At 54.4% G+C, this 57,671-nt stretch carries 47 protein-coding genes and 1 pseudogene (2 of these 48 cut by a window edge); 15 read left to right on the top strand and 33 right to left on the bottom strand.

Annotation, left to right across the window (positions count from 1 at the left end; genetic code table 11):
• The 3 genes from IV01_RS13075 to IV01_RS13085 all read left to right on the top strand — a co-directional run.
• Positions 1–588, top strand: partial view of an ImmA/IrrE family metallo-endopeptidase gene (locus IV01_RS13075; protein WP_032628523.1) — the 3' portion only. It extends 282 nt beyond the left edge of the window; the window shows 588 of its 870 coding nt (coding positions 283–870); the start codon falls outside the window, past its left edge; the stop codon is at positions 586–588.
• 517 nt (positions 589–1,105) lie between these two features.
• Positions 1,106–3,181 (top strand): RecQ family ATP-dependent DNA helicase, encoded by a 2,076-nt coding sequence (locus tag IV01_RS13080; RefSeq protein ID WP_032628522.1) that lies wholly within the window; start codon positions 1,106–1,108, stop codon positions 3,179–3,181.
• Positions 3,178–4,548 carry a DNA-processing protein DprA gene (locus tag IV01_RS13085; protein WP_324294255.1) on the top strand — a complete coding sequence of 457 codons (1,371 nt, stop codon included), beginning with the start codon at positions 3,178–3,180 and terminating at the stop codon, positions 4,546–4,548. The genes IV01_RS13080 and IV01_RS13085 overlap by 4 nt, the downstream gene beginning before the upstream one ends.
• A gap of 262 nt (positions 4,549–4,810) precedes the next feature.
• On the opposite strand, the gene IV01_RS27470 is transcribed toward IV01_RS13085, so the two are convergent.
• Entirely contained in the window at positions 4,811–4,918 is a 108-nt protein-coding gene (locus IV01_RS27470; RefSeq protein ID WP_418903532.1) for a transposase, read from the bottom strand.
• A 375-nt stretch (positions 4,919–5,293) separates the two neighbouring features.
• Positions 5,294–6,172 (bottom strand): annotated as a pseudogene (gene tnpC / locus IV01_RS0125045) (IS66 family transposase); the annotation flags it as partial.
• Positions 6,173–6,643: 471 nt separating this feature from the next.
• On the opposite strand from tnpC, the gene IV01_RS13090 reads away from it, so the two are divergent.
• Positions 6,644–8,599, top strand: a complete 1,956-nt coding sequence (locus IV01_RS13090) for a hypothetical protein (RefSeq protein ID WP_032628520.1) — start codon at positions 6,644–6,646, stop codon at positions 8,597–8,599.
• Positions 8,600–9,011: 412 nt separating this feature from the next.
• Here IV01_RS13090 and IV01_RS26320 read toward each other — a convergent pair whose 3' ends face one another.
• Complete coding sequence (locus IV01_RS26320; RefSeq protein ID WP_080290293.1) at positions 9,012–9,395, bottom strand: transposase; 384 nt, start codon at positions 9,393–9,395, stop codon at positions 9,012–9,014.
• Positions 9,396–9,837: 442 nt separating this feature from the next.
• Between IV01_RS26320 and IV01_RS26640 the strand changes: the two genes are divergently transcribed.
• Entirely contained in the window at positions 9,838–10,662 is an 825-nt protein-coding gene (locus IV01_RS26640) for a hypothetical protein (protein ID WP_154232213.1), read from the top strand.
• A 4-nt stretch (positions 10,663–10,666) separates the two neighbouring features.
• Here IV01_RS26640 and IV01_RS13100 read toward each other — a convergent pair whose 3' ends face one another.
• The 20 genes from IV01_RS13100 to mnmG form a co-directional block, all read right to left on the bottom strand.
• Positions 10,667–12,139, bottom strand: coding sequence for a TnsD family Tn7-like transposition protein (locus IV01_RS13100; protein WP_032628518.1), 1,473 nt, complete (start codon positions 12,137–12,139; stop codon positions 10,667–10,669).
• Between the two features lie 24 nt (positions 12,140–12,163).
• Complete coding sequence (locus IV01_RS13105; RefSeq protein ID WP_032628627.1) at positions 12,164–13,609, bottom strand: ATP-binding protein; 1,446 nt, start codon at positions 13,607–13,609, stop codon at positions 12,164–12,166.
• Positions 13,602–15,719, bottom strand: a complete 2,118-nt coding sequence (locus IV01_RS13110) for a Mu transposase C-terminal domain-containing protein (RefSeq protein ID WP_229636120.1) — start codon at positions 15,717–15,719, stop codon at positions 13,602–13,604. The genes IV01_RS13105 and IV01_RS13110 overlap by 8 nt, the downstream gene beginning before the upstream one ends.
• Positions 15,720–15,762: 43 nt before the next feature.
• Positions 15,763–16,614, bottom strand: a complete 852-nt coding sequence (locus tag IV01_RS13115) for a TnsA endonuclease N-terminal domain-containing protein (protein WP_032628516.1) — start codon at positions 16,612–16,614, stop codon at positions 15,763–15,765.
• A gap of 314 nt (positions 16,615–16,928) precedes the next feature.
• Positions 16,929–18,764 carry a glutamine--fructose-6-phosphate transaminase (isomerizing) gene (gene glmS, locus IV01_RS13120; RefSeq protein ID WP_032628515.1) on the bottom strand — a complete coding sequence of 612 codons (1,836 nt, stop codon included), beginning with the start codon at positions 18,762–18,764 and terminating at the stop codon, positions 16,929–16,931.
• Between the two features lie 10 nt (positions 18,765–18,774).
• Complete coding sequence (locus tag IV01_RS13125; protein WP_032628514.1) at positions 18,775–19,542, bottom strand: DeoR/GlpR family DNA-binding transcription regulator; 768 nt, start codon at positions 19,540–19,542, stop codon at positions 18,775–18,777.
• 216 nt (positions 19,543–19,758) lie between these two features.
• Positions 19,759–21,126: a bifunctional UDP-N-acetylglucosamine diphosphorylase/glucosamine-1-phosphate N-acetyltransferase GlmU gene (gene glmU, locus IV01_RS13130; protein WP_032628513.1), complete on the bottom strand. Its 1,368-nt coding sequence runs from the start codon at positions 21,124–21,126 to the stop codon at positions 19,759–19,761.
• 119 nt (positions 21,127–21,245) lie between these two features.
• On the bottom strand, positions 21,246–21,671 hold the full coding sequence (locus IV01_RS13135) for a F0F1 ATP synthase subunit epsilon (RefSeq protein ID WP_032628512.1): 426 nt from the start codon (positions 21,669–21,671) through the stop codon (positions 21,246–21,248).
• 44 nt (positions 21,672–21,715) lie between these two features.
• Positions 21,716–23,095: a F0F1 ATP synthase subunit beta gene (atpD, locus tag IV01_RS13140; protein WP_032628511.1), complete on the bottom strand. Its 1,380-nt coding sequence runs from the start codon at positions 23,093–23,095 to the stop codon at positions 21,716–21,718.
• Positions 23,096–23,122: 27 nt separating this feature from the next.
• Entirely contained in the window at positions 23,123–23,983 is an 861-nt protein-coding gene (atpG, locus tag IV01_RS13145; protein ID WP_024686633.1) for a F0F1 ATP synthase subunit gamma, read from the bottom strand.
• Positions 23,984–24,033: 50 nt separating this feature from the next.
• Positions 24,034–25,578: a F0F1 ATP synthase subunit alpha gene (gene atpA / locus IV01_RS13150; RefSeq protein WP_032628510.1), complete on the bottom strand. Its 1,545-nt coding sequence runs from the start codon at positions 25,576–25,578 to the stop codon at positions 24,034–24,036.
• A 21-nt stretch (positions 25,579–25,599) separates the two neighbouring features.
• Entirely contained in the window at positions 25,600–26,136 is a 537-nt protein-coding gene (locus tag IV01_RS13155; RefSeq protein WP_032628509.1) for a F0F1 ATP synthase subunit delta, read from the bottom strand.
• 12 nt (positions 26,137–26,148) lie between these two features.
• Positions 26,149–26,619, bottom strand: coding sequence for a F0F1 ATP synthase subunit B (locus IV01_RS13160; RefSeq protein WP_032628508.1), 471 nt, complete (start codon positions 26,617–26,619; stop codon positions 26,149–26,151).
• A gap of 57 nt (positions 26,620–26,676) precedes the next feature.
• Entirely contained in the window at positions 26,677–26,934 is a 258-nt protein-coding gene (gene atpE / locus IV01_RS13165) for a F0F1 ATP synthase subunit C (RefSeq protein ID WP_002555987.1), read from the bottom strand.
• Between the two features lie 147 nt (positions 26,935–27,081).
• Positions 27,082–27,951, bottom strand: coding sequence for a F0F1 ATP synthase subunit A (atpB, locus tag IV01_RS13170; protein ID WP_032628507.1), 870 nt, complete (start codon positions 27,949–27,951; stop codon positions 27,082–27,084).
• A 16-nt stretch (positions 27,952–27,967) separates the two neighbouring features.
• Positions 27,968–28,375 (bottom strand): F0F1 ATP synthase subunit I, encoded by a 408-nt coding sequence (locus IV01_RS13175; RefSeq protein WP_032628506.1) that lies wholly within the window; start codon positions 28,373–28,375, stop codon positions 27,968–27,970.
• Between the two features lie 146 nt (positions 28,376–28,521).
• Positions 28,522–29,394, bottom strand: a complete 873-nt coding sequence (locus IV01_RS13180; RefSeq protein ID WP_032628505.1) for a ParB/RepB/Spo0J family partition protein — start codon at positions 29,392–29,394, stop codon at positions 28,522–28,524.
• 9 nt (positions 29,395–29,403) lie between these two features.
• On the bottom strand, positions 29,404–30,195 hold the full coding sequence (locus IV01_RS13185) for a ParA family protein (protein ID WP_032628504.1): 792 nt from the start codon (positions 30,193–30,195) through the stop codon (positions 29,404–29,406).
• An 18-nt stretch (positions 30,196–30,213) separates the two neighbouring features.
• Entirely contained in the window at positions 30,214–30,849 is a 636-nt protein-coding gene (gene rsmG, locus IV01_RS13190) for a 16S rRNA (guanine(527)-N(7))-methyltransferase RsmG (RefSeq protein ID WP_080290292.1), read from the bottom strand.
• Positions 30,850–30,854: 5 nt separating this feature from the next.
• The gene (mnmG, locus tag IV01_RS13195; protein ID WP_032628502.1) at positions 30,855–32,747 is read right to left on the bottom strand and encodes a tRNA uridine-5-carboxymethylaminomethyl(34) synthesis enzyme MnmG; all 1,893 of its coding nucleotides are present in this window, start codon (positions 32,745–32,747) and stop codon (positions 30,855–30,857) included.
• Positions 32,748–33,325: 578 nt separating this feature from the next.
• Here mnmG and IV01_RS13200 point away from each other — a divergent pair.
• The 3 genes from IV01_RS13200 (at position 33,326) to IV01_RS13210 (ending at position 37,325) form a co-directional block, all read left to right on the top strand.
• On the top strand, positions 33,326–33,835 hold the full coding sequence (locus IV01_RS13200) for a sigma-70 family RNA polymerase sigma factor (RefSeq protein ID WP_032628500.1): 510 nt from the start codon (positions 33,326–33,328) through the stop codon (positions 33,833–33,835).
• Positions 33,832–34,779, top strand: a complete 948-nt coding sequence (locus IV01_RS13205) for a FecR domain-containing protein (RefSeq protein ID WP_032628499.1) — start codon at positions 33,832–33,834, stop codon at positions 34,777–34,779. The genes IV01_RS13200 and IV01_RS13205 overlap by 4 nt, the downstream gene beginning before the upstream one ends.
• Positions 34,780–34,976: 197 nt before the next feature.
• Positions 34,977–37,325, top strand: a complete 2,349-nt coding sequence (locus tag IV01_RS13210) for a TonB-dependent siderophore receptor (RefSeq protein ID WP_418903530.1) — start codon at positions 34,977–34,979, stop codon at positions 37,323–37,325.
• A 54-nt stretch (positions 37,326–37,379) separates the two neighbouring features.
• Here IV01_RS13210 and mnmE read toward each other — a convergent pair whose 3' ends face one another.
• The 5 genes from mnmE to rpmH all read right to left on the bottom strand — a co-directional run bounded on the left by mnmE (position 37,380) and on the right by rpmH (position 41,304).
• Positions 37,380–38,750: a tRNA uridine-5-carboxymethylaminomethyl(34) synthesis GTPase MnmE gene (gene mnmE / locus IV01_RS13215; protein ID WP_032628497.1), complete on the bottom strand. Its 1,371-nt coding sequence runs from the start codon at positions 38,748–38,750 to the stop codon at positions 37,380–37,382.
• Between the two features lie 78 nt (positions 38,751–38,828).
• Positions 38,829–40,511, bottom strand: coding sequence for a membrane protein insertase YidC (gene yidC, locus IV01_RS13220; RefSeq protein ID WP_032628496.1), 1,683 nt, complete (start codon positions 40,509–40,511; stop codon positions 38,829–38,831).
• A 2-nt stretch (positions 40,512–40,513) separates the two neighbouring features.
• Positions 40,514–40,759: a membrane protein insertion efficiency factor YidD gene (gene yidD, locus IV01_RS13225; RefSeq protein ID WP_032628495.1), complete on the bottom strand. Its 246-nt coding sequence runs from the start codon at positions 40,757–40,759 to the stop codon at positions 40,514–40,516.
• On the bottom strand, positions 40,752–41,153 hold the full coding sequence (gene rnpA, locus IV01_RS13230; RefSeq protein ID WP_032628494.1) for a ribonuclease P protein component: 402 nt from the start codon (positions 41,151–41,153) through the stop codon (positions 40,752–40,754). Before rnpA ends, yidD begins: the two co-directional genes overlap by 8 nt.
• A gap of 16 nt (positions 41,154–41,169) precedes the next feature.
• On the bottom strand, positions 41,170–41,304 hold the full coding sequence (gene rpmH / locus IV01_RS13235; RefSeq protein ID WP_003213577.1) for a 50S ribosomal protein L34: 135 nt from the start codon (positions 41,302–41,304) through the stop codon (positions 41,170–41,172).
• Between the two features lie 585 nt (positions 41,305–41,889).
• On the opposite strand from rpmH, the gene dnaA reads away from it, so the two are divergent.
• From dnaA to gyrB, 4 genes are read left to right on the top strand one after another with little or no spacing between them, the layout of a single operon-like run.
• Complete coding sequence (gene dnaA, locus IV01_RS13240; RefSeq protein WP_032628626.1) at positions 41,890–43,407, top strand: chromosomal replication initiator protein DnaA; 1,518 nt, start codon at positions 41,890–41,892, stop codon at positions 43,405–43,407.
• 38 nt (positions 43,408–43,445) lie between these two features.
• A complete protein-coding gene (dnaN, locus tag IV01_RS13245; RefSeq protein ID WP_032628493.1) occupies positions 43,446–44,549 on the top strand; it encodes a DNA polymerase III subunit beta in 1,104 nt (367 codons plus the stop codon).
• 17 nt (positions 44,550–44,566) lie between these two features.
• On the top strand, positions 44,567–45,670 hold the full coding sequence (gene recF, locus IV01_RS13250) for a DNA replication/repair protein RecF (RefSeq protein ID WP_032628492.1): 1,104 nt from the start codon (positions 44,567–44,569) through the stop codon (positions 45,668–45,670).
• Positions 45,671–45,674: 4 nt separating this feature from the next.
• Positions 45,675–48,092 carry a DNA topoisomerase (ATP-hydrolyzing) subunit B gene (gyrB, locus tag IV01_RS13255; protein WP_032628491.1) on the top strand — a complete coding sequence of 806 codons (2,418 nt, stop codon included), beginning with the start codon at positions 45,675–45,677 and terminating at the stop codon, positions 48,090–48,092.
• A gap of 195 nt (positions 48,093–48,287) precedes the next feature.
• Here the strand turns inward: gyrB and IV01_RS13260 are convergent, their stop codons facing one another.
• The gene (locus IV01_RS13260; protein WP_032628490.1) at positions 48,288–49,643 is read right to left on the bottom strand and encodes an HD domain-containing phosphohydrolase; all 1,356 of its coding nucleotides are present in this window, start codon (positions 49,641–49,643) and stop codon (positions 48,288–48,290) included.
• Positions 49,644–49,858: 215 nt separating this feature from the next.
• Here IV01_RS13260 and IV01_RS13265 point away from each other — a divergent pair, with 215 nt between their 5' ends.
• From IV01_RS13265 to IV01_RS13275, 3 genes are read left to right on the top strand one after another with little or no spacing between them, the layout of a single operon-like run.
• Entirely contained in the window at positions 49,859–50,827 is a 969-nt protein-coding gene (locus IV01_RS13265) for a cytochrome-c peroxidase (protein ID WP_032628489.1), read from the top strand.
• Positions 50,824–52,635 (top strand): DAHL domain-containing protein, encoded by a 1,812-nt coding sequence (locus IV01_RS13270; RefSeq protein WP_032628488.1) that lies wholly within the window; start codon positions 50,824–50,826, stop codon positions 52,633–52,635. Before IV01_RS13265 ends, IV01_RS13270 begins: the two co-directional genes overlap by 4 nt.
• Positions 52,632–54,056 carry an ATP-binding protein gene (locus tag IV01_RS13275; protein ID WP_032628487.1) on the top strand — a complete coding sequence of 475 codons (1,425 nt, stop codon included), beginning with the start codon at positions 52,632–52,634 and terminating at the stop codon, positions 54,054–54,056. The genes IV01_RS13270 and IV01_RS13275 overlap by 4 nt, the downstream gene beginning before the upstream one ends.
• A gap of 168 nt (positions 54,057–54,224) precedes the next feature.
• Here the strand turns inward: IV01_RS13275 and IV01_RS13280 are convergent, their stop codons facing one another.
• The 4 genes in view from IV01_RS13280 to glyQ are tightly spaced (at most 51 nt apart) and all read right to left on the bottom strand, a layout consistent with a single transcriptional unit that may run on beyond the window.
• Positions 54,225–54,995, bottom strand: coding sequence for a lysophospholipid acyltransferase family protein (locus IV01_RS13280; RefSeq protein WP_032628486.1), 771 nt, complete (start codon positions 54,993–54,995; stop codon positions 54,225–54,227).
• Between the two features lie 51 nt (positions 54,996–55,046).
• Positions 55,047–55,595 (bottom strand): D-glycero-beta-D-manno-heptose 1,7-bisphosphate 7-phosphatase, encoded by a 549-nt coding sequence (gmhB, locus tag IV01_RS13285; RefSeq protein WP_032628485.1) that lies wholly within the window; start codon positions 55,593–55,595, stop codon positions 55,047–55,049.
• 13 nt (positions 55,596–55,608) lie between these two features.
• Entirely contained in the window at positions 55,609–57,663 is a 2,055-nt protein-coding gene (gene glyS / locus IV01_RS13290) for a glycine--tRNA ligase subunit beta (protein ID WP_032628484.1), read from the bottom strand.
• A protein-coding gene (gene glyQ, locus IV01_RS13295; RefSeq protein WP_020292021.1) for a glycine--tRNA ligase subunit alpha crosses the window boundary here: on the bottom strand, positions 57,660–57,671 show its final stretch. It continues 942 nt past the right edge of the window; only the last 12 of its 954 coding nucleotides appear in the window; the start codon falls outside the window, past its right edge; it ends in the stop codon at positions 57,660–57,662. The genes glyS and glyQ overlap by 4 nt, the downstream gene beginning before the upstream one ends.

Here is a 57,671-nt window from a genome sequence, read left to right as displayed (position 1 = left end):
GCTGATGAATTGGAGCGCTTCACGGGGCGCCACGAGGAGGAGGTGCTCTGTGACATCTTCGCTGCGGAGTGCTTGGTTCCTTGGGGGTTGATCCAACCACTTGCGGAGGAAAAGGACTTCAGCTTGGAGCATCTTGCCGATTTGGCTGAGCAGTTCCAAGCCTCCCGATCATGCATTGCCTCCAGATTTGCTCAAGCCTCGAATGGTCACCTAGCATTCGTCGTCGCAGAAGATGGCGTGGTCAAATATTCCATCGGTTCGAAGGCCCTTCGTGAATCGAGAGTGTGGATCAACCGAGGTATTCCGCTTCCTCAAAATTCCGCCGCAGCCAAGGCGTTCAGAGCTGGGATCGGTGGCCTGTATGAGGCGGATACCGAGGGCACTGATTGGAGCCATAGTGATGATGCTCGTCGGTTCGCTTGCTTCGAGCAAGCCACCTATCACCTACCGACCAAACAAACTCAGTCCATCCTCATTTTCGATGAGCTTGATCACAGTCCAGTGTCGAGCGGCTATCGGGCTGTCCATGACGAAGACGGGTTTCTGGAAGAACTTGATGGCCGCCCGGGTTGGTCTAAGTATCGATAGTAGCTTGAACGCATCCACAAGCTCTGCCTCGACAGCGACCGAGGGCTAGCAATCCACCTATGATGGCGCTAGTGCACGCCAATTGTGAGCCGACGCCTATCATCGCGTTATAGCTGATGCAGAATTGATCCATCTGCCGACTTGGCGTTGCCCCATAGGTATCAGGAGCCATTGCGGTAGTTCCGCACGTTCGGATCTGTGCGGGGTGCCGCAGGTAACTGCCGTCCCTACCGCGACCCCTCCAATGACTTTTCCAGTGGTCGTGGGCTTTTTAGGGAGAGGTCATCCGCCTTCTACCATGGGTTCGGTACCGCATTCGGCATGCAGGCACTCCTCGCAAAAAAATGCTGCTCGAAGTGGCCTGCACCGTCCGACACGCTCTGATAGGGTATGCGAGGCGGTGAGGGGCTCCTGCCCTCCGTTCGTTGCGAGTTAGCGGATTGAGAAAAGTGGATGACTCGAACCTTGCTCAGCGGATCAGCAGTCACCTATCTGACGGTAAATGGAGAGCAATACCATGGAATATAATGCAGCGCGTGCTTTGGAGCTCCTGCGTTTAGGTTCGGGACGACTCGATGCTACCTTCCGGGATGGCCAAGAAGAAGCTATACGCCACATCGTCGAAGGTAAGGAGCGCTTGTTAGTCGTTCAGAAAACCGGCTGGGGTAAGAGCTTCGTATATTTCATTGCTACTAAGCTGCTAAGGGAGGCTGGCGCTGGACCCGCGTTACTGATCTCGCCATTACTAGCTTTGATGCGAAATCAGGTTGTAGCGGCAGAGCGAATGGGTGTGCGAGCGGCCACGATTAACTCAGACAACAGGGAGGATTGGGCTGCGATTGAAGGCCAGCTTATTGCTGGTGGCATTGATATCCTCCTGATATCGCCCGAACGCCTCGCTAATGAGCGTTTCCGTACCCAGGTTCTGGCCCTGGTCGCTGCACGAATCTCCCTGCTAGTTATCGATGAGGCGCATTGCATCTCCGATTGGGGGCACGACTTCCGCCCACACTATCGATTACTGGAGCGGATGGTCAAAATTATGCCCCCCAACCTTCGTTTGCTTGCTACCACCGCCACGGCAAACAATCGGGTTATGGATGACTTAAAGGCGGTGCTTGGTCCCAGCATTGAGGTTGTCTGTGGAGATCTCAATCGTGCATCGCTTTCGTTACAAACCATCCGCCTTCCTCGCCAAGAGGAGCGTCTTGCATGGCTTGCTGAAAGGTTGGCCGCATTGAATGGGCACGGCATTATTTACACATTGACCGTGCGAGATGCTCTGCTAGTAGCGGGATGGTTGAAATCTCAAGGCTTTAACGTCGAAGCCTATACAGGGCAGACTGGTGATCGTCGGGAGGAATTTGAGCTTGCCCTGTCTAACAATGAAGTCAAGGCTCTTGTCGCGACACAGGCGTTGGGCATGGGTTATGACAAGCCCGATCTAGCATTTGTGATCCATTATCAGATGCCAGGTTCCGTGGTCGCCTACTACCAGCAAGTTGGTCGTGCGGGGCGTGCGTTAGATGCTGCCTACGGTGTGCTACTCAGTGGTGAGGAGGAGACTGAAATCACCGATTGGTTTATCCGTAGCGCTTTCCCGACGCAAGAGGAGGTCGCGGAGGTTCTAGGTGCGCTTGAAGATGCACCTGATGGTTTATCTGTCCCGGAGCTGCTCAGCAAAGTCAATTTGAGTAAGGGCCGGGTCGAAAAAACTGTGGCGTTGCTTTCGCTGGAGGCGCCAGCGCCTATAGCTAAACAAGGTGCTAAGTGGCAGCTTACCGCGGCAAACCTCAATCAAAGCTTTTGGGATCGCGCAGAGCGGCTTACTTCGCTGCGACAGGGTGAGCACCAACAAATGAGGGACTATGTCGGATTACCATTCGGCCAACATATGGCGTTTTTGATTGATGCACTGGACGGAGTCCCCGGTACGGGCAAGAAGCCAGCTCTACCTCCATTGCCCAGTACAGTGAGCGTTGGTTTGGTCAAAGCTGCGGTCGCCTTCCTGCGGCGTACTAGTCTTCCCATCGAGCCTCGCAAAAAGTGGCCTGACGGCGGAATGCCGCTGTATGGCGTAAGGGGGCTTATTCCGGCCAATCTTCAAGCCCAGCCCGGTAAGGCTCTTTGTATATGGGGAGACTCCGGTTGGGGCAGAATTGTGCGAGATAATAGATATCTTGACGGCTATTTTTCCGATGAGCTTGTTCAGGCATGTGTCGAAATGATTAAAAACTGGCGGCCAACTCCCGCTCCGGAATGGGTTGCTGCGATTCCGTCTCTGAAGCATCCAGAGATCGTACCCAATTTTGCAAAAAGGCTAGCCAGTGCGTTAGGCCTACCTTTTTACAATGTTCTCGCGAAGACGGAGGACAGGCCGGAGCAAAAAACCATGGCAAACTCTACTCAGCAGGCCCGCAACATTGATGGGTCGCTTAAAATCGATCAGATAATTCACGCGGGACCGGTGCTCTTGGTTGACGACATCGTCAATTCTCGATGGACTCTAACTGTCGCAGCTTGGCTGTTACGAAAAGCCGGTTGCGATGAGGTTTGGCCTATGGCCCTTTCACTAACTGGCCACGATGAATGATGTCACCTCTTTCACCCAATACGCAGGCGATACTGTTGCTTACGGCACCACTAATTGTTGGACGTGGCTTGCAATCGCCAGACCTACTATCGCCTGCCGAATACAAGCGTTTAGCTAGTCATTTACACCAGATCCAGAAACAACCTGCCGATCTTCTTACCGCGGAATCCACTGAGATTCTTCGTTTATGTCGGCCAATAGCAGATGAAAGTCGACTACAACGGCTGCTGGGACGGGGCTTCTTGTTGAGCCAGGTAGTCGAGCGGTGGCAGACACGGGCTATCTGGGTCATTAGTCGAGCTGACCCTGAGTATCCGCGACGTCTCAAAGCTCGTCTTCGTGCTGATGCGCCAGCAGTGCTTTACGGGTGTGGAGATATTTCGCTGCTTGAATCGGGTGGGCTCGCTGTCGTCGGGTCGAGGAAAATCGACGACGCATTAGTCGACTACTCCATGTCCATCGGAGGGCTGGCAGCTTGTGCCAACAGAACACTAATATCGGGAGGGGCTAGGGGGGCTGATCTGGCTGCAATGCGGGGTGCATTGCAGTCGGGTGGCAAGGTCATTGGTGTTCTAGCGGAAAACTTAGAGCGAACTGCCATGAGTCGTGAGGAAAGGAATTCCTTGCGTGATGGAAAATTAGTTCTTGTTTCTGCTTATGATCCTAATGCCGGCTTCAACGTTGGTCATGCTATGCAGCGTAATAAACTCATTTATGCGCTGGCCGATGCATCCTTGGTCGTGAACACGGACCATAACAAAGGCGGGACATGGGCTGGTGCTGTGGAGCAGCTGGATAAGCTCCAGTATGTGCCTGTATTTATTCGATCAACGGGTGAGTCCTCTACCGGCCTTGATGCTTTGGGTAATCGGGGGGCGATACTTTGGCCGAATCCTCAGGATGTCGAAGCCTTTAACCAAATATTTGCGATCAAGGTTTCTAGCACAGACGCGCCTCAGCAACCAAAACTCTCATTATCGTCCGCTGATGAAATAGAGAGCTTGTCGGTGTCTGAGCCAATGACTGAGTCGCAGACTTCGTTAGAAGCGTCATGTGAACCTCTACTTCCTATAAGTAATAGCGTCGGCAGAGATGCTGTTGAGCCAACGTTGAAAGTTGTGTCTGAAGTAATGGATTCCTTCCCGAGGGTACAAGTGGATCACGCGGATTTACTTTTTGCTACGGTAAGAGATCTGATTAAAAAACTACTGATAACCCCGACAAAAGATGCTGATATTGCTGCGGCTTTAGACGTGACAAATGGGCAGGCAAAGGCATGGCTTCAGCGCCTCGTTGAAGAGGGTGTTATCGAAAAGCAAAAAAAGCCTGTGGGCTACGTGGTTAAGCGATCTGAGTTGTTTAAGTAGCGTTGTAGGTGGTTATGCACCCTAGCCAACTCGGTCTTGGTGCCGGCAAGCTTATCCATGGGCTCGATGGCGAACCAGATGGCGTCGATGCGGATCATTTGGCAAGCTCACGCACAAAGCGTGCGCATCACTCAGGATGGGGAATTTGTCATTTGACCGTGATTGATAGTTCGCCAACGAGTATCTCAATGACCGCCAGTGCCCTAGTCCGCCGTTTAGGCGAAACCTTCAACGGAACAAACGCAGGCGGCGCTGCAGCTGACTAATCCCGGTAGAGCGGCATCCATTTGCAGATGACATTAGCATTGATGTCATGGGCGATGGCAACGCTGGAGAGGGTCGCGCCGGGTTGCAGGCATTCCTGAACGATCTGGGCTTTGATCGGTTTCGGCTAAGAGCGTCGTTGGCGCATGAAAAGCCAGGCGATAAGGGCGATCGCGTCCGCGTAGAAATACGCGGACATCATCGTCCCTAACGCTGGAGTCCGGAAGGTGTGTTCCCGGAACGCCTACGCATATCCAAATATATCCTGTCGACTATAAATTATAGCCAACAGGATATATTTGGATATTTCCGCTGGTAGCTAAGCATGAGCACTGCAGCGCTACACTTGCGTTCACGAGCGAAGAATCGCGCCACACCGTCATAGTGCGCTCGTGCAATCAACTCTGGTGTTAATGGCAGAGCAGTTTAGCGGCAAGCGTTGAATCCAGAGGTATGCGTCCGGGCATCACGCCTTGCGTGATTAGGCCGGCTGCCACCTATGCGGCAGCAACTGATCAATTTCACTCGCTCGCTGCGTTGGTAGGCGCGTAAGGACATCCTTCAGATATGCGTACGGATCATGGCCATTGAGCCGCGCAGACTGGATCAAACTCATAATCGCCGCCGCCCGTTTGCCGCTGCGCAGCGAACCTGCAAAGAGCCAGTTTTTGCGACCCAACGCCCACGGTCGGATTTGGTTCTCGCACCAATTATTGTCAATGGGTACGGCCCCGTCATCGAGGTAGCGCGACAACGCTGCCCAGCGTTTCAGGCTGTAATCCAGTGCTCTGCTGATGGCTGAGCCTTCAGGCACGAGATCGCGCTGGGCCATCATCCAGGCATGCAGCCTATCCATCACCGGTACGGCTTTTTCTTGCCGTATTCGGCGCCGTAAATCCGGCTCCAGGTCGCGCACTTCACTCTCGATTTCGTAAAGCAACTGGATGTAGCGCAGGGCCTGTTCGGCGAGCGTGCTCTTGTTGGTCGCGTGCAGTTCGAAGAACTTGCGCCGCGCATGGGCCATGCAACCGATCTCGGTCACGCCGAGTGCGAAGCTGGCCTTGTAGCCGCCAAAATCATCACAGACCAGTTTACCTTTCCAGTCTTGCAGGAAGTTGCGAGCATGTTCACCAGCGCGGCTGGGGCTGAAGTCATAAACAACAGCTGCTGTTTCGCAGAACTAGCTGGTGGCGTAGGCCCAAACATAGGAGCGGTGGGTTTTCTTTGAGCCCGGCACGAGCATCTGCACGGGTGTTTCATCGGCATGAACAACCTGTTGCCCAAGCGCTACGTCGCGCAGTGCATCGACCAGAGGTTGCAGCTGCACCCCAGTCACACCCACCCATTGAGCCAAAGTTGCCAGTGAAGCGTTGGACCTCTCTGTGGACACTGCCATTGCGTTGGTCAAGGCTGCAAACTGCGGCGACTGAGGCGATCATAAACAATCTTTGGCCTCATCATGGCAGGCATGGTGTGCGCCGGTTCACAGGCTGCGGCCATTCTCATCTGCCCACCAAACAGCTTGTTCCCTCTGCTAGGACAGCACGTCTCTCTATGCAGTTGCAATGGTTTGCGTCTCTCCTGTGAAACGAGAGGCTTGCATGCATCCTCCGAATCTGCATATTCTAGAAAGGTCTTGAACAGGGGCTGCTAGCACCGCCCCGAGTCGATCTCTAGAGACTGTTTAATTTTTCGTTGTTCATCCCCGTTACGACATTCGCACTGTTCTCCAATCGGAGTTCTGCGCAACGGGTTAGCTAGCGACTCATGCGTTGAACCAGCTACGGCGAGCTTTTCTCGCGGTAGGTTTATTACGATTACGGAGAATCCCATGAGCAGAGTCTGCCTCACAAAACGCGATATTGAACGCAAACGCCCGAATGACATTACCCGCGCTATCCTGACTTACATTCACGGTGATGCCGTTGATCATCAAGAGATCAATGTCAAAACACCTGGCCTATTCGGCCACGCCAACACCCATAGCATGCAAGCTGAAGCCGGCAAGGACCCACTTCCTGAACCTGGCACAATCACCCGTGACGATATCTCTCTTACTCTAGCCAGCAACCTCAAGGGTATGTTGGGCATCTCCCTTTTGACTGCGTTCCAAGCGGTCAAGACATCAAAGCTGCGTACCCTGGACATCGATTCCCTGACAGTGGAAAAGCTTGCGGAGTCCTCAACTTTGGATTTCGATAGCGCAAACCCGGGCAAGAAATTAATCGCCTGTGAACTTCCCAGCTCCATAAGCGATTCACCTATCTTGACGCAGCAGCTGCTTGACGCCGGCGCGCCCCCATACGACCTACTCGTCCGGAGCGGTGGCTACGCGTTCATGTGGTCCAAGCTAGAGGCTATTTTCCAGGCAATCGTCAATACGAAAGGGCGCGCACTGAGGGGGGAGCGTAGCGTTGAGGGTGCGGTCGATGCTGAGGAAGCGGTCGACCGCTACCTTCGTCACGAACTCATCCCAAACGCATGGCAGCCACTGCATGACATGCACAATGACGACATCGAGGTCCCCAACCATGACGTCATCGCGCTCTACAACGCAGAGGGCTGTTACATCGGACGCGTGCTCTACCATCGCGGACTCAATGCAGTGATCCCTAAGCTGTATTACACCGACAGCGAGGTCAAAAAGGGAAAGATCAACCTTCTGACTGACAATCCCGATAATTTCGCTGGTAGCGTAAATATATCGTCGGACGCCCCTTTCCTCTTTCCGGTGGATGTGGGATGTGACGAACCTGTTTTCACCTCACGGGAGTACTGCTCTCCCCAACTGCGCGTTCCTGATTACACAACCCAGCCTTCGGTTGACACCGCCAGCCTGAGTGTTCTGCAGGGTGTACTCTGCGGCTCCGCCACGATCCATGTTGGCAAAACCACTTCCAAGCTTTGGGCTATCGATGGTGAGATTGCGATTCCAAAGATTTCCAGTTTTTCCCGGCTGTACCAAGGCTATATCCGGGCGTTCAAATGGTTAGACGAATCGGACTTCCCTCTGCTGCTGCCATTGCAGCAGGGCTCTGCTGCTTCTAGCGAGCGACTCAGTTTTATGGATCGACATGGTCCAAAAGAGATCCTGCCACGCAAGACGGTTGAGTTCACAGAACGGCTTTGCAAGAAGATCGACCGTGATATCAGCGAGGCACGCACCGCGCTTGAGGACCCGGAGGAGACTGAGGCTATTCTTGGTCTCATTCTGAAGGAAGTTAGCGCAGATCGAATCGATCAGTGTGCACTTACCATCCTTGAAGCCGTTGATTCTGATTTGGCTGAGGAAACTGGGCACCTCCAAGCCCAGGTACCGCCTCTGCTCAAACGCCATCCAGCATTGAAAGCGTTTAGCCTTGACACCCATCTGGCAATTCTCAAAGGTGCTGTTGAGGATGATGGGGAGTGTGCTGATGGAAGCCAAGTTGGATTTGCCGAGGCGATAGTTACCTTGGTCGCATTGGCCAGCGCATGTACCTCAGCCGTAGCACCTCAATGGGCTGCTCTCCGGCCAAGCATGCTGGCAGTTGGTATGTGGCTCAATGGTCAGGTCCCCCTTGCGGAAGTCCACGCTTTTATCAGGACACTCAGAATTTCGTTGCAGCAAGCCGCTAAGCAGAAGAGTTTGGTTGATCTGATGCAAGCGGCAGTAGCAGCCGAAGTCGATAGCCGGGAGCGCGCGAAGGAACTGGGAATGCTCTTTGCGGGTAACCGCGTCACCATCAGTCCATCAAACCGTCTGCAAATGCATCGTAAGTTTTCTGTTGGTGCACTACCGAAGTAAGTCGGAGGCTGCCCCGCCTGGGGTAGCACCCAAGTGCATAGACATGTTGGCGCCAATGTCGAATTGAACCAAGTGCTGAGGTGTCACCGATCTATCTGATTTCTTGCGAATCATTGGCTGTGCTGAGTTTTCGGTGGTTGGACCTGGAGTGTTGGCGCTGATGCGGAATTGCCCCAGGTGCCGACGCAAGAATGACCCAAGTCCAATCGGCTCAAATCCAGCAAAGACAATAGACTGCACGAAGTCAGAATGGCTCAGCGATATCTCGGCAGCTGGGTCAACTCGGTATCAGCGCCAACAGGTCAAATAAGCAGGTCGACGTCTGAAGCTAAAATATCTCTGCTCGATTTTGAAGAAGCCGGGGCTATAAACCCCAGATTCGCACTCATCGCGCCACTGCGAATTAGATTCTTCAGCCCCAGCTTCTGCACTCTGAGCCATTTCCGCGAGGTAGGCATTCATACCCAGAAATCACACCGCGCAAATATGAACCAGAGGACGCCTGAGTGTAAGCGTACGCCAACCTTGCGTAAGTCAGATAGGCCCCCACTGAAGCCAAGGGCAGCTCGATAATCACTGAGGATTCGGCTGGCCGTTTGAGTGCAGCCGTGAGCGAGATAAATGCCGGCAGCGATGGTGCTGCGGGTAGATCTCGGTAGAGCAGCATCCATTTGCAAATGACATTGGCGTTGATGCCGTGGCTGATGGCAACGCTGGGCACTGTTTCGCCAGGTTGCAGGCATTCCTGAACGACTTGGGCCTTGAACGGTTTGGGATAAGAACTTCGTTGGCGCATGGAAATCCTGGCGATAAGGGTGATCGCGTCCGCTTAAACATACGCGGACACCATCGCCCTTAATGCTTGAGTTCGGAAGGTGAGTTTGTCGGACGCTTACAAAGAATCTTCTCTCATCAGCGCTTGATCAGGTTTTGGGGGCAGGGAAAGTCGAGTCAACACGAGATCGCCGGAAAAAATCACCCGGACCTGAACCCCTGGCCACTTAACCTGGTATCACGTGACCTCGTCAGTCAGTCCAATGGACCACGCTCGCTTGGGTGCTTAGTCCCAAGAGACTGCGCTCAAAAAAGAGTTATTTATCGTTCCGATCGGGAATGGGTATCATAGTCGGCTGACATGTGCGCAGTCCTACTGATATGGCTGAAACCCAAAAATAATGAGAATCTTTACCCCATTACCTGGAGAGTACGTGGCGTCAGCGCTGCAAAGAGGGAATGAGATGCTCGGCATCAAAACTCTCGTACCTGCTGACTTCATAATTAAAGCTATTCCTAGGAAAGGTTATAGTAGAGCTCCTGGTTATAAATTGGAATACAGGACGCACGCACTATTTGAATACCCAAACTGGATGATTGAGCAGAAAATAGCAACAGAAATTTTATTGAATAATACCCTGTTCCCCATGACTAAAGCATTAGGACGATCTAATAGCAATACGGTAGTAACACCGAGAATCTGGAAAAAGATATGTCCTGACTGCGCACTTAATGATTATGAAAATTATGGAACAGCATACGTACACCGCAGCCATGTACAAATGTCTGTTCAAATATGCAGCGTTCATGGCGCTGAGCTAATAACAACCTGCCCCAAATGCTTGATTCCGATTCGTTATCACAAACTCTCCCAGCTTGGAGTATGCAGCCTATCGTATAAAAATATATCCCGCCAACCAGGCTCCCTAAAACATCTGCATGCAGGTTTCGTTGCAGGACTTCTTGGGTATGATGGCACCCAACCCAAACGCCACAGCACTCAGTGGATTGTAGGCAGCAGCTTGTTTTTAAAATATTCCGGTGAGGAGAGGGAGAATGATGATTATATAGCGGCCGAATCGGAGCTCGGCGGTAGAAAGATGAACGGAGTTTGGATTGCTACCTCTGACGACACCTTAATTATTCAAGCATTCCTTGGTTGCGGGACCGCTGAAAGATACTTACATCTGCTGGCGAATGAATCCGCCAGGGCCCAGTTGCAAAAGGACGTGTCAGCCCTGAGGTATGCTAACAGCATCGCCCGCTGGAAGTGCGAAATTGCAAATTGATGTCTTATTCGGTGGAAAGAATTTCCAGCACTTCTTCGTCAGCTACGTATGATATTCTAATAGCAGCACATCGATATACAACGCTGATAGCAGTTCTCTCAGGCAACAAGTAGTGCCTCACCGCCCACCTGATTTTACGAGTTTGATAATCATGATTAGACTCAAGCATATTGTTCATCAACGTGATACTTGTTGGAAACTTTTCAGGCGTCCTCAAAAAGTCATGATGATGGGCCACAGATCTGTTCAGCGCGGCGCGGGTAATCCTTATTGGTTTACCTTGCGCAGACAATATCTTATCTCGAGCAGCTAACAGATCCTGGGCAAGCCCCAGGTCCCGAGCTCCCCAATCGACCAACTTCGTGCTCGCTCTGGGGAAAGGGTGGGATGACACATACTGCGCTAACCAAGCCCTGTCATGACGGTAAAGCCACCCATATCCGGGCTTGTCATGGCACCTCGCCGCAGAGCTATCGGAGAACGCTGCGCGGTGCGCCTCGATCGCGCAGGTGCTTACAATACTCAACGTATTACTCGACCTAGACGCCTCCGTCATACTTGTATCCGTCTGCGGACGAAAGGACTGGAGCTGTTCAGCGTCCATCCCGAGAAGCCAGCACAGGAAATAGAATTTGAATGGCTGTACGACAGCCTCACGGGAGCGCAACACTGCCAAGGCCCAGTCGCAGGATTCTCTGACCTCGTGAAACTCCTTCGCAGCGGGGCTGCAAAGGAGTCGTGGCATCAGATAATCCTTCAAGGCGCGCTCTTTAATCCGGCCAGACTTTAGGAACCCCATCTCGTCTAGACGGTGCCTGAAAAGCCTTTCGTCCAGCAATCTTTTGGCGTCGGAAGGATGTTCAAGTCCCCATAGCTGCATGCCACTCACAGCATCAGCAGCAAATTTACCCTGGCCATCTATGACTGGTAATCCCAATGCTTCTCCCGGAAGCAGCATGCAACGCCAGTCCCCACCACCCGGAAATGTCATTTCGCGGAGCACGATACCATGCTGTGGACAGGTGCATGTGCCGATCGCCTGGTGAATCCGATGCCAGTATGGCGAGCCGCAATCACGGGTATCTTCGGAGATGCAGCATTCGCAATACCTGAATGACGCATGCTTCAAGAAGCCGGAGGCGGTGATGCCCAGACTCATCTTCAAGCCTGTTCCGGAGTTTCCAGCCATGGAAATACATGCGGCGCTGTATCTTGCACCGTTCACAAAAGGTTTGTAGAGCGGCAAAAGCGTAAAACGATCAATCAACTCGTCTACCGAGTAAGCTGAGGCTAACCGCTGAGACAGAGCTTCCAGACAGCATGGCAAAATCGAGCCGCAAGTTCTGGAGTACGTATTGAACAGCTCTTGACTCGTCTGACGGTAACTGTTGTTCGCCGAAAACCTGTGATAGCGGACCGCCAAGCTGTAAAGCAACTCATCTGGAAACGGTTGAGGGAAACTAAGCAAGCGCTCCATTGATCCGGGCCCCCGCGGGTTAGGTCACCAGGCGGAATCCTTATCCACCCAGCCGCGCCGTTCAAGCCGAGTCTGTACATCATCGTCCTCGGCGAAAAGGGTGCCTGGGGCAGGCTCTTTGCTAACCGGAACGACCGGCTTACGGGTGCGCTTCGTGGGCTGTTTCGCCGCCGGCTCCACTGCACCGATCCCAACCTGAGTAATCAGTGAAAGATGTGCTCTATCGGCACGGCGTGCCAAGTCGTAGTTCATCATCTGAACGATCTGATCCTTAGTCGGCATCATATCCTCGAAGTCAGCTATCTGCATTGGATCACCGCTCCTTAACGCTTCAATGGGCTTATGCAGGAGCCTCATTTGAGTGTCATAAACCTGCTGAAGAACTGCCGGTGTGATTGACTCGATGTCTTCCCAGATCGCATGCCGCTGGGTAAGCATCAGAAGCTTGGCCAGGAAATCGGTATTGCCTTGGGTGAGGTCGTATATCTTAGAGAGAAGCTTGTTCGTCAACGGCGCAGGCGTTTTAGTCCAGTCATATGCACACATCTGGGACACAAGATGCGCCCAGAACGGATCGTCCTCACTGAACCTGTCGAACGCGATCGGTCCCATTCCCGCCGCTCGCCGCGCATTTCGCAAAACACCAGAGAACAGTGGAAGCATCGCGTTCGTGCCAACATACACCAGGGGCACGCCCGCATCATTTGATAGCGTCACAAAAAAATTAAGCAGCTTCTCACGGTCCAACCCGCCCCGGGATGAACACAGATGCTGCATCTCGTCGATGATGAGCGCGCCGATGTAATAGGTTTTGCACAGCTGACTGATGTTCTGCAGCATCACACTGATGCTGCGGCCGGTAGCAGCCCTGGTCGAGTACTTATGGATACCTAAAGCGCCATCGAGGGAAGCGAAGAAAGCGGCGCAAAAACCTCGTAGCGAGCCATCATGCGGGCACTCAATTTTGAGCCAAACCACCTGCGTCTCGATGAAGATTTTTCTCTTGTATTGACTGTGGCTGATCACCTGTGGATAAAGTTTGGCAATGGAGTTGATCGCAGTCGTTTTCCCCATGCCGCTCAAACCCATCAGAGTCATCGTCTCAGCAGTGGACATGAACCCGGTTCCTGCTATAGCTGCCGACGAAGGTGAGCGATGCCTGAGGGTTGAGGCATGCAACGGGTTTCGACCCGTGTATCCGTAGCGGATTAATTGGCTAAACAGATCCTCGAGTCTAAGGTGAATTTCAAACGGAATGACAAGGTCCTTGATCCTATTGATTCCATGACCACGAAGCTTCGGGTCCAGCGCTCTCTCCGCCTCATCAGGTCGCACAGGAGTGTTCCCGATGCGCCTTACGACGTCAGCATCCGACAAAATCCTGGGCAGGCACTCAATTAGGGGATTACCGTCATATTGAGGCATGTCCGTAGGGACATAAGATGCACGTGAAAAAACGAAGTCATTCATGCCTGGCCCCTTCGTCCCCATTTACCACCAACTTCAGGAAGGCAGCGCTCCTGCCAGAAATAGGTCGCGGAGCAGGCTTGATATTTTCCTCCGTCACAGCTGGGTTATCCACAACCCGGAGTTGATTCAGATCAGCGGTGTGTAGATCTCGGTCGCTCTGAGCCTCTACCCCTCGCTTAGTCCGCTTGTCGCATTTAAACTCAGCGTTCGATTTTGGATCGCCTTGTGCTTTGCGCTTTGCCTTCGCACGCTTCAATATCTCCTCCTGGCGACCCTGCAGGCGCGCACCAGTGTTGGCAGCTTCGTAGCGGTCTTCTGGCGAAACCTGTTTCACGATGCTGATCATATCCAGGACCTCCTCCAGACGCAGGCCCATATACTTATCCCGCTGCTGCGGTACGATCGTAAGCATTTCGAATCCCGCACCAGATTTTATCCAGCAATTCTCGATAGAGTTAGGGTCGTAAAAAACTGTCACGGGTTTGGTTTCAAAGCTGTGAGCACGTTCCAACCATTGGTGGCGAACAGCAGTCTCGCAGGTATAAAGCACACCTTGAAAATTGATCCCGCCGCGGCCAATACTGCATTTGCGCGAGGGCAACAATGCGATCTTCAACTCCGATGGTGACACGACCTTAGAATTCAGGAGATTGTTTGCCATGGACCAATTCCACATGGCTAATGGAGTTGGCTTCACTTCAGCGGCGACCATCTCACGGCTGAGAAGGTGAGGAACCTGCAGGGTTTTGTTGTGAGCCAAGACTCCCTCGATCACCAATTCTGTGAACTCATCAATGTCAAACACTGCATCGAGCTGATAATCTCGGTCACCACGCTCCAACTTACGTGCATCCACGCCACCTGGTAAAAACTTCAAATCCAGCTTGTCGTTGATCAAACGGAAACGGCTTTCAACGATGGCTTTCCAGTCTGGCCGAAACGGCGGCAAGATCTTCAAGGTAGTGCCAACAGTCTGGGTCATGGTCTCACCAGCACCACTAAGGAGCTCAGCGCGGTCTGCTACAATCTCCACCGGCACATGAGAACAAGGCCATTGTTCATCCTCGATATCTATATTATAGCGCTTGCAGAACTCTTGTTTTGGGGTGCAAGCATTGTAAATGGCATGCCTCGCTCCGTTCCAGCTAGGCCCTTCAAGCCCTACATGAATACCTACAATCATTCTAGTGAAAGTATCCACCACAACATAAAGCACAGGCCTGCCGACCAGCCACAGCCTATTTACGCGATGCACTAAATAGACATCAGCAATTGTCGAGTCGATTTCATATCGGTGTGCAGCACCGATAAGCTTATGCGATGCGGACCCTACAATTGCCCGATAATCTTTATTGAAGCGAATCGATCCTTCACGGTTCTTGAGCTTGTATAGAGCGTCAAAAAACTCCTTCCCATTATGTACAAGCTGATTAACAGATGGATAACTACTTCTTACTAAATCCCCTTTTGAACCATCTGACTTTATCGACCTATAAAACTTATTGAGCATCCACTCATGACATTTTTTAATTGTCCCGCACTTACCACTAGCAAAGCGGCCATACGCCAACTTAATATGTGTCAAGTGGCGTGGATCGAGAAGAATTGCCCCACCTTCATCAACAACAACGCCAAGGTATTTTTGGGGCCGACCGGGAACGATACCAGAGGCGCGACTCTTTTTTTTTCCTGGGCCACCACATGTACTGGTATTCCATAAAAACGCGTTACGAGTTTGTCCCATGCTCCAATACCGGTAGAGTAGTCGGTAGATTTGCTTACGATCCACTCCCATTAGCACTGCATGACCAGCGACAAACGTACCGAAATTGGGCGTTAGAATATCCAGAGGTACTTTATTCTCGAGTAGGCCACGAACCAGCTCCCAATTCTTATCACGGCTATTCTTCTCTTTCTCACTGATTTCGTCATCGGTGCGGAGTAAGTGCATCGGCACCAATTCAGCATTGACCACAGCTGCGCCACTATCGATTTCGTCGATCAATAGAGATCGCTCGATTCGCCACGGCTTGGTCGGGTTAGTCCCTAGGTCGATGACCAAGATGACGTCATCAGTTACGCCTAATACTCTGATAGGCTTCTTCAGCACCCCAGCTCCTTCACCTGGGGAAACGATACAGTTAACTCCCAGACTAAGCATGACGGGATACCTCGGGTTTTGATGTAACAGGAGTAGGAGACTCACTAGCCCAAACACGCAATGGTTGAGATAAGCTAATCGCACTTGAGGTGAGGTCCACCTTTAACCTTCCAGTCCACAACATATAGTGGAAAAGACGCTTGACCCCTTTGTATTCTATGAAAATAGCCCTTGATGCTCTTTCTAACAGCGCCTTGAGGGGTATTTGGTCAGTCTTGGACCCTGCTAGAAAATTGATGAGATTGCTAATATTCTTATCCGTGGGTAACGATGGATGAATTTCCGCATAAGTCCTGAGGATCACGAGATTTGAAATTTTGGTATGGGGAAGATTTTCATGAAGGACCAGCTTCCAAGGCACCTTTCTCATGGACCAGTATTTCTCTTCGATCTCAAGCTTTTCTTCCATCCGACGCTGCTTCGGTAGGTCAGCATCTTCAAATTCCTTCCTGTATTTTACTGAGCGCGCAGCCAGCCTCTCTTCGCCATCCGAGTCGATGAAAGTGACGAGGAAATCTGTAGTCATGACCACTGGAACATTAGTACCAGGATAAACTGGATGTCGGTAATTCAAACTTGACGCAATCGCCTGGGTCTCAGCTTGGGTTAGCAGGGGGAACTGCTCACGGATGTCGATGATAGAGGGATCCTGCTCGAGGATCAGATGGAAATCACGCTCAGCGTTGGATAGCAGGTGATGAGCGCGCTGGAATTTCTTACTCGGTACGATGTGCGAAACCCCGCGCGATTTGATCTCCCAGACTTTGATCCAAGGCGTATAGTCTCCCCTGACCCCAGACCCACACCCTGATTTAATTTTTCTATCGATCTTTTGCTGCGTCATCAGCCTCCTTGCGGCAGGCTTCGGCGATATATCTGGCACAGATGTCATTTCACGAGTCGCTCATCGTTGGGCGACCCACTCAATCGGAACGGCACAGAACGGTTGTGGCGTGTGAAATTCAAGAGCGGGCTCAGCCAGGACAGCAGTCACAGCGGGTGCATAAGTATTGTGATCCTTGTCCCCACAGAGGTGCTCATAGCCCGACAAGCGGCGGGCTAGAACCCTGTGACAACCTTTATTAGCTTATGACAACCTTTATTCTTTTGTGACAACCTTTATTCTTTCAAAACACTAAAGGATCTGCTGTGGAGAACCTATTCCACAGTGACCGACTTGGCCAGGTTACGCGGCTGATCGACGTCGGTGCCTTTCAATACAGCGACGTAATACGACAGCAGCTGTAATGGAATGGTATAGAGGATCGGTGCCAACGCATCAATGATGTGCGGCATGGCGATGACGTGGGTGCCTTCGCCGTTGCTCATGCCCGCCTGTTCGTCAGCAAACACGATTAGCTCGCCACCACGGGCGCGGACTTCCTGCAGATTGGATTTGAGCTTTTCCAGCAGTTCGTTATTTGGCGCCACGGTGACCACCGGCATATCGCTATCCACCAATGCCAACGGACCATGTTTGAGCTCGCCAGCCGGGTAAGCTTCAGCGTGGATGTAAGAGATTTCCTTGAGCTTGAGTGCACCCTCCATGGCCACCGGGAATTGCGCGCCACGGCCAAGGAACAAGGTGTGGTTCTTTTCGGCAAACAGCTCGGCGACTTTCTCGATCGTGCCATCCATCGCCAGGGCTTCACCCAGACGGGTTGGCAGGCGGCGCAGCTCTTCAACCAACTCGGCTTCAACGCCTTCACCCAATGTGCCTTTGACCTGGCCCAGGGATAGCGTCAGTAACAGCAGGCCAACCAGTTGCGTGGTGAAGGCCTTGGTGGACGCGACGCCGATTTCCGGACCGGCTTGAGTCAGTAACGTCAGATCCGACTCGCGTACCAGCGAACTGATGCTCACGTTGCAAATGGCAAGGCTGGCCAGGAAGCCCAGCTCTTTGGCATTACGCAGCGCGGCCAAGGTATCGGCGGTTTCACCGGATTGGGAAATCGACACGAACAGGGTGTCCGGCTGCACCACTACCTTGCGGTAGCGGAACTCACTGGCCACTTCCACCTGACACGGAATACCGGCCAGACCTTCGAGCCAGTAACGGGCAACCATCCCTGCGTGATAGCTGGTGCCACAGGCGACGATCTGTACGTTGCGTACTTTGGCGAACAACTCTGCCGCTTGCGGACCAAATGCCTGAACCAGAACCTGCTGCTGCCCCAGTCGACCTTCCAGCGTGCGCTGCACGACTTTTGGCTGCTCGTGGATTTCCTTGAGCATGAAGTGGCGGAACTCACCTTTGTCAGCCGCTTCGGCGCCTTCGCGGTATTGCACGACTTCCCGTTCTACCGGCAGACCATCAACGGACCAGATCTGCACGCTTTCACGACGGATCTCCGCGATATCGCCTTCTTCCAGGTACATGAAGCGGTCGGTGACCTGACGCAGGGCCATTTGGTCGGACGCGAGGAAGTTTTCCCCAAGACCGAGGCCGACCACCAGCGGGCTGCCGCTGCGTGCAGCCAGCAAGCGATCAGGCTGTTTCGCGCTGATCACGGCCAGGCCATAAGCGCCATGCAGCTCCTTGACCGCTGCTTTAAGCGCCACAGTCAGGTCCGGCGTGTCTTGGAGTTTGTGGTGCAGCAGGTGGACGATGACTTCGGTGTCTGTATCTGACGCAAAGACGTAGCCCAGACCTTTGAGGCGCTCGCGCAAGGGTTCGTGGTTTTCAATGATGCCGTTGTGGACCACCGCCAGCTCGTCGCCGGAAAAATGCGGGTGAGCGTTGCGTTCGCAAGGTGCGCCGTGAGTCGCCCAGCGGGTGTGTGCAATACCAAGACGCCCCATCAGAGGTTCGCCAGCCAATGCTTGTTCGAGCTCACTGACCTTGCCGGAACGACGGCGACGCTCAAGCACGCCCGCGTTACTGAAGAGCGCCACGCCCGCACTGTCGTAGCCACGGTATTCCAGGCGCTTGAGGCCTTCGAGCAAAATGGCGGTAATGTTGCGTTCAGCAACGGCGCCGACGATTCCACACATAACTTTTCTCCTAGCTGACAGCGGCACAAATCAGGTTTATGCCGCGGGCTTGTATCTGTTCGCGTGCCTCGAGGGGCAGGCGATCATCAGTAATCAGGGTATGGATGCTGCTCCAGGGCAACTCCAGATTGGGGATCTTGCGTCCAACTTTGTCTGCTTCGACCATCACCACCACTTCCCGGGCGACTTCGGCCATGACTCGGCTAAGGCCCAGCAGCTCGTTGAATGTCGTGGTGCCGCGAATCAGATCGATACCATCGGCACCAATAAACAGCTGATCGAAATCGTAAGAACGCAGTACCTGTTCAGCGACCTGGCCTTGAAACGACTCGGAATGCGGGTCCCAGGTGCCGCCGGTCATCAACAATACCGGCTCATGTTCCAGCTCACTCAGGGCGCTGGCGACGTGCAACGAGTTGGTCATCACCACAAGACCAGGCTGCTTGCCCAACTCAGGAATGAGGGCGGCGGTGGTGCTGCCACTGTCGACAATGATTCGAGCGTGTTCGCGGATTCTCAGTACGGCGGCACGGGCAATGGCCTGTTTGTACTTGGAAACCGGCGTTGCGGTTTCGCCGATCAGCTCTTGTGGCAAAGTAATCGCCCCGCCATAGCGACGCAGCAGCAGGCCATTACTTTCCAATGCGGCCAGATCCTTGCGAACCGTAACCTCGGAAGTTTCGAAGCGTTTAGCCAGCTCATCCACACTCACTTCGCCCTGTGCATTGAGCAAGGCGAGGATGTTATGTCTTCTTTGAGGGGTATTTCGTTTCGACATGAGGGGTATTTGATTTCGTTTCGAAAGATATCGAAGGCAATCAAAACCTATTGAGGGGGATTGGTCAAGGGCGGAACACGGATTAGATTTTCCCGGTGGGAGCGAATTCATTCGCGAAGGGGCCTTTCAGACATTACCGCAGTGCCTGACGCCCCGTTCGCGAATGAATTCGCTCCCACAAAAACACAATCAACTCAGACTCTGTATGTGGATAACTCAGTCCTTCTTGACCTTCACTGGCCGCTTCCAGCCATCAATATTGCGCTGGCGAGCACGACCTACGGCAAGCTGGGACTTATCCACATCCTGAGTAATGGTCGAGCCTGCCGCTGTATTGGAGCCATCACCAATTGTCACAGGTGCGATCAGCGAGTTGTTCGAACCGATGAACACATCTTCGCCAATCAGCGTTTTGTGTTTGTTGGCGCCGTCGTAGTTGACAGTGATGGTCCCGGCACCCACGTTGGTGCGAGCGCCAATCACCGTGTCACCCAGATAGGTGAGATGGCCAGCCTTCACGCCTTCGCCCAGGTGGGCGTTTTTCAACTCCACAAAGTTACCCACATGAGCTTTGGCTTCCAGCACGCTGCCAGGGCGCAAGCGGGCGAACGGACCGGCATCACTGCCCTCGCCCATGATCGCCCCATCCAGATGGCTGTTGGCCTTGATGACAACGCCTTTGCGCAGGGTGCTGTCTTTGATCACGCAGTTGGGACCAATCACCACGTCATCTTCGATGACCACACGGCCTTCCAGAATGACGTTTATGTCGATGAGCACATCGCGGCCCACGGTTACGTCACCGCGCACATCGAAACGTGCCGGATCGCGCAATGTCACGCCCAGCGCCATCAGTCGGCGAGCTTCGCGCTGCTGATAGTGGCGCTCCAGCTCGGCCAGCTGCTTGCGATCATTGGCGCCCTGCACCTCCATGGCATCGTGGGGCTGCTCGGTAGCGACTACCAGCCCCTCATTAACTGCCATGGCGATCACGTCAGTCAGGTAATACTCGCCTTGAGCGTTGTTGTTCGACAGCCGGCCCAGCCAGTCAGCCAGGCGTTTACCCGGTACCGCAAGAATGCCGGTATTGCCTTCGGTAATGGCTTTCTGGACGTCGGTCGCGTCCTTGTGCTCAACGATTGCACAAACCCGGTTGTGCTCATCGCGCACGATACGGCCGTAACCGGTTGGATCGTCCAGGTTAACGGTCAACAAGCCCAATTGCTCAGGGTTCACTTTCGTGAGCAGGCGCTGCAGAGTTTCGACTTCAATGAGTGGGACATCGCCGTAAAGAATCAGCACGATATCGGCGTTCAGTGCTGGCAGCGCTTGAGCGACGGCATGGCCTGTACCCAGTTGTTTTTCCTGCATCACGAAATTCAGATCATCTGCCGCCAGTCGCTCTTGGACAACATCTGCCCCATGACCAATGACGACATGGATGCCCTTTGGGGAAAGCTTACGGGCGCTGTGGATAACATGCCCAAGCATCGAATCGCCAGCAACAGGGTGCAAGACTTTAGGGAGTGCCGAGCGCATGCGTGTGCCTTGGCCGGCCGCGAGAATAACGATATCGAGAGACATGAGGAGTTCCAACTGAGCGCGCCAATTCGCTTAACAACAAGCGTCGGCTGATCCTGAAAAAAGAAAAAGGGTAGCCGAGGCTACCCTTTTACTCAATCGCGCAGAAAAGTGGCGACGGATTAACCGCCGTACTTCTTGCGAATTTGCTGAACGGTACGCAGCTGAGCTGCGGCCTCGGCCAGACGAGCAGTTGCAGATCCGTAATCGAAATCCGCACCTTTTTCGTTCAGGGCCTTCTCGGCTGCCTTGACGGCTGCCTGAGCAGAGGCTTCGTCCAGGTCATCAGCACGTTGCACAGTGTCGGCAAGCACCTTGACCATGTTCGGTTGAACCTCGAGGAAACCACCGGAGATGTAGAACACCTCCGCTGCTCCGCCCTGCTTGATCAAGCGGATCGGACCTGGTTTCAGATCAGTGATCAGCGGCGCGTGGCCTGGAGCGATACCGATATCACCCAGGTTACCGTGCGCAATCACCATCTCGACCAGACCGGAGAAAATCTCTCCTTCCGCGCTGACGATATCGCAATGGACTGTTATAGCCATTTGCTTGCCTCGACCTGATTAGCGCCCGTTGCCGGGCGCTGGGATTACAGTTTCTTGGCTTTCTCGATCGCTTCTTCGATGCCGCCGACCATGTAGAACGCTTGTTCTGGCAGGTGGTCGTAGTCACCGTTGAGGATGCCTTTGAAGCCAGCAATGGTGTCTTTCAGGGAAACGTATTTACCCGATGCACCAGTGAAGACTTCAGCCACGAAGAACGGTTGCGACAAGAAGCGCTGGATCTTACGAGCACGGTTAACCAACTGTTTGTCGGTCTCCGACAGCTCGTCCATACCCAGGATCGCAATGATGTCCTTCAGCTCTTTGTAACGTTGCAACACGTACTGTACGCCGCGAGCGGTGTCGTAGTGTTCCTGGCCGATAACGTTTGGGTCCAGCTGGCGCGAAGTCGAATCCAGTGGATCTACCGCTGGGTAGATACCCAGGGAAGCGATGTCACGGGAAAGTACGACGGTTGCGTCCAAGTGAGCAAACGTGGTCGCTGGCGACGGGTCAGTCAAGTCATCCGCAGGTACGTATACCGCTTGGATGGAAGTGATCGAACCGTTTTTGGTCGAAGTGATGCGCTCTTGCAGAGTACCCATCTCTTCAGCCAGGGTCGGCTGATAACCTACTGCGGAAGGCATACGGCCCAGCAGTGCGGATACTTCAGTACCGGCCAGTGTGTAACGGTAGATGTTGTCGACGAACAGCAGAACGTCGTTACCTTCGTCACGGAACTTCTCGGCCATGGTCAGGCCAGTCAGTGCTACGCGCAGACGGTTACCCGGCGGCTCGTTCATCTGACCGTAAACCAGTGCCACTTTGTCCAGAACGTTGGAGTCCTTCATCTCGTGGTAGAAGTCGTTACCCTCACGAGTACGCTCACCCACACCGGCGAACACGGAATAACCGCTGTGCTCGATGGCGATGTTACGGATCAGTTCCATCATGTTTACGGTTTTGCCTACACCGGCACCACCGAACAGACCGACTTTACCGCCTTTGGCGAACGGGCAAACCAGGTCGATAACCTTGATGCCAGTTTCGAGCAGGTCGTTGCCGCCAGCTTGCTCAGCGAAGGACGGCGCAGGACGGTGAATGCCCCAGCGTTCTTCGGTGTCAATCGGGCCAGCTTCGTCGATCGGGTTGCCCAGTACGTCCATGATCCGGCCCAGAGTCGCTTTACCGACCGGTACGGAGATGGCGGAACCGGAGTCTGTAACTTCCAGACCACGCTTCAAGCCCTCGGTGGAGCCCATCGCAATGGTACGAACCACGCCGTCGCCCAGCTGCTGCTGAACTTCCAGGGTGGTTCCTGCCGCGCTTTGAACTTCCAGCGCGTTGTAGATGCTCGGTACGCTATCGCGTGGGAATTCCACGTCGATCACGGCGCCGATGATTTGAACGATACGTCCGCTACTCATTAGCTGGTTCCTCTAATATTTGAACCGTTAAACCGCGGCAGCGCCGCCGACGATTTCCGAGATCTCTTGGGTGATCGCTGCCTGACGCGCCTTGTTGTAGATCAGCTGCAAATCGCTGATCAAATCACCGGCGTTGTCTGTGGCGTTCTTCATCGCGATCATCCGCGCTGCTTGTTCAGCTGCGTTGTTCTCGACCACCGCCTGGTACACCTGCGACTCAACGTAGCGAACCATCAAGCCATCCAGCAGCTCTTTGGCATCGGGTTCGTAGAGATAGTCCCAGTGGTGCTTGAGTTTCTGATCCGGGGTTGCCACCAGCGGAATCAGTTGTTCCACCGTTGGCTGTTGCGTCATGGTGTTGATGAACTTGTTGGATACCACGGACAGGCGATCAATACGGCCATCCAGGTAGGCATCCAGCATCACCTTGACGCTGCCGATCAAATCATTGATCGACGGCTCTTCGCCCAAGTGGCTGATCGCAGCGACGACGTTACCGCCGAAGTTGCGGAAAAATGCCGCACCTTTGCTGCCAACAACGCACAGATCGATCTCTACGCCGTTTTCACGGTTTACCGCCATGTCCTTGACCAGAGCCTTGAACAGGTTGGTATTCAAGCCACCGCACAAACCACGGTCACTGCTCACTACGACATAACCGACACGCTTTACTTCGCGCTCGATCATGAACGGGTGGCGGTATTCCGGGTTGGCGTTGGCCAGATGACCAATCACCTGGCGGATGCGCTCCGCGTAAGGACGGCTAGCAGCCATGCGCATTTGAGCCTTGCGCATTTTGCTGACCGCCACTTTTTCCATGGCGCTGGTGATCTTTTGCGTGCTTTTGATGCTCGCAATCTTGCTGCGAATCTCTTTTGCGCCTGCCATGTAACACCTATCAGGTTAGCAAGCGGGAGCCTCGCGGCCCCCGCTGCGGCTTACCAGGTTTGGGTGGCCTTGAACTTCTCGATACCGGCTTTCATGCCAGCGTCGATTTCGTCATTGAAGTCACCCTTCACGTTGATCTTCGCCATCAAATCGGCGTGATCGCGGTTGAAGTAAGCAATCAGCGCTTGTTCAAAGCTGCCAATCTTGGCGATTTCGATGTCGGTCAGGAACCCACGCTCAGCGGCATACAGCGACAGCGCCATGTCAGCGATCGACATTGGTGCGTATTGCTTCTGCTTCATCAGCTCGGTAACGCGCTGACCATGCTCAAGTTGCTTACGGGTCGCTTCGTCCAGATCAGAAGCGAACTGGGCGAATGCCGCCAGTTCACGGTACTGAGCCAGAGCGGTACGGATACCACCGGAGAGCTTCTTGATGATCTTGGTCTGAGCGGCACCACCCACACGGGATACCGAAACACCGGCGTTCACAGCTGGACGGATGCCAGAGTTGAACATGGCCGATTCCAGGAAGATCTGACCGTCGGTGATGGAAATCACGTTGGTCGGAACGAACGCGGAAACGTCGCCAGCCTGAGTTTCGATGATCGGCAATGCGGTCAGGGAACCGGTTTTGCCGGTCACTGCGCCATTGGTGAACTTCTCTACGTACTCTTCGGAAACACGCGATGCGCGCTCCAGAAGACGGGAGTGGAGATAGAACACGTCGCCTGGGTAAGCTTCACGGCCTGGTGGACGGCGCAGCAGCAGGGAAATCTGGCGGTAAGCCACTGCTTGCTTGGAGAGATCGTCATAAACGATCAGCGCGTCTTCACCGCGGTCGCGGAAGAATTCACCCATGGTGCAACCCGAGTACGGTGCAAGGAATTGCAGCGCAGCGGATTCGGAAGCACTGGCAGCTACGACGATGGTGTTAGCCAAGGCGCCGTTTTCTTCGAGTTTGCGAACAACGTTGGCGATGGTCGATTGTTTCTGACCGATTGCTACGTATACGCAGAAGATGCCGCTGTCTTTCTGGTTGATGATTGCGTCGATGGCCAGAGCGGTTTTACCGATCTGACGGTCACCGATGATCAGCTCACGCTGGCCACGGCCGACTGGAATCATGGCATCGACAGCCTTGTAGCCAGTCTGTACAGGCTGGTCTACCGACTTACGCCAGATCACGCCTGGAGCAACTTTCTCGACCGCATCGGTCTCGGTGTTGTTCAGCGGACCTTTGCCGTCAACTGGATTACCCAGTGCGTCGACTACGCGACCCAGCAGTTCCTTACCAACCGGAACTTCGAGGATGCGGCCTGTGCACTTGGCGCTCATGCCTTCAGCCAGAGTCGTGTATGCGCCCAGTACAACGGCACCTACAGAGTCTTGCTCAAGGTTCAGCGCCATACCGTAGACGCCGCCCGGAAACTCGATCATCTCGCCGTACATTACGTCGGCCAGACCGTGAATCCGCACGATGCCGTCAGATACGCTGACGACAGTGCCTTCGTTACGGGCTTGGGAGGTTACATCGAGCTTGTCGATGCGACCCTTGATGATTTCACTTATTTCGGAAGGATTGAGTTGCTGCATTGCTCTGCTGCCCCTTCAAACTCAAGATTTCAATGCTTCGGCTAGTTGCGCGAGTTTGCCGCGAACTGAGCCATCGATAACCAGGTCGCCGGCGCGGATTACGACACCACCGATAAGGGTGGCATCCTCCGCAGCATGCAGGCGCACTTCCCGGCCGAGCCGTGCACTGAGAACCTTGGCGAGTTTGTCTTGCTGTTCTTGGTTCAATGCAAAAGCACTGATGACATCCACATCGACCGATTTTTCCTGCTCAGCCTTGTACAGGTCGAACAGTTCGGCGATCTCCGGCAGAAGCGGGAGACGGTCGTTTTCAGCAACGACGTGGATGAAATTCTGTGCCTTGGCATCGAACTTGTCGCCACACACTTCAATAAAAGTGGTGGCCTTGTCTGCGCTCGTCAGTCGCGGGGCCTTGAGTACGCGCTGCATGGTGTCGTCTTGCGACACCGCTGCAGCCAGGCCGAGCATGGCTGACCAATTGGCCAGTTGCTGGTGGGCCTGGGCGTGCTCGAAGGCTGCCTTAGCGTAAGGTCGGGCCAACGTGGTCAGTTCTGCCATGATCGCCCTCGCTTAAATTTCAGCAGCCAGTTTATTAACCAGCTCCGCGTGCGCGTTTTGATCGATTGTGGCACCCAGGATCTTCTCTGCGCCACCGACCGCCAGGCTACCCAATTGGGCACGCAGCGCGTCTTTGACACTGTTCAGTTCCTGCTCGATCTCGGCCTGAGCCTGAGCCTTCACACGGTCAGCTTCAACGCGAGCCTGTTCACGGGCTTCGTCGACAATCTGAGTACCGCGTTTCTTGGCTTGCTCAATGATTTCAGCTGCCTGAGCTTTTGCTTCGCGCAGTTGATGACCCGCTTTCTCTTGGGCCAACTCCAGGTCGCGAGCTGCTCGGCTGGCAGCGTCCAGTCCATCCGCGATCTTCTTCTGACGTTCGTGCAAAGCCGTAATGACCGGAGGCCAAACGTACTTCATGCAGAACAGCACAAAAATGAAGAACGCAACGGACTGGCCAATCAGGGTTGCATTAATGTTCACGCCAACACCTCGCTCGTTCGTTGTCCATCACACCAATCACCTCGAAAATTCGAGAGATTAGCCAGCGAGTTGACCAACGAAGGGGTTCGCAAAGGTGAAGAACAGAGCGATACCAACACCGATCATGGTCACGGCGTCGAGCAGGCCGGCAACGATGAACATTTTGACCTGCAGCATTGGAACCATTTCTGGTTGGCGAGCTGCGCCTTCCAGGAACTTGCCGCCCAACAGGCCGAAGCCAATTGCAGTACCCAGTGCGCCCAGGCCGATCAACAGTGCAACAGCGATAGCGGTTAGACCAACTACAGTTTCCATCTTTCCTCCCGACTTTTACGTCGTATTGGTTAGGTTTTTTTAATTTAAAGCGGTAAAACAAATCGTTAATACATCAGCCTTCGCGGTAACCCGCTAGCGGCTTCCTCCCGCCGAAGCGAGAGGTACATCAGACGCGCCAGGCGAGTCTTAATGGTTATCTTCGTGAGCCATCGAGAGGTAAACGATGGTCAGCATCATGAAGATGAACGCCTGCAAGGTGATGATCAGGATGTGGAAAACAGCCCACGCCCATTGCAGAACCACGCCCAGACCGCTGAGCCACAGGAGGCCGCTGCCGAACATGACGGCGATCAGGATAAATACCAGCTCGCCAGCGTACATGTTGCCGAAAAGACGCAGAGCCAACGAAATCGGTTTGGCGATCAGTGTCACGAATTCAAGCAGGAAGTTCACCGGAATCAACAGCGCCTGAACAAAGATGTTCTTGCTGCCGAAAGGGTGCAGGGTCAGTTCGCCGATGAAGCCGCCGATGCCCTTGACCTTGATGCTGTAGAAAATGATCAGCGCAAACACCGACAGGGCCATACCCAGGGTCGCGTTTGGATCGGTAGTGGATACGGCACGGAAGAACGTGTGCTCATTACCGGTGATCATGATCGCAACCTGAGGAATCCAGTCGACCGGGATAAGGTCGATGGCGTTCATCAGGAAAACCCAGGCGAAAATGGTCAGCGCCAGCGGTGCAATCACCGGGCTGCGGCCATGGAAGCTGTCTTTCACGCTACCGTCAACGAACTCGACCAGCACTTCAACGAAGTTCTGCAAACCGCCAGGCTGACCAGAAGTTGCCTTCTTGGCTGCCATACGGAAGATCAGGACGAAAATCAGACCCAGTGCAACCGACCAGCCGAGAGTATCGACGTGGAAAGCCCAAAAGCCCATTTCCTTCGCTTCTGCTGCGGTGTGGGCAAAACCCCAACCGCCATCTGGTAGCTGACCGAAGGTCAGGTTCTGCAAGTGGTGCTGGATATAGCCCGAAGCTGTTTGCTCTGCCATGTGTGCCTCAAACGCCCTAAGGTCTCGAAAGTCTTGTTCTCATCAACAGGGGAGCGAACCAGCTGACCAATTGGGTCAACATGAACACGCCGAATACAGCTAGCGGCGCCAGTGGCTTCACACCTGCGAACGTCAGTGCAAAAAGCACTGCCGTCAAAATCAGCTTGCCTGCCTCGCCGGCGTAGAAAGACCGGACAATGGCTTGCGCTGCTCTAGCACCGGAAAACCGGAAAGCCTTGTGAGCAAAATACAAATTGGGCAGCCATGCTATCAGGCCTCCGCAAAGCCCCGAATATCCGGCTACGACTCCGTGCCACTGCCACAGCGCCAAGGCTGCCAGCAGCAGGACAATAAATTGAGCCAGCAGTACTGGAAAAACCGCCAGGCGATGGAACGGCAAGCGGTTTGGCATGCGTGTTTCCATCACAACTGCTCCTCGTGCATCGGCCGCCAAAATCAATAACTTGGCATAATTTGTGCCGACAAAATGCGCGCAGAGTATAGGGGCGGTTCAGCCCCTATTCAACTGTCAGGTAGTGATTTCCGACTACACGCTACAGCGCAATTGTTTCAGCGGATGTGTGCGAGCACACCCTGAAGCTCATCAAGGGAGTTATATCGGATCACTAATTGACCCTTGCCCTTCTGTCCGTGGCGAATTTGCACCGAGGAGCCCAGCCGCTCGGCGAGCCGCTGCTCCAGCCGGCTAATGTCCGGATCGGTCTTTGCCGGCTCGACAGCGGCGGGTTTACCACTCAGCCACTGCCGCACAAGTGCTTCAGTCTGACGAACTGTCAGACCACGTGCGACAACATGTCGCGCCCCTTCCACCTGCTTTTCTTCGGGTAAACCGAGCAAAGCACGGGCATGACCCATTTCAAGGTCACCATGGGAGAGCATGGTTTTGATGACGTCTGGTAGAGCGATAAGGCGCAGCAGGTTGGCAACACTGACCCGCGACTTGCCCACTGCGTCTGCCACTTGCTGCTGGGTCAGCTGGAACTCTTGCTGCAACCGTTGCAGAGCAACCGCTTCCTCGATGGGATTCAGGTCTTCGCGCTGGATGTTTTCGATCAGTGCCATCGCAATGGCGGTTTCATCGGGAACATCGCGAACCATGGCCGGAATGGTTTCCATCCCCGCCTGCTGGCTGGCACGCCAGCGACGTTCGCCAGCAATAATTTCAAAACGGTTATCGGCGATCGGACGCACCACGATCGGCTGCATCACGCCCTGGGCCTTGATCGACAGGGCCAGCTCTTCGAGCGCCTGAGGATCCATGTCCCGGCGCGGCTGATACTTGCCTCGCTGAATCAGGTCCAGTGGAACATGCTGCAATTCGCGCTGATCAGCTTTGACGGCCTGCTCTTCCAGCGAACTGACGGTTGGACTGCTCAGAAGTGCGTCCAGCCCACGTCCGAGACCTCTTTTCTTGACGGCCATGGGATTTCCTTAAGTTGGCTGAGCTGTGCGCGAACCGCGCCGTTGACGACGAACCATTTCCCCAGCGAGCGCCAGGTAGGCCAGGGCGCCGCGCGAAGACTTGTCGTAGGCCAGCGCAGGCATCCCAAAACTCGGTGCCTCGGCCAGACGAATGTTGCGCGGGATCACAGTGTCGTACAGCTGTTCGCCGAAATGCTCTTTGAGTTGCGCGGATACGTCGTTGATCAGACTCAGACGCGGATCGTACATGGTGCGCAGCAACCCCTCGATTTTTAGCTGGGGATTAAGCAGTTCGCCAATTCGTTTGATGTTATCCACAAGGTCACTGAGACCTTCGAGGGCAAAATATTCGCACTGCATGGGGATAATCACCCCGTCGGCGGCGACCAGTGCGTTCAACGTCAGCATCGACAGCGACGGAGGGCAGTCGATGAGCACGTAATCGTAATTCTCGCGGATCGGCGCCAGAGCGTTGCGCAGGCGACTCTCCTTCATCTGCATTTCCAGCAGATTGACTTCGGCAGCTGTCAGATCGCGGTTGGCTGGCAACAGCTGGTAACCGCCATGTTCCGAGAACTGCATGGCCTGAGCCAGATCGCATTCGCCGATCAGAACGTCATAAATCGAGTTTTCCAGGGCGTGTTTATCCACGCCGCTACCCATCGTGGCATTGCCCTGAGGGTCGAGATCGATCAACAGCACGCGGCGCTTGGTCGCAACCAGCGATGCGGCGAGATTGATACAGGTGGTGGTTTTACCCACACCGCCTTTTTGGTTCGCAATCGCGAATACCTTAGCCATTCTTGCTTGTTTTCCCCGTCATGCCGTGCGGCGCAGTATCAGCAGATGGCGTTGGCCTTGGCAACCCGGAACGGTCAAGGCTTGTGCACTATCGAGCTTGAAATCTGCGGGTAATGCTACCAGCTCATCGGTCGGATGCAGGCCTTTCATGGCCAGCCACCGAGTATTGGTGTCGCCCATATGGCGAGTCCACCCAGTAAAGTCTTCAAGGCTGCTGAACGCACGGGAAACAATCCCGGTAAACGGCAGCGCCGGATGAAAGGCTTCGGCGCGGCTGTGGATAACTTCAAGATTATCCAGCTTGAGCTCCAGTTTGACCTGAGTCAGGAACCGAGTCTTCTTGCCGTTACTGTCAAGCACGGTGATTTTCATCTCCGGGAACAGAATCGCCAGTGGAATGCCAGGCATCCCACCGCCGCTACCCACATCCAGCCAGCGCTCGCCTTCGATGAAAGGCACCACGCTCAGGCTGTCGAGCAAATGACGGGAAACCATTTCGTCAGGATCACGCACTGCGGTCAGGTTGTAGGCCTTGTTCCACTTGATCAGCAGCGCCAGATAAGCGAGCAATTGAGCGTGCTGCGCTTCGCTGAGAACGACGCCCAGCTCCTGAGCGCCTTGGGATAACTCGTGAGCGTGTTGCGGGGTGACCATAGAACTCAAGCGCTTTGCTCCAACTGACGGCCCGCGCCGCGTTTTTTCAGGTGAATCATCAACAGGGAAATCGCCGCTGGCGTAACGCCGGGGATACGGGAAGCCTGCCCCAGGGTTTCAGGGCGAGTTATCCCCAGCTTGCCCTGAATCTCTTTCGACAACCCGGAAATGGTCGCGTAATCGATATCTTCAGGCAGTTTGGTGTCTTCACTGGCGCGCAGCCGGGCAATTTCATCTTGTTGGCGGTCGATGTAACCCGCGTATTTGGCCTTGATCTCGACCTGTTCGGCCACTTGCGGATCAGGCGTGCCGTGACCGGTGATGGAAACCAGACTCGCGTAGTCGATTTCCGGCCGGGTCAGCAGGTTCAGCAAATTGTATTCGTGGGTCAGGGGCGTGCCGAAATGGCTGGCAATAGCCTCGCCCTGCTCGGTGCCCGGACGAACCCAGGTGCTTTTCAGTCGCTGTTCTTCAAGCGCGATGTTTTCACGCTTGGTGCAGAACGCCGCCCAACGTTGATCGTCAACCAGACCCAGCTCGCGACCTTTCTCGGTCAAGCGCAGGTCCGCGTTATCTTCGCGAAGGATCAGGCGATATTCCGCCCGGGAAGTAAACATCCGGTACGGTTCCTGAGTACCCAGGGTAATCAAGTCATCCACAAGCACGCCGATGTACGCTTCATCACGGCGCGGGCACCAGCTTTCCTTGCCCTGTGCGCGCAGTGCGGCGTTGGTTCCGGCAAGCAAACCTTGTGCACCCGCTTCTTCGTAACCGGTGGTGCCATTGATCTGACCCGCGAAAAACAGACCGCCGATGACTTTGGTTTCAAGGCTGTACTTCAGATCTCTCGGATCGAAGTAGTCATATTCGATGGCATAACCAGGTCGCACGATATGGGCGTTTTCCATACCTCGAATCGAACGAACCACCTGCAGCTGAACATCGAACGGCAGTGAAGTCGAAATGCCATTCGGGTACAGCTCGTGGGTGGTCAACCCTTCGGGTTCGATAAAGACCTGATGGCTTTCCTTGTCGGCAAAGCGGTGGATCTTGTCTTCGATCGATGGGCAGTAACGCGGGCCAATACCTTCGATGATCCCTGAATACATGGGGGAACGATCAAGGTTGGCGGCGATGATTTCATGAGTACGTGCGTTGGTATGGGTGATCCAGCAGCTGACCTGTGGTGGATGCTGCTCCTTGGAGCCCATGAACGACATTACCGGAATCGGCGTATCGCCCGGTTGCTCGGTCATCACCGAGAAATCCACGGAACGACCGTCAATCCGAGGTGGAGTCCCGGTTTTCAGGCGACCAACACGTAACGGTAACTCACGTAAACGCTGTGCCAGGGCAATCGACGGCGGATCGCCAGCGCGACCACCCGAGTAATTCTGCATCCCGATGTGGATAAGCCCACCCAGGAAGGTGCCGGTGGTCAAGACGACTGAGTCGGCCATGATCCGCAGACCCATTTGGGTCACGACGCCGCGTACTTCGTCCTGCTCGACGATCAAATCGTCGCAGGCTTGTTGAAATACCCACAGGTTTGGCTGGTTTTCGATGGCTTCGCGAATAGCGGCCTTGTACAGAACGCGGTCTGCCTGGGCGCGAGTGGCTCGCACTGCCGGGCCTTTACGGCTGTTCAGCACGCGAAACTGAATACCACCTTTGTCAGTGGCCATTGCCATCGCGCCGCCAAGGGCATCGATTTCTTTAACCAGATGGCTTTTACCGATGCCACCAATGGCCGGGTTGCAGCTCATCTGCCCGAGGGTTTCCACGTTGTGGGTCAGCAGAAGGGTTTTGACACCCATACGTGCCGACGCCAGTGCGGCCTCGGTACCGGCATGACCGCCACCGATGACGATCACTTCAAAACGGGAAGGGAAATCCACCACGCACCTCGTGCCTGTTTTAGATGGGAATTTGGGATAGCGGACAAGTATAGGGACTTCACCCCCCTGAAAGGAACCGTTTGCACAAAATTTAACCAGCTGTGGAAAAGTCCCAGATATAGAAATTAAAAAGAAAGAAGATTTATAAAACCTTATTTTAAATGCTATTTCTACTGGACCAATTTTCTGTGGATAGATTTCTGAAGGCCATATAAATCAATATGTACAGAGGTTCAAAAGTCTGTGGTCATGTGCCCAAGAGGGTTTGGGATAACCGTCGTAAGCCTGTGGATTAAATAGGTACTTGTCCACAGAGGGTGTTATGCGCAGTTTTCAAGCCCACTTATCAACGGGGCTAAGGCGGCCTTATCCACAGAGCTTAGCTGCGTAAATGTTACGGATGGCGTGCAAAAAAACGCCTCTGCCGAGATTTATCACGTATTGGATGGGGTAAATCTAGCTGGTCGAGTAGGGGGAAAGGACGTGGGTTTGATGAATCCAGTCTGATTGAGAAGCTATTGTGGGATAGCGAAACAAAAGCTAATAATAGCCATTATCATTAACCCTCGATTGTGCTTATGCCCCCTCACTCCCATACGGCAGCTGTCCAGCGTATCTATGAGCAACATCACTCGTGGTTGCACGGTTGGCTCAGATCACGTCTGTCCAACGCCTGCGATGCTGCAGATGTTGCTCATGACACGTTTGTACGGATTCTCGGTGCCGCTAATGCGACGCAGATTCGCGAGCCTCGAGACTATCTGGCCACCGTTGCTCGGGGTCTGGTCATTGACCGCTACCGTCGTCGGGCTATCGAGCTGGCCTATCAGCAGGCAATGGCTGATAGGCCGCAGGACACCGTGATCAGTGAAGAAGATAAAGCCCTGATCATCGATACTCTCCTGGCTGTGGATAAAACTCTGGAAAATCTCGGCTCACGTACCAAGCGAATTTTCATGGCGTCTCAGGTTGAAGGGCTGACTTATCAACAGATTGCCCTGGAGCTGAACGTTTCTCTGACCACTGTGAAAAAGCACATGGTTCGCGCTTTTACTGAATGCTCCTTGCTCATGGCACAGATTTCATGAGGTCGCCTCCGGACCGCGAAGTCTTTGAGGCTGCGGCAAGTTGGTTTGTGCAGTTTCAAAGCGAACCACCGACTCAGGTAGAACAGGCGGCTTGGCGGCAATGGCTGGAAAGCGATCCAGCGCATCGGGTGGCCTGGCAGCAAATGGAGCAATTGCAGCGCAGCTTGGGCTGCATGCCTGCGCACCTCACTCGAAGAGCCCTGTCCAAACCGCAACAACGACGCCAGATTCTCAAATTGATGCTGGCAGTGGTGGGTACTGGATACATTGGGTGGAATGTCAAACAACATACGGCCCTGAAAAACGTAATGGCTGACTACCGAACTCCGGTTGGCCGGCGGCAGCATCTTGAATTGGCCGATGGCAGCCAGCTGGAACTCAACACGGATACGGCGATAGACGTGGTGTTCGACAGCCAGCAGCGGCTCATTCGATTACGCGACGGGGAAGTTCTCGTCCGTACCGGGAAGCGGGGAGATACACGCCCTTTCTATGTAGAGACTCAACATGGGCGGATTCAGGCCCTCGGCACTCGTTTCTCGGTTCGGCAGTTGCAAAACACGACCCGAGTCGGTGTCCTGGAAGATCAAGTCAGCATCATGCCCGCCGCTGCTGATGGTGTTCTGCGACTCATAAATGCCGGTCAGGGTGCCGAGTTCACTACCCAGGCCGTAAGTCCCGAGCGCATTTATCCACAGACCGCCGCAGCGTGGGTCGACGGCCAGTTGATTGTGCTCAACGAACCATTGGGCAACGTAATCCAAGAGTTAGCTCGCTATCGTCCTGGAGTCATGCAATGTGAGGAACAGGTCGCGAAGCTACGCATATCCGGGTCGTTCCGACTAGACGCAACGGATGCTGTGCTGGCGAACCTTCAGGCAACCCTGCCGATCCAGGTCCGTTATTTCACTCGATACTGGGTTTCGGTCAGTACCAGGGCCTGATACGGGCTTGCGAAATAAAAATATCGGCAGGGTTATCTTTTTCGATTCAGACACGGCCCTACAGGTAAATGCGATTTTCACTACCTCAGGGCTTACAAAAAATGCGCTTGCCACCCCTTCCGCTTCACAGCCGCCGGCAGTTATCCCGGCATTGCCTTAGCTATAGCCTGCTGCTGACTAGCAGTCTGGGTTGCGCAATGTTGTCCAGCAGTGCCCTCGCAGCGGTTGCTTCGCAGAGCTACAGCATTGCTGCTGGTCCTTTGGATAGCGCATTGAACCAGTTCGCATCGGCGTCCAACGTGATTCTCTCGTTCTCTCCATCCGAGACCGCCAACCTCAGAAGTGCCGGGCTCCAAGGCACCTACTCAGTTGAACAGGGTTTCGCCGTGCTCTTGCAGGGTTCGAGATTACAGGTTGCGGCTCAAGGCCCTGGTAGCTACACCCTGCAGCCGATCCCGGATAACGGTTCGGTGCTGTTGTCTCCCACGGCTATCAATAGCACTTTATCCACAGGCCTTGAGCAACCTTTGCCTGATCGCGGCTATAAAGCCGAAACCAGTCGGGCGGGCACCAAGACCAGTACACCTCTTTCCGAAACACCGCGTTCGGTTTCGGTAGTCACGGCCCAGCGCATGAAAGACCAGAAAACCCAGACGCTCACTGAAGCTCTGGGTTATGTGCCGGGTATTTTCGCGCCACCGTTCGCCGCTGGGGATAACCTCGCCGGGGACCTGTTCTTCATCCGTGGCTTTAATGCCACCGACTATGGCTACGGCCTGATGCGCGATGGGTTGCGGGTTCAAGGCAACCGTTACGACACCACCACCGAGCCCTATGGGCTTGAGCGGGTCGAGATATTCCGCGGGCCGTCGTCAATCCTGTATGGCGAAAACGCGCCGGGAGGGTTGGTTAACGTGGTGAGCAAGCGCCCGACCGCCAATTCCCAGGGTGAAGTGCAGCTCAGTTACGGTACCAACAATCGCCGGCAACTGGGGGTGGATGTCTCTGGTCCACTGGACGAGAGCGGCAATATCCTGGGTCGTGTTGTCATGCTCGGTCGCAATGCCGATACGCAGACCGATCATGTCCCCGATGATCGTATGTACATCGCGCCATCGCTGACTTTGAATTTCGATGACTACAACAGCCTGACCCTGTTGAGCAGTTATCAGAAAGACCACACCAACATGGAGTTGGGGCTGCCAGCGGCGGGCACTTTGTTACGTAACCCCAATGGCAAGCTCGATAAAGATACAATGCTAGGTGTTCCGGACTGGAACACGTTCGAACGCGAGATGTGGAGCGCAGGCTACGAATTCAGCCACAGCTTCAACGAAGATTGGCAGTTCCGGCAGAATTCACGCTACATGCAATCACGGATCACCCGACATGAAACCTGGCCGGGCAACCTGAATGACGCGGGTTTTGGCACTCTACTCAACGTGACAGCGTACGATCGCTTCAATAAATCCATGGTCTATTCCCTGGATAACCAGCTGGAAGGCAAATTTAACACCGGTGGTTTGGAAAACAACGTGCTGTTCGGCGCCAGCTTTGATCGCACCTCATTCAGCCAGGATTGGGACGCCGGGTCTGCAGGCCGCATCAATATCTTCGATCCGGTTTATACACAGGATCCGGTCACATCCATTGCCGTACAAAACACTCTGCTGGAACAACAGATGCAGGGCTTGTATGCGCAGGTTCAAAGCAAGTACGACAACTGGATTTTCTTGCTTGGCGGCAGACAGGATTGGGTCGACAGTGATTTTCGCAACAAGCTGGCACCCAACGGTGATATCAGCTCCAGCGACAAGAAATTCACCTATCAGGGCGGGGTGATGTATCAGTTCGACAATGGCCTCACGCCGTATGTCAGCTACTCCACTGCGTTCGTACCGGTACAACAGATTTCCAACGGGGGCGCCCCGCTCGATCCGATCACCAGTAGCCAATACGAAGTGGGATTCAAGTACGAGCCCCCGGGCTGGAATACCGCCTTCACCGCTTCCATCTATGATCTGCGCAAGAAGGACGATACCTACTTCGACTCAACCACATCCAGTTATCGTCAGGTGGGGGAAAGTCGCTCAAAAGGCTTGGAGTTGGAGGTAAACAGTGATGTCAGCGACAACCTCAACCTCACGGCCTCATATTCCTACACCGATGCCCGTGTGACCAAAGATGCCGCAGGATCTCTGATCGAAGGCCACCAAATCACAGGCGTGCCACGTAATCAGGCATCAGCTTGGGCCAAGTATCGTTTCCTCGACGGGTACCTCAGTGGCTTCCACGTGGGAGCCGGTATTCGCTATTTCGACAGCGCCTTTGCCTACACTCCGGCGGCCCTGTATGGGAAGCTTGATGCCGGAGACGTCACCTTGGTGGACGCAAACATTGGCTACCAGATCGACAAACATTGGTCGGTGGACGTGAACGCCAAGAATCTCTTCGACAAGGAATACGTCTCTGGTTGCAACGACGCGGGTCGCTGCTATTGGGGCGACAGCCGGACTTTGCTGGGCACGGTCAGCTACAACTGGTAAGCCTGTGGATATCCTGGCCATTGGTGAGTTACCCCCAATGGCCAAGACCCATGACTACTTGCCAATACAGAAGCTGGAAAAAATCCGACCCAGAAGGTCATCAGAACTGAAAGCGCCTGTAATCTCGGCCAGCGATTGCTGGGCCTGGCGCAGATCCTCAGCCAATAACTCCCCTGCCCCCGCCATGGTCAGCTGTGCCCGTCCGTGTTCAAGAGAAGCACTGGCGTGACGCAGCGCGTCGAGGTGGCGACGCCGGGCACTGAAGCTGCTTTCCGAGGTTTGTTCATAACCCATGCAGGCCTTGAGATGCTCGCGCAACAGGTCAAGGCCCTCTCCGCCAGCCTTGGCGCTCAGGCTGATCGTGACGTGGCCATCGTTACTGGTTTGCAGCTCAATGACATCCCCGCTCAAATCGGCCTTGTTGCGGATCAAGGTCACTTTGGCTGGATCTGGCCGCTGTTCCAGAAATTCGGGCCAGAGTGCGAATGGGTCCAGCGCTTCCGGCGCCGTGGCGTCGACCACCAGCAATACACGGTCCGCTTCACCGATCGCCTTCAGTGCTCGCTGCACACCGATTTTCTCAACCTGATCCTCGGTGTCACGCAGCCCGGCGGTATCCACCACATGCAGCGGCATGCCATCGATGTGGATATGTTCACGAAGAATGTCTCGGGTAGTACCGGCAATCTCGGTCACGATGGCCGCTTCCTTACCTGCCAACGCATTTAACAGGCTGGACTTGCCGGCGTTGGGACGGCCAGCGATCACTACTGTCATCCCGTCCCGCAGCAAGGCGCCCTGCCCGGCTTCACGCAGCACTGTGGATAACTCCTCACGGACAGCATCCAGCATATTCAAGACATGGCCATCGGCGAGGAAGTCGATTTCCTCTTCAGGAAAGTCGATAGCAGCCTCCACATAGATGCGCAGGCTGATCAGCTTCTCAGTCAAGTTATCCACACGTCGGGAAAAAGCACCTTGCAGTGAGCGCAGTGCATTGCGTGCCGCTTGTGCAGAACTCGCCTCGATCAGGTCGGCGATAGCTTCGGCCTGGGCCAGATCGAGTTTGTCATTGAGGAATGCCCGCTCGCTGAATTCACCAGGACGAGCGAGGCGGCTGCCCAATTCCAGACAACGCTGCAGCAACATATCCAGAACCACCGGGCCGCCATGGCCCTGCAGTTCAAGAACGTCCTCGCCGGTAAATGAATTGGGGCCGGGAAAGTACAGCGCGATGCCTTCATCAATCACTTGCTCGCTGCCATCTAAAAATGGCCCGTAGTGGGCGAACCGTGGTTTGAGACCACGGCCTGTGATCGCCTCAGCGGCCTTGGCGGCCAACGGCCCGGAAATACGCACGATGCCTACACCGCCGCGTCCTTGGGCAGTGGCAATGGCAGCGATGGTTTCACGTGGCACATTCATGGTCCGGCTCCAGAGCAAATGACAGATAGCAAAACGCCCCACGAGGGGGCGCCTTGTAAAACTTATTCACAGGTTAGATCAAGCTTCGGCTTTTTTGGTCGCCGCTTCGATCTTGCGAGTGATGTACGCCTGTTGAGTGATCGACAGGGTGTTGTTCACAACCCAGTACAGAACCAGACCAGCTGGGAACCACAGGAAGAAGAACGTGAAGATGATTGGCATCATTTTCATGACCTTGGCCTGCATCGGATCCGGCGGAGTCGGGTTCAGACGCTGCTGGATGAACATGGTCGCGCCCATGATGATCGGCAGGATGAAGAACGGATCCTTGATCGACAGGTCGGTTATCCACAGCAACCATGGAGCCTGACGCATTTCGACGCTTTCAAGCAGTACCCAATACAGCGACAGGAATACCGGCATTTGCACAAGAATTGGCAAGCATCCACCCAGCGGGTTGATCTTTTCCTTCTTGTACAACTCCATCATCGCTTGGGACATTTTCTGACGATCGTCGCCATGCTGTTCTTTCAAGGCAGCAAGTTTAGGAGCGACAGCGCGCATGCGGGCCATGGATTTGTAGCTGGCGGCCGACAATGGGAAGAACAGACCCTTGATCAGCATGGTCAGGAAGATGATCGACCAGCCCCAGTTACCCACAATCGCGTGGATGTGTTGCAGCAACCAGAAGATTGGCTGGGCAATGAACCACAGAATGCCGTAATCGACGGTCAATTCCAGACCAGGGGACAACTCTTTGAGTACAGCCTGGCTCTTCGGACCGGCATAAAGCGTAGCGCTGAGTTCGGTCTTGGCACCCGGCGCAACCGTTACGGCTGGGCCAGTGAAACCAATGATGTAGTTACCCTGGCTGTCTTTACGAGTCTGGACCGCGTTAGCGTTATCCTTGCTCGGAATCCACGCCGTTACAAAATAGTGCTGCAACCATGCAACCCAGCCGCCCTGAACTGTTTCTTTCAGTTGGCCTTTATCGATGTCTTTCATCGATACTTTTTTGTACGGCTCGGCAGCTGTCCACATTGCGGCGCCCAGATAGGTCGCGGTGCCGGTAGCCGTTGTCGAGGATGGATCATCGCTGCCGTCGCGTTTCAGCTGGGCGAACAGATTGCCCGACCAAGGCTGAGCGCTCTGGTTGTCGATTTCATAGCTGACAACCAGGTCATACAAACCACGCTTGAATGTGAAGCGCTTGATGTAGTTGACGCCGTTCTCGCTGAACTTCAGGTCAACCACCAGGTTTTCCTGACCATCAGCCAGTTGATAACTCTTCTGCGCGCTCGAGTAAACCGGGCGACCGGCTGGACGAGCATCAGGGCCATTGCTGCCTGTCAGACCACTTTGGGCCAGAAAGGTACGCTCGCCACCATTGTCGAACAGTTGGAACGGCACATCAGGATGGTCCTGACGACGTGGATACAGTGGCAGTCGCAGTTGAACAACATCACCACCAACCGGATCGATTTCCAGATTCAGAACGTCGGTTTTGACCTGAATAAGGTCTTTGCTGGCTGCTTTCGGAGTTTCCAGCGGAGCAGTTACCTGGCCGTTGGCACTGGGAACATCTGCGCTTGCGGAAGCATTAGTACCAGTAGTTGCATCCGGAATGCCCGGTGCAGGGGTGCTGGCAGCAACATTCTGAGTCGGCAGGGCGGCCTGGCCGTAGTCTTGGTTCCATTTCAGAACCCCGACATAGGTCACGATTGCCAGGGCGACGATCAGGATCGTGCGTTTAATATCCATGATTACTCGGCCATCGAAGAAGAACGGGAGGTAGGGATAGGCGGAACCGGGTCATAACCACCGGGATTCCACGGATGACAGCGACCTAATCGACGAAAGGTCAGCCAGCCACCGCGTAGAAGGCCATGATTTTCAATGGCTTCATACGCGTAGCAGGAGCAACTGGGGTAGAAACGACAGTGGCTGGCCATCAGAGGACTAATGGCATAGCGGTAGAACTGGATCGGAATGAGCGCCAGTTTACGCATCGGTACTATCTACCCCTACAGTTTCGGGTTTTGCATCTGGAACCGGCCGGCTGCGTGCCAGACGTTTCCATAGCTTGCCGAAATGCTGAATCAATTCGGGGTTTTCTACGTCACCCAAACCTTTACGCGCGACAATCACAATATCCCAACCGACCAAATTATCTTGGTGTTGGCGAAATGATTCGCGCATCAGGCGTTTCAAGCGGTTGCGCTCAACGGAGAGCTTTACGCTCTTTTTACCGATTACCAGCCCCAGGCGGGGATGATCAAGGTCGTTGTTGCGCGCAAGGAGCAGGAGATTTTTCCCCGGAACCTTGCCGGTAGGGGAGTCAAAGACTGCCTTGAAATGCCGGGGAGTAAGCAAACGCTTTTCCCGACTGAAGTCCTGACTCACCTCCAGTGCCGGATTATCAAACTGCCAGACGCGCACGACCTTTGGCGCGGCGACGCGACAGGACGGCACGGCCGTTCTTGGTGGCCATGCGAGCACGGAAGCCGTGAGTGCGAGCGCGTTTGATAGTGCTTGGTTGGAAAGTACGTTTCATGGCGTGTTACCTGGTTCGTCCACAACGGGCCGGAATGGCCCCCGTTTTAAGAGACCGGGGATTCTAGAGAAAGCAAGCCTCTAGGTCAATTTCCAACCAACGTTTCCTTCATTTACTTGTTCAACCCGTTTTGTGGCGTGTTGGCCATTGCCTGCTTGATCGTCACACGACGTAGATATAGAAATAAAGAAGGAAAGTATTTAAAGCTTCTTTATAGAGCTTATTAAAGCAAGCCTCGCGTTCTTCTGTGGATAACCTATCACAGCCCAGTAAATACATGATGTACAGAGAATGACAACACTGTCGAGAAACGGTGCTCTGCCTGTGCTGCGCTGTCGGAAAACCTGTGCGTGGAATGCCGTTTTATCCACAGGCAGGTTATGCACAGCTTTCACGGCCTACTTATGCAATGAGCTGAAGTGGGTTTATCCACAGGGCTTATGCACAAGCCGTTTGTCGCTTTCTTTAAGGATAAGACGATGATTTATCCCGCTTTGTTCTCAACCTACATGTGGATAAGTACCGCTTCGGCCGGTACAATGGCGGCTGTTTTTGCCTCACCGGCGTTTAACCTAGGGGATGTCCGTGTCATTGGAACTTTGGCAGCAGTGCGTGGAGCTTTTGCGCGAAGAGCTGCCTGCCCAGCAATTCAACACCTGGATCCGTCCGCTACAGGTTGAAGCCGAAGGCGACGAGTTGCGTGTCTACGCACCGAACCGTTTCGTACTCGATTGGGTAAACGAAAAGTACCTGAGCCGTTTGCTTGAGCTGCTTGGAGAACATGGCCAGGGTCTCGCTCCCGCCCTCTCCTTATTAATAGGCAGCAAACGCAGCTCCGCTCCTCGTGCTGCGCCGAATGCGCCTTTGGCCGCCGCTGCTTCTCAGGCCATCGCGGCTACTCAACAAAACACTGCGCCAGCAGCTCCTGCGCCTGTTCATATGTCGGCACCTGCTCCTGTGCATGCAGTGCACGCCAATGACGAGCCTTCCCGGGCGAGCTTTGATCCAATGGTGGGTGCAAGTTCTCAACAGGCGCCTGCCCGCGAGCAGCGCACGGTTCAGGTCGAGGGTGCTCTAAAGCACACCAGCTATCTGAACCGCACGTTCACCTTCGAAAACTTTGTCGAGGGTAAGTCCAACCAACTGGCCCGGGCTGCGGCCTGGCAGGTGGCGGATAACCCCAAGCATGGCTACAACCCCCTCTTCCTTTATGGTGGCGTTGGCCTGGGTAAGACTCACTTGATGCACGCTGTGGGTAACCACCTTCTCAAAAAGAATCCCAATGCCAAGGTTGTATACCTGCACTCGGAGCGTTTCGTTGCGGACATGGTCAAAGCCTTGCAGCTGAACGCAATCAACGAGTTCAAACGTTTTTATCGCTCGGTAGATGCTTTGCTGATCGATGACATTCAGTTCTTCGCTCGAAAGGAACGTTCCCAGGAAGAGTTTTTCCACACCTTCAATGCTTTGCTCGAAGGTGGTCAGCAGGTCATTCTCACCAGTGACCGCTACCCTAAAGAGATTGAAGGGCTGGAAGAACGTCTCAAATCGCGATTCGGCTGGGGTCTGACCGTCGCGGTCGAGCCACCTGAGCTGGAAACACGCGTGGCGATTCTGATGAAGAAAGCGGATCAGGCCAAAGTTGATTTGCCTCACGACGCCGCATTCTTCATTGCTCAACGGATCCGTTCCAACGTTCGCGAACTCGAAGGCGCGCTCAAGCGCGTGATCGCTCACTCCCACTTCATGGGCCGTGACATCACCATTGAGCTGATCCGCGAATCGCTGAAAGATCTGCTGGCACTGCAAGACAAGCTGGTGAGTGTGGATAACATTCAGCGAACCGTCGCCGAGTACTACAAGATCAAGATTTCCGACCTGCTTTCCAAGCGTCGCTCACGATCGGTAGCACGTCCTCGGCAGGTTGCCATGGCACTTTCCAAAGAATTGACCAACCACAGCCTGCCGGAAATCGGTGACGTGTTTGGCGGACGCGACCATACGACTGTCTTGCACGCTTGCCGCAAAATCAATGAACTGAAGGAATCCGACGCGGATATTCGCGAGGACTACAAGAACCTGCTGCGTACACTGACCACTTGATGAAATCAGCGCAGCTTATTAAGGCAAGGGACTAGACCATGCACTTCACCATTCAACGCGAAGCCCTGTTGAAACCTCTGCAATTGGTGGCCGGCGTCGTCGAACGTCGTCAGACCTTGCCGGTGCTTTCCAATGTGCTTCTGGTCGTACAAGGCCAGCAGCTGTCGTTGACCGGTACCGATCTTGAGGTCGAGCTGGTCGGTCGTGTACAACTTGAAGAACCTGCAGAGCCGGGCGAAATCACTGTTCCTGCGCGTAAGCTCATGGATATTTGTAAGAGCCTGCCCAATGACGCGCTTATCGACATCAAGGTCGACGACGCCAAGTTGGTGGTCAAGGCCGGTCGTAGCCGCTTCACGTTGTCCACATTGCCCGCCAATGACTTCCCAACTGTAGAAGAAGGTCCAGGCTCTCTGACCTTCAATCTGGTGCAGAGCAAACTTCGTCGCCTGATCGAACGCACCAGCTTTGCGATGGCTCAACAGGATGTCCGTTATTACCTCAACGGCATGTTGCTGGAAGTCAGCGCCGGAGTCCTGCGTGCCGTGGCAACCGACGGCCACCGTTTGGCGATGTGTTCCATGACTGCCGACATCGAGCAGGCGGATCGTCACCAAGTGATCGTGCCGCGCAAAGGTATTCTTGAAATGGCGCGACTGCTCACCGAGCAGGACGGCATGGTCAGCATCGTTTTGGGCCAGCACCACATCCGCGCGACAACCGGTGAGTTCACGTTCACGTCGAAGCTGGTAGACGGCAAATTCCCTGACTACGAACGGGTTCTGCCGAAAGGCGGCGACAAGCTGGTATTGGGTGATCGCCAGGCACTGCGTGAGGCATTCAGCCGCACGGCGATTTTGTCCAACGAGAAGTACCGAGGCATTCGCCTGCAACTGGCCAGCGGTCAGTTGAAGATCCAGGCCAATAACCCCGAACAGGAAGAGGCTGAAGAAGAGATCAGCGTTGATTACAATGGCGCGTCGCTGGAAATCGGCTTCAACGTCAGCTATTTGCTGGACGTGTTGGGCGTGATGACTACCGAGCAGGTTCGTCTGATTCTTTCCGACTCCAACAGCAGTGCGCTGGTACAGGAATCTGATAACGACGACTCCGCCTATGTCGTTATGCCCATGCGCCTGTAATGCTCAGCAGAACCTAGATGTCTCTTAGCCGCGTCTCGGTCACCGGGGTGCGCAATCTGCAACCGGTGACCTTCTCCCCTTCCCCCCGTATCAATATCCTTCACGGCGCAAACGGCAGTGGCAAAACCAGCGTGCTGGAGGCCATTCATTTGCTAGGCCTTGCGCGTTCGTTTCGCAGCGCTCGCTTGCTCCCGGTCATTCAATACGAACAACCTGCCTGCACTGTGTTTGGCCAGGTTGATCTCGCAGAAGGCGGGCACAGCAATCTGGGTATTTCCCGGGATCGCCAGGGCGAATTTCAGATACGCATCGATGGGCAGAACGCCCGCAGTGCTGCTCAGCTCGCCGAGACATTGCCCCTGCAGCTCATCAATCCTGACAGTTTTCGTCTGCTTGAAGGGGCGCCGAAGATCAGAAGGCAGTTTCTGGATTGGGGAGTGTTCCACGTGGAACCTCGATTCATGGCCACTTGGCAGCGTCTCCAGAAGGCCCTGCGGCAGCGAAACTCATGGCTGCGGCATGGTACACTTGACGGCGCTTCGCAAGCGGCATGGGACCGGGAATTATGCCTTGCCAGCGATGAAATCGATGAGTTTCGTCGGAGCTACATCAAGGCGTTGAAGCCCGTATTCGAACAGACCTTGAGCGAGTTGGTTGAGCTCGAAGGTTTGACCCTTAGCTATTACCGCGGCTGGGACAAGGAAAAAGATTTGAGCACGGTGCTCGCTTCTTCCCTGCATCGGGACCAGCAGATGGGCCATACGCAAGCTGGACCACAACGCGCTGACTTGCGCCTCAGATTGGGCGCACATAACGCGGCAGATATCTTGTCCCGCGGTCAGCAGAAACTCGTTGTGTGTGCCTTGCGAATTGCCCAGGGTCACCTCGTCAGCCAAGCGCGACGCGGCCAATGTATTTACCTGGTGGACGATTTACCGTCCGAGCTCGACGAGCAACATCGACGAGCGCTTTGCCGCTTGCTGGAAGACTTACGCTGCCAGGTTTTCATTACCTGTGTAGACCACGAATTATTGAGGGAAGGCTGGCAGACGGAAACGCCAGTCGCTTTGTTCCACGTGGAACAAGGCCGTATCACCCAGACCCACGACCATCGGGAGTGATTGCATGAGCGAAAACCAAACGTACGACTCCTCCAGTATCAAGGTACTGAAAGGTCTAGATGCCGTACGCAAGCGTCCCGGAATGTACATCGGTGACACTGACGATGGCAGCGGTCTTCACCATATGGTGTTTGAGGTTGTTGATAACTCGATCGACGAAGCTTTGGCAGGCCATTGCGACGACATCAGTATCATCATCCACCCTGACGAATCGATTACCGTCCGTGACAACGGTCGCGGTATTCCGGTAGACGTGCATAAAGAAGAAGGCGTTTCGGCGGCAGAGGTCATCATGACCGTGCTCCACGCAGGCGGTAAGTTTGACGACAACTCCTACAAAGTATCCGGTGGTTTGCACGGTGTAGGCGTTTCCGTTGTTAACGCTTTGTCAGAACTGTTGCTGCTGACTGTACGTCGCAGCGGCAAGATCTGGGAGCAGACTTACGTTCATGGTGTTCCACAAGAACCTATGCGTATCGTTGGCGAAAGCGACACCACCGGTACCGAGATCCACTTCAAGCCGTCTGCTGAAACCTTCAAAAATATCCACTTCAGCTGGGACATCCTGGCCAAGCGGATTCGTGAGCTTTCCTTCCTTAACTCCGGTGTAGGCATCGTCCTCAAAGACGAGCGCAGCGGTAAGGAAGAGCTGTTCAAATACGAAGGTGGCTTGCGTGCGTTCGTTGAATACCTGAACACCAACAAGACTCCGGTAAACCAGGTGTTCCACTTCAATATTCAGCGCGACGACGGCATTGGTGTCGAAATCGCTCTGCAGTGGAACGACAGCTTCAACGAAAACCTGCTGTGCTTCACCAACAACATTCCTCAGCGCGATGGCGGTACTCACTTGGTGGGTTTCCGTTCCGCACTGACGCGTAACCTGAACACCTACATCGAGCAGGAAGGTCTAGCCAAGAAGCACAAGGTCGCGACTACCGGTGACGATGCACGTGAAGGTCTGACTGCAATCATTTCGGTGAAAGTACCTGATCCGAAGTTCAGCTCGCAGACCAAGGACAAGCTGGTTTCTTCCGAAGTGAAGACGGCAGTCGAACAAGAGATGGGTAAATACTTCTCTGACTTCCTGCTGGAAAATCCGAACGAGGCCAAAGCCGTCGTGGGCAAGATGATCGACGCTGCGCGCGCTCGTGAAGCAGCTCGTAAGGCTCGCGAGATGACTCGCCGTAAAGGCGCGTTGGATATCGCTGGCTTGCCGGGCAAACTTGCCGACTGCCAGGAAAAAGACCCTGCCCTTTCCGAACTCTATCTCGTGGAAGGTGACTCTGCTGGCGGCTCAGCCAAGCAGGGGCGTAACCGTAAGACCCAAGCGATCCTGCCACTCAAGGGCAAGATCCTCAACGTCGAGAAAGCTCGTTTCGACAAGATGATCTCTTCGCAAGAAGTGGGTACCTTGATCACCGCGCTTGGCTGTGGCATTGGCCGCGACGAGTACAACATCGACAAGCTGCGTTATCACAACATCATCATCATGACCGATGCTGACGTCGACGGTTCGCACATCCGTACCTTGCTGCTGACCTTCTTCTTCCGTCAGCTGCCAGAGCTGATCGAGCGTGGTTACATATACATCGCTCAGCCGCCGCTTTACAAAGTCAAGAAAGGTAAGCAAGAGCAGTACATCAAAGACGACGACGCCATGGAAGAGTACATGACGCAGTCGGCCCTTGAAGATGCCAGCCTGCACCTTAACGAAGATGCCCCAGGCATTTCCGGTGAAGCTCTTGAGCGTCTGGTTAACGACTTCCGCATGGTCATGAAGACCCTCAAGCGTCTGTCGCGCTTGTATCCTCAGGAACTGACCGAGCACTTCGTTTACCTGCCGCCGGTGTCTCTGGAACAGCTGTCCGATCACGAAGGCATGCAGGCCTGGTTGGCACTCTTCGATGCTCGTCTGCGAGTGGGTGAGAAGTCCGGCCTGGTTTATAAAGCCAGCCTGCGTGAAGATCGCGAACGTAACGTGTGGCTGCCGGAGGTTGAACTGATCTCTCACGGTCTTTCCAACTACGTGACCTTCAACCGTGACTTCTTCGGAAGCAACGACTACAAGACGGTCACCGCCTTGGGCGCGCAGATCAGCACCTTGTTGGAAGAAGGCGCATACGTGCAGCGTGGCGAGCGTAAGAAGCCGGTCAACGAGTTCAAAGAAGCCTTGGCCTGGTTGATGGCAGAAAGCACCAAGCGCCACACCATCCAGCGTTATAAAGGTCTGGGCGAAATGAACCCCGACCAGCTGTGGGAAACCACCATGGACCCATCGGTTCGCCGGATGCTAAAAGTGACTATTGAAGATGCCATCGGTGCAGACCAGATCTTCAACACCTTGATGGGCGACGCGGTAGAACCTCGCCGCGACTTCATCGAAAGCAATGCCTTGGCGGTGTCTAACCTCGATTTCTAAGAGGTCAGCCCACTCCAGAAACCCGGCCTCCGCGCCGGGTTTTTTATGGCTGATGTTCGGCACAAACCTCTACCCCTGCCCTTTTAATTGCTGGGTTCCCGCTTGTTCCAGATGCAACAACAGCCCCGGCGCCATCGGTTGGCGCATAAAAAGACCGCGACTCTTCAGTGGCGGTCTTTTCCTCCGGGCGAAATGTCAGGTCGCGGTGCCGGAGTTTTGTGCCTCTTCAGGCACTTTTACAAATATGGTGTATTTGGCAGCCTCCATCGCTTCGAAGCTGATGAGCTTTTCCACCAGTACCGCGGTGAGTGGCTTCCCAACGTTGAGTAATAGCATGCCGTTATCGGCATTGAGGTTGCGTGCCAGAATCATCCCGGGCACCAGCTCGCGGGTGGTAACTGCTTTCACGGTAGGGTCACCTGTAGTGACGTCCATGAGATGCTCAGCACAGACTTTAACGAACACCTCGACCAACTCAGGATCGTAAAGCTTGCCCGCGTATTTGCGGATGAACAGCAAAGCTTCATCGGAATTCATTTTGCGTTCAAGAATCAGCCCGCGTTGTAGCTCGATGAAATCCACTACCAGTTTCAGTAACCGCGAACCAAATGGAATCGCACTCCCCTTCAAGCGATCCGGGAAACCGGTACCGTCCCAGCGCTCCTGATGGCTGCGGATTAGTCGCGTTGCATCTTTCATGGGCTCAAGAGTCATCAGCAGCGCTTCGCTGTGCGCAGGATAAGCTCGATAGCGTTCGCGTTCAGTGTGATGAAGTTGTTCCGCAGGCGCGCTCATCATCGCATCGGTCCAGCTCACCTTTCCGATATTGTGCAGTGCCGCAGCAATAGCCAGATTACGACTGTCTGCCTCATTGGGTATATGAGCTCTGCAGTACGCCCGAACCAGTTCGATGATCGGCCGGTTGGTTTGCTTACCCTGTGGCAAGCGAGATTCGACCATTCGTGAGAAAACTTCAGCGGTAATTGCGTAGTTGCGTTTTAGTTCTTCGTAGGCCAAATCCAGCATATCTGCCGTTTGTTCGATTTCAGCCGTGCGCGCCTGCACACGTTTTTCAAGGCCCGCATTGAGTGCCTGCAACTGTTCGTTTTGTTCACGGGTTAGTGCCAGTAGGCGCTTTCTTTCGAATTCGGATTGTTGATGAGCAACGGCTTGGGCAACGGTCAACAATAATTCCTGGTCATCCCAGGGCTTGCTCAGATAGCGATAGATCTGCCCTTCGTTAATCGCTTTGGCGATCATGTCCAGGTCTGCATACCCGGTGAGCAAAATTCTGAAAGTCTGTGGATATTGTTCGCGGATGGTGGAAAGCAAAGTGGCGCCATCCATGTTCGGCATCCTGGCGTCACTTATGACCAGATCAATTGGTTGATCCTGCATGATTTCCAGCGCTTTCAACCCGCTGTCTGCCACGAATAGTTCGTACGACGGGCCGCGTAAAAGCCGACGCAGGCTACCAAGAATAGATTCTTCGTCATCAACCAGCAGAATGCGGGCCTTGGACGGTGCGGCATTCAATGATGATTTTTCCATCTTGCACCTTATTTGCTAGATCCATTAACGAGCAAGGGCTGATCAAGCCACTACTAAACCGGCCGATACACCTTGTATACCAATATTCTTGTTGTACGCAGAAAACCAGACGATTGAAATCGCTATGACATAAAAAACGCGCCAACGCCCTGAACTCAGGGCAGGTCGACTCGACGTGCTACAGGCGAGGTCGAATTCTCAGGAAGATAATTCGTATGAGTCAATTGATCCGAGCCCTTACCCTAAGTCTGATGTGCGTGCTGTCGCTCCTATCAGTCATGGCGAAAGCAGAGCCGCTTGATGAACCCCTCAAACCATTACCCGCTGCGCCACCTCAGGACGCGCAACAAGTGGCGCTGGGTAAACAGCTGTTCAATGATTCACGGTTGTCAGTCAATAACACGCTGTCATGCGCCAGTTGCCATAATCTGAGCAAAAACGGTGCCGATGATAAGCCGTTCTCCATTGGCTTCGACGGCCAGGCTGTCGATGTCAATACACCCACCGTTTTCAATGCGAGCCTGAACTTCATCCAGTTTTGGAACGGCCGCGTCGACACTCTTGAAGACCAAGTCAAAGAGGTTGTCGTCAGCCACGTAGAGATGGGAAACACTTGGGAAAACGTCGTCGCCACCCTGGGCCGAGACGCTACTTATTCAGAGGAATTTCGCAAAGCGTATGCCAACGGGCTGACCGCGCAGAATGTGCAAAATGCGCTGGCCAGCTACGTAACCACTCTGCGCACACCCAATTCGCGCTTTGATCAATACCTTGCCGGGAATACTGAGGTCCTGACGCTTGAAGAAAAATACGGCTATCAGCGCTTCAAGTCTTATGGCTGTATCGCGTGTCATCAGGGCGTCAATATCGGCGGCAATATGTTTCAGAAATTCGGTGTAATGGGCGATTACTTCAAGGCACGGGGCAACCCTACTAATAGTGATCTTGGACGTTATCTGATCACAGGGGCCGAAGAGGATCGCAATGTATTCAGGGTGCCTGGCTTACGCAATGTCGACGTGACGGCGCCCTATTTCCATGATGGATCTGCCAAGACACTCGAAGAGGCTGTTGATGTGATGTTCACCTATCAACTGGGGCGGGTGGCTCCTGCGGAAGACAAACGGCTTATCATCCTGTTTCTCAAGACGTTGACCGGCGATTTCATAGGGTCTTCCCTATGAGCTTGCTGACCAGCCTGCTCTACCGGGTCGTCCCGCTCGCGTTGTTTCTGATCACTGCGGCCTTGGTGTCATTCTATGTCCGATCTTCCATCCTTCAGACTGATAATTATGCGATTGCGCGAGATTTGATCCGCGAGATACAACAACTGGACGCTCAATGGAATAACGAGATCCTCAAGTCCAGGGTTGCCGTCTCGCATAATTACGATCCGCTCGTGATGCCACTGGCGCAAATAAACAAACGGTGGCAAAAATTTCAGAGCCTGCGGCTTGAACATAGCGTTGATAGCGCGGAGCTGCGGCACCAGCGCCGCGATGCCTTTGCCAACACATTCAGAGAGAAGCAGCGGCTGGTTGAACAGTTCAAATCCCACAACGCCATCTTGCGTAACTCTCTGGCTTTCTTACCGACTGCCGAGGATGACATCCAGGCTCAGCTGAATGATCTTGAGGATGTCGAAAAGCTTCGGGTGCATAAAATATCGGCAGATATTTATGACTTGTTGTTGAGCAGTCTGGAATTCGCCCAAGTCACCAGCGACGACCTAGCCCATAGCATTGAATTGGGCCTTAGCGGGGTAGCCGTCGATAAATCGAGGCTGCCCGCTTCGTTCGAAGCACCGATCGATATTGTTCTCAATCACGTCAGGCTTATCCTGCGCGAGCAACCCAGGGTCAATGGTTTGCTCGAAAGCATCGCAAGTGTTCCGGTTGCGCCTTCGCTGGAAATGATCACTCTGGATATAAACGCAGATGAACGTGAGGCTAATCGGATTGACCAGAAATATCAGGTCTACACGATCATATTTGCCGCCCTGTTATTGGCACTGCTCATTTTCACAGGGAGCCGTTTGGCGCGCAGCTATTCCGAAATCAATCGTGTGAACCAGGCGCTGCAGGTTGCCAACGAAAAGCTCGAGGAGCGCGTCGAGTCTCGTACCCGACAATTACGTGAAGCTCAGAGCGAACTGCTTGCGGCTGCACGGCAAGCAGGCATGGCGGAAATCGCTACCAACGTGCTGCACAACGTTGGCAATGTGCTTAACAGCGTCAATATTTCCGCTGACCTTCTGATCCGTAAGTTGCGTGCAAGCAAGACCCTCGGCTTGAGTAAAGTAGTGCAGATGATCAATGACCATAAAGAGGATCTGGGTCACTTTATTGATCATGATGAGAAAGGGAAGATGCTTGCGCCTTACTTGAGCCAGTTGTCCGAGGCTATCGCCATTGAACAGCAAAGCATGCGTGACGAATTGGCCCAGTTGACCGCGAGCGTGGACCACATCAAGGAAATTGTCGCCACCCAGCAATCCTATGCAGGCACTGCAAAGCTCGAAGAGCCGTTATCCATCAACGTGTTGCTTGAGGATGCCCTGCGCATGAACGCCGGGGCCCTAACCCGGCATCAAGTCACTGTGGTACGCGAGTTCGAGCAAGTCCCGCTCATTATGGGGGACAAGCACCGTCTTCTGTTGATCCTCATCAATCTCATCAGTAACGCCAAACAGGCCATGTTGGACCTTCCGGGCCGCTCTCGACAGATTACCTTGCAGGTAAAGACCGTTGAAGGGGCTACATTGCAGATCAGTGTCACGGACGACGGTGAGGGGATTTTGCCGGAGAACATGAATAAGCTTTTTACTCATGGCTTTACTACCCGCAAAGATGGTCACGGCTTCGGATTGCACAGCTGCGCTCTCGCAGCAGTCGAGATGAGCGGGCGGTTGACCGCCCACAGCGACGGCCCGGGTAGGGGAGCAACATTTATGCTCGAGTTACCTTTAAAACTTGTCGTGGAGGTTGCATGAGAACGCTCTCAAACCGACGCATCCTGCTAGTAGATGACACCGATTCGATTCACCAGGACTTTCGCAAGATTCTGATGCCGGTCGATGATGGCGACTCAGAGCTGGATCTGATGGAAGCTGCGCTGTTTGGTGGAGAAGTTAAAACTCACCAACCGCCACCGTTCGAACTTGACTGTGCCTACCGCGGGCAGGAAGGTCTGGCATTGGTTGAGCAAGCACTAGCCCGCAACCTGCCTTACGCGTTGGCATTCATCGATATGCGTATGCCACAGGGCTGGGACGGGGTCGAAACCATCGAACACCTGTGGAAGGTTGACCCAGGCTTGCAGATAGTCGTTTGTACGGCTTTCACCGACTACTCCTGGGAGGACCTGTTGGATCGGCTCCATGGGCATGACCGCCTGCTGATACTGAAGAAGCCCTTCGACAATATCGAAGTGCAGCAGTTGGCCAATACCTTGGTAAGCAAGTGGGAGATGACTCGGCGCGCCTCGCTACAACTGCAGAGCCTGGAAGAGCGAGTCGAGCAACGAACCTTGGAGTTCAAGCTCGCCAGTGACGCGCTGCAGCATGAGATTGACGAACGTAAACAGTTGGAAAACCAGCTTGTTCAGTCAGAGAAGCTTGCCTCCCTCGGGCAACTGGCGGCAGGTGTGGCTCATGAGATCAACAACCCGATCGGTTTCATTTCTTCAAATCTCGGCTCACTCGAAACCTATTTCGGCCAGCTGTTGCTGATGCTGGATGCGTATGAGGGCAGCGAGGCCACCCAGCAGAGTGACGAAGTCCGAGAGCAACTACGCGCTATGAGGCATCGCATAGAATTGGATTACCTCAAGGAAGATGTTCCTGTGTTGATCAAGGAAACCAAGGACGGCGTGGCCCGAGTCGGAAAAATAGTCAAAGACCTGAAGAATTTTTCACGGGTTGATACCAATCAGGAATGGCAGTGGAGTGATTTGCGGCAGGAGATTGAGTCCACGTTGAACATCGTTGCCAACGAGATCAAGTACAAGGCTGATGTAGTCAGGGACTACGCGACTTTGCCGCAGATCGAATGCCTTCCTTCGCAAATCAATCAGGTGATCATGAATCTGGTGGTAAATGCCGTGCAGGCCATGGGTGCCGAGCGAGGCACTATTACCCTGCGTGGCGGCACTTCGGGTGATCGCATCTGGCTGGAGGTGGCGGATAACGGATCAGGTATGAGCCTCGAAACCCAGCAGAAGATATTCGATCCTTTCTTCACCACAAAAGCTATCGGTAAAGGCACCGGTCTGGGATTGTCGCTTTCCTACGGGATCGTGCAAAAACATCGAGGTACGATCACGGTCAGGAGTGAACAAGGTGTGGGTACAACCTTTCGCGTAGAGCTACCAATCAGGCAAACAAAGGCACTCGATACGGCACCCCTGCCCTGAGGTTTCATCAGCGGCCAGCGAGGTCGCGATGACGCCACAATCGGACATAGCTAAACTTATGCACGTTTTTGGCCCGTTAATGAGCTTCTGAAATAAGCAGTCAAACCAAGGGGTTGGGCACTATTTTTTGAAAAAAATCAAAAACAGTGCACAGGTTATCCACAAAAGTCATGTTGGTACTTCTTCGCTGCTCGACGCCGGTGCGGCGATAGAACCCAGCGCCCTTTGGGTGTCTTCATTCCAGGTTTGAACGCGATCATTCAGTGCGGCGATAGCCCGGGGTCCAGTGCCTTCTGCGTACATGGGCTCGCCAATGACGACCTGGATGGTACCTGGGGTTTTACCCCAGCCCTCTTTCGGCCAATACTTGCCAGCATTGTGGGCAACAGGCAGGACCGGCAGGTCAGCGTTAACCGCCAGAGCGGTGCCGCCCCGAGAGAACTTGCCCACCTGACCAAACGGCACCCGGGTGCCCTCGGGGAAGATCAGCACCCAGACGCCATCTTTGAGCAATTCATCGCCCTTCTTGGCGATCTGCTTTAGCGCCGCCTTGGGGTTGTCACGGTCGATGGCGATAGGGCGCAGCATCGCCATCGCCCAACCAAAGAACGGTACGTACAGCAGCTCACGCTTGAGCACCTGGCTCAAGGGTTCGAAATGCGCGGACAGGAAGAAGGTTTCCCAGGTGCTCTGGTGATTGGAAATAATCACGCAAGGCGTTACCGGTACGTTTTCCTGCCCGGTGACCTCTACCTTGATGTTGAGAAAAACGCGTGTCAGCCACAGCGCGCATCGGCACCAATAGACATTGATGAAGCGATAGCGGGCGCGGAATGGCAGGAACGGCGCGATAAAGAAACTCAGCGTGCACCACAGCAACGAACTGGTGCCCAGCAGCAGGTAAAAGAAAAAGGTTCTGATTGCCTGCATGATCGACATAGCTAGTTTTACCGTACGGGCTTGAGCCCGTTCAATCAGTCGCACCGCCGCTTAAGCTGGCAATGCGCTTTTGTGGATAAGTTCTGCGGCAACCGCCGCGAGATCGTCAAAAACCAACACATTGACGGGCAATGCACCCGCCAATGTTTTTTCGCCTTTGCCGGTCTTCACCAAAACCGGTTGTGAGTCGACGGACAGCGCAGCCTTCAGGTCACTGCTACTGTCGCCCACGAACCATAGACCCGCCAGCTCCACTTGGTAGTGTTGGGCGATGGTCTGCAGCATTCCCGGCTTGGGCTTGCGGCAATCGCAGCCTTCATCGGGCCCGTGCGGACAGTAGACGATCAAACCGACCTCGCCGCCCTGCTCTGCCACGAGCTCGCGCAAGCGCGCATGCATGGCATCGAGGGTTGCAAGATCGTAGTAACCGCGGGCAATGCCCGACTGGTTGGTAGCGACGGCTACTGTCCAGCCAGCCTTGCTCAGTTGCGCGATGGCCTCGATCGAGCCGGGGATCGGAATCCACTCCTCCACCGACTTTATATAAGCGTCGGAGTCATGGTTGATCACTCCGTCCCGATCAAGGATCAGCAACTTCACACTACGCCCCTTCTTAGCCCAGCAGCGAGATGTCAGCGACACCCAGGAACAGGCCACGCAGCCGCGCCAGCAACGCATAACGGTTAGCCCGTACGCTGGCATCCTCGGCGTTGACCATGACCGCTTCGAAGAAGGCATCTACAGGTTCACGCAAGGCGGCAAGACGCGCCAGCGTCTCAGCGTACTGACGGGCTTCGGCCATCGGCTGTACCGCCTGGTCTGCCTGCTGGATCGCCGAGTACAGGGAGAACTCGTTAGCGTTATCGAAGTACTTGGGCTCTACGGTCTGGGCAATGTTGCCCTCCGCTTTGCCGAGCAGATTCGATACGCGCTTGTTCACCGCTGCCAAAGCAGCCGCTTCCGGGAGTTTGCGGAATGCCTGCACCGCTTGAACACGTTGGTCGAAGTCCAGTGCCGAACCCGGCTGCAACGCACGGACCGACAGGTAGACGGCAACCTCGACACCTTCATCTTCATAACGTGCACGCAGGCGGTCGAAGACGAACTCCAGAACCTGTTCCGACAAGCCCGCAGCTTTGACCTTGGCACCGAACTGAGCGACCGCAAATTTCACGGTTTCGATCAGGTCCAGATCCAGCTGCTTCTCGATCAGAATCCGCAGGATGCCCAGCGCAGCGCGACGCAGTGCATACGGGTCTTTGCTGCCGGTGGGCAGCATGCCGATGCCGAAGATGCCGACCAGTGTGTCCAGCTTGTCAGCAATCGCCACAGCCGAGCCGGTCAGGGTCGTTGGCAGTTCAGCGCCAGCACCGCGGGGCATGTACTGCTCGTTCAGCGCCAGCGCGACATCTTCTGACTCGCCGTCAGCCTTGGCGTAGTAGTAACCGGCAATACCCTGCATTTCCGGGAATTCGCCGACCATTTCTGTCGCCAGGTCGCACTTGGACAGCAGGCCAGCGCGAGCGGCACGTTGAGCGTCGCCACCGATACGTGGCGCGATAAAGGCCGCCAGCTTGGAAACCCGCTCAGCCTTGTCGTAAACGCTGCCTAGTTGAGCCTGGAATACAACGTTCTGCAGGCGCTGGTTGAAGGTTTCCAGCTTCTGCTTCTTATCCTGCTTGAAGAAGAACTCGGCATCGGTCAGACGTGGGCGAACGACTTTCTCGTTACCCAGGACAATCTGCTGCGGGTCTTTGCTTTCAATGTTGGCCACGGTGATGAAACGCGGCAGCAACTTGCCTTCAGCATCCAGCAGGCAGAAATACTTCTGGTTGTCCTGCATGGTGGTGATCAGTGCTTCCTGAGGCACTTCAAGGAAGCGCTCTTCGAAGGAACACACCAGCGGCACCGGCCACTCGACCAGCGAAGTCACTTCATCGAGCAGGCTTGGCGGCACGATGGCAGTGCCTTCGTGCTGGGTCGCCAACTCTTCGACGCGCTTGGTGATCAGTTGACGACGCTCGTTGAAGTCGGCCAATACGTAAGCACCACGCAGATCGCTCAGGTAACTGGCAGGCGACGTGATACGCACGCTTTCCGGGTGATGGAAGCGGTGACCACGAGAATCACGGCCAGCCGTCTGAGCCAGAATCGTGCAATCGATTACCTGATCGCCGAACAACATGACCAGCCATTGGGTCGGACGCACGAACTCTTCCTTGCGAGCCCCCCAGCGCATGCGCTTGGGAATCGGCAGGTCGTTCAGGGAATCTTCGACGATGGTCGGCAGCAGACTAGCGGTTGGCTTGCCGGCAATGCTCTGGCTGTAACGCAGCTTCGGTCCGCTCTGATCGATTTCGCTCAGATCAACGCCGCACTTCTTGGCGAAGCCCAGGGCAGCTTGCGTTGGATTGCCTTCAGCATCGAAAGCCGCCTGGCGAGGCGGGCCATCGAGATTGACGCTGCGATCAGGCTGCTGGGTGGACAGAGCAGTGATCAAAACAGCCAGACGACGCGGCGCGCCATAAACCTGCTTGGCGCTGTACGTCAGGCCTGCAGCTTGCAGGCCTTTTTCGATACCGGCGAGAAACGCGTCGGCCAGGGTATTGAGCGCTTTGGGTGGCAGCTCTTCGGTGCCCAGTTCAACCAGGAAATCTTGAGCACTCATTGTTGCGC

This window comes from Pseudomonas syringae (assembly GCF_000737245.1).
GTDB classification, from domain to species: domain Bacteria; phylum Pseudomonadota; class Gammaproteobacteria; order Pseudomonadales; family Pseudomonadaceae; genus Aquipseudomonas; species Aquipseudomonas syringae_J.
The sequence above is the reverse complement of the archived record's forward strand: the minus strand, read 5'-3'. Positions and strand labels throughout refer to the sequence as shown.

Coding starts and splice junctions, on each gene's coding strand:
- rsmG (WP_080290292.1), bottom strand. CDS start 30,849: ATGGTCACCCCGCAACACGCTCACGAGTTATCCCAAGGCGCTCAGGAG.
- mnmE (WP_032628497.1), bottom strand. CDS start 38,750: ATGAATGTGCCACGTGAAACCATCGCTGCCATTGCCACTGCCCAAGGA.
- recF (WP_032628492.1), top strand. CDS start 44,567: ATGTCTCTTAGCCGCGTCTCGGTCACCGGGGTGCGCAATCTGCAACCG.
- atpG (WP_024686633.1), bottom strand. CDS start 23,983: ATGGCAGGCGCAAAAGAGATTCGCAGCAAGATTGCGAGCATCAAAAGC.
- IV01_RS13175 (WP_032628506.1), bottom strand. CDS start 28,375: ATGGAAACACGCATGCCAAACCGCTTGCCGTTCCATCGCCTGGCGGTT.
- gyrB (WP_032628491.1), top strand. CDS start 45,675: ATGAGCGAAAACCAAACGTACGACTCCTCCAGTATCAAGGTACTGAAA.
- glmU (WP_032628513.1), bottom strand. CDS start 21,126: ATGTCTCTCGATATCGTTATTCTCGCGGCCGGCCAAGGCACACGCATG.
- IV01_RS13200 (WP_032628500.1), top strand. CDS start 33,326: ATGCCCCCTCACTCCCATACGGCAGCTGTCCAGCGTATCTATGAGCAA.
- IV01_RS13085 (WP_324294255.1), top strand. CDS start 3,178: ATGATGTCACCTCTTTCACCCAATACGCAGGCGATACTGTTGCTTACG.
- IV01_RS26640 (WP_154232213.1), top strand. CDS start 9,838: ATGCTCGGCATCAAAACTCTCGTACCTGCTGACTTCATAATTAAAGCT.
- IV01_RS13260 (WP_032628490.1), bottom strand. CDS start 49,643: ATGGAAAAATCATCATTGAATGCCGCACCGTCCAAGGCCCGCATTCTG.
- atpE (WP_002555987.1), bottom strand. CDS start 26,934: ATGGAAACTGTAGTTGGTCTAACCGCTATCGCTGTTGCACTGTTGATC.
- IV01_RS13185 (WP_032628504.1), bottom strand. CDS start 30,195: ATGGCTAAGGTATTCGCGATTGCGAACCAAAAAGGCGGTGTGGGTAAA.
- IV01_RS13275 (WP_032628487.1), top strand. CDS start 52,632: ATGAGAACGCTCTCAAACCGACGCATCCTGCTAGTAGATGACACCGAT.
- IV01_RS13280 (WP_032628486.1), bottom strand. CDS start 54,995: ATGTCGATCATGCAGGCAATCAGAACCTTTTTCTTTTACCTGCTGCTG.
- atpB (WP_032628507.1), bottom strand. CDS start 27,951: ATGGCAGAGCAAACAGCTTCGGGCTATATCCAGCACCACTTGCAGAAC.
- IV01_RS13205 (WP_032628499.1), top strand. CDS start 33,832: ATGAGGTCGCCTCCGGACCGCGAAGTCTTTGAGGCTGCGGCAAGTTGG.
- yidC (WP_032628496.1), bottom strand. CDS start 40,511: ATGGATATTAAACGCACGATCCTGATCGTCGCCCTGGCAATCGTGACC.
- IV01_RS13090 (WP_032628520.1), top strand. CDS start 6,644: ATGAGCAGAGTCTGCCTCACAAAACGCGATATTGAACGCAAACGCCCG.
- IV01_RS13080 (WP_032628522.1), top strand. CDS start 1,106: ATGGAATATAATGCAGCGCGTGCTTTGGAGCTCCTGCGTTTAGGTTCG.
- IV01_RS13180 (WP_032628505.1), bottom strand. CDS start 29,394: ATGGCCGTCAAGAAAAGAGGTCTCGGACGTGGGCTGGACGCACTTCTG.
- IV01_RS13105 (WP_032628627.1), bottom strand. CDS start 13,609: ATGAATGACTTCGTTTTTTCACGTGCATCTTATGTCCCTACGGACATG.
- yidD (WP_032628495.1), bottom strand. CDS start 40,759: ATGCGTAAACTGGCGCTCATTCCGATCCAGTTCTACCGCTATGCCATT.
- IV01_RS13155 (WP_032628509.1), bottom strand. CDS start 26,136: ATGGCAGAACTGACCACGTTGGCCCGACCTTACGCTAAGGCAGCCTTC.
- glmS (WP_032628515.1), bottom strand. CDS start 18,764: ATGTGTGGAATCGTCGGCGCCGTTGCTGAACGCAACATTACCGCCATT.
- IV01_RS13125 (WP_032628514.1), bottom strand. CDS start 19,542: ATGTCGAAACGAAATACCCCTCAAAGAAGACATAACATCCTCGCCTTG.
- dnaN (WP_032628493.1), top strand. CDS start 43,446: ATGCACTTCACCATTCAACGCGAAGCCCTGTTGAAACCTCTGCAATTG.
- atpA (WP_032628510.1), bottom strand. CDS start 25,578: ATGCAGCAACTCAATCCTTCCGAAATAAGTGAAATCATCAAGGGTCGC.
- atpD (WP_032628511.1), bottom strand. CDS start 23,095: ATGAGTAGCGGACGTATCGTTCAAATCATCGGCGCCGTGATCGACGTG.
- IV01_RS13265 (WP_032628489.1), top strand. CDS start 49,859: ATGAGTCAATTGATCCGAGCCCTTACCCTAAGTCTGATGTGCGTGCTG.
- IV01_RS26320 (WP_080290293.1), bottom strand. CDS start 9,395: ATGCGCCAACGAAGTTCTTATCCCAAACCGTTCAAGGCCCAAGTCGTT.
- IV01_RS13270 (WP_032628488.1), top strand. CDS start 50,824: ATGAGCTTGCTGACCAGCCTGCTCTACCGGGTCGTCCCGCTCGCGTTG.
- glyS (WP_032628484.1), bottom strand. CDS start 57,663: ATGAGTGCTCAAGATTTCCTGGTTGAACTGGGCACCGAAGAGCTGCCA.
- IV01_RS13135 (WP_032628512.1), bottom strand. CDS start 21,671: ATGGCTATAACAGTCCATTGCGATATCGTCAGCGCGGAAGGAGAGATT.
- rpmH (WP_003213577.1), bottom strand. CDS start 41,304: ATGAAACGTACTTTCCAACCAAGCACTATCAAACGCGCTCGCACTCAC.
- IV01_RS13115 (WP_032628516.1), bottom strand. CDS start 16,614: ATGACGCAGCAAAAGATCGATAGAAAAATTAAATCAGGGTGTGGGTCT.
- IV01_RS13210 (WP_418903530.1), top strand. CDS start 34,977: ATGTTGTCCAGCAGTGCCCTCGCAGCGGTTGCTTCGCAGAGCTACAGC.
- IV01_RS13100 (WP_032628518.1), bottom strand. CDS start 12,139: ATGGAGCGCTTGCTTAGTTTCCCTCAACCGTTTCCAGATGAGTTGCTT.